This window comes from Nocardia pseudobrasiliensis NBRC 108224 (assembly GCF_001613105.1).
GTDB classification, from domain to species: Bacteria; Actinomycetota; Actinomycetes; order Mycobacteriales; family Mycobacteriaceae; genus Nocardia; species Nocardia pseudobrasiliensis.
In genome coordinates this window covers 1-56,841 of the sequence record NZ_BDBS01000059.1, presented here as the reverse complement: position 1 = coordinate 56,841, position 56,841 = coordinate 1, and the positions used below count along the sequence as shown (strand labels likewise).

Below are 56,841 nucleotides of genomic sequence, written 5' to 3'. Positions count from 1 at the left end.
GGTGAGGAATCCGCGACGGCTCGACATCGGACCGAATCGGTTCATCGCGTCGCCGCCGGGAGTTCGATGTCCACGGCCAGTCCGCTCGGACGATTGGGGCGCACGGTCAGTCGCCCCTCGTGCGAACTGGTCAGGGCGGCGGCAATGGGCAGCCCCAGACCCGTGCCGGTCGCCGCGGCGGTGGAGCCTCGGAAGAAGCGGGTGGTGAGCTTGTCCAATTCGTCCTCGGGAACACCGACTCCGTCATCGGCGACGGTCAGCACGACCGTGCCGGAACCGGTGACCGCGCTCAACCGGGTGTGCGCCCCGCTGCCCGCGTAGCGACTGGCATTGCTGAGCACGACATCCAGAATCTGCGCGAGCACCGCGGCGGATACCGCGACATCGGGCGTATGCACCGCATCGGCGCTCAGCCGCAGCCCGGCGCGGTCGAAAGCCGTGTGCCAGGCGTCGATTCGATCGCAGATGACCTGCGCGGGCGCGCAGTGATCCTCGGCGGGGTGCTCGCGCTCGTGGCTGCCCTCGGCGACGGCGAGATTGAGCAGTCCGTCCAGCAGTGCGGTGAGCCGCTCGGCCTCGGTGACGGCGCCCCGGAAGGTCGCCGACGCGTGCTCGGGAATCGCCGGTTGCAGCGAATCCAGGCGAATGGTCAACGCCGCCAGCGGATTACGCATCGCATGCGCGGTATCGGCGACCAATTGCCGTTGCGCGCGTTGGGAATCCAGCACCGCGGCCGCCATCGTATCGACCGATTCGGCGACGGCCAGGATCTCCGGCGGCCCGCCCTGGTGCCGGGTCATGGGGGCCGCGGCCGCGCGCGGGGTGGGCAGTGACGCGGTGAGCGCCGCCACGGCCGTGGACAATTCGTTGAGCGGCCGCAGCACCCACCGCGAGAGCACCAGCGCCAGCGCGGTGAACAACGCCATGGCCGCCAGCGCTCCGCCCGCCACGATGCCCCATGTCCGCACGATGTCGGCGCGGGCGTGCGCGGTCGAGGCATCGATGACCACCGCGCCGTTGACCTGCACCCCGGTGCCGATGGGCCGGGCGATGAGCATTCGCCGCGGCGCCCACGGCAGCAACTGCGCGATCGGGGCCGAGCGCTGATTGCGCCGGGCCGCGGCCAGCGCCGCCTGGATCCGCGGATCGCCCGGATCGACACCGGCATTGACCAGCGCCTGGCCCCGGGCATCGATCACCAGCACCGGTTCACCGTAGAGCTGGTGGTAGCGGCCCACTTCCACCGCGAGCGCATGGGTGTCACCGGTCGTCGCGGCGGCGTCGGCGAGGGTGGCGAACCGATCCGCGTCGCCGGTGCGACCCAATACCAGTTGCTGGGTGCGGCTGGTGGCCGCGATCGAACACAGCGGGGCCGCGAAGGCGAGCACCGCGATCGTGGCGAACACGGTCAGCGCCACCAGCAGTCGTCGCCTCATTCGCCCCAGCGGTATCCGTAACCGCGGATGGTCGTGATCAGGCCCGGCCGATCGAGTTTCTGACGCAACCCCGCCATGTGCACATCGAGCGATCGCGACACCGCCACGAACGCGTCGCCCCAGATCCGATCCATCAGCTGCTGGCGGCTCACCGCCGCGCCCGGACGTTCGACCAGCGCTTCGACGAGTTCGAATTCCTTGGCGGTCAACGCGATCACCGCACCGCCGACCTCGACCCGGCGAGCGGTCAGATCCACGCGCACATCCCAGGTCTCCACGATCTCCTGCGGCGGTTCGGCCGCCGCGGTGGCCCGCCGGGTGACATTCTCCAGCCGCGCCACCAACTCCGCGATACGCGGCGGCTTGATGACGTAATCGTCCGCGCCGCCGCGTAATCCGCGCACGATCGACCGTTCGTCACTGCGGGCGGTGAGTATGACCACCGGCACCGAACTCACCTCGCGCAGCTGCCGCAACACCTGCAATCCGTCGCCGTCGGGCAGCCCGAGATCGAGCAGGATCGCGTCGTAACCGCGATGCGCGATCAACAGGTCCGCGCCGCGGCGCAGGCGCTTGGCCTGGTGCCCGCGCACGCCGAGCGCCTCCACCAGGGCATCACCCACACCGTCGTCGTCCTCGACCACTGCCAACCGCACCGCGCCAAATCTCCAGTTCGTCCGGAATTCGTCCGAGCAGCGATGGTATCGCCCCATCGCTGCCGGTGAGCGAAAACGCCGGTGGGAGGGCTGGTGTGGCGGCCGGATCACCCCCGGGCGCGCGCCGGGTCGGCGGCGGGTGTGCCGATGCGTTCGGTGTCGATCGGCGAGTCGGCGGAGGATTCGCGCATGAACCAGTAGGTCAGCAGCGAGATGAGGATCGCGCCGGAGACGTACCAGAAGAACAGCGATTCGTGTCCGGTCTGCTTCAGCCGCAGCGCGATGGTCTCGGCCGTGCCGCCGAAGATGGCCGCGGTCAGCGCGTACGGCAGACCGACGCCCAGCGCGCGGATCTTCGTGGGGAACAGTTCGGCCTTCACGATGGCATTGATCGAGGTGTAGCCGGTGATGATGATCAGCGCGGTCATCATCAGCGCGAAGGCCGCGATCGGATTCTTGGTGTGGCCGAGCACCGTCATGATCGGGACCGTGAACACCGTGCCCGCGACGCCGAAGAAGATCAGCAGCGGGCGGCGGCCGATCCGGTCGGACAGGGCTCCGGCCAGCGGCTGCACGACCACGAAGACGAGCAGGGCGATGAAGTTGATCCAGGACACCGTGGTTTTGGAGATGCCCGAGGTGTTGATCATGAACTTCTGCATATAGGTCGTGTAGGTGTAGAACGCGATCGTGCCACCGAGAGTCAAACCTATGACCAGCAGGCATTCTCGGGGATACTGCAGCAGCACACGCAGACTGCCGCGGCCCTCCTCGGGCGAGTCCCCGACCACGGACACTTCGCGGGCCTCGGCATCGAACGCGGCCGACTCGTCCATGCTGCGCCGCAGCCACATCACGAGCAGCGCGCCCGCGGCCCCGATCACGAACGCGATCCGCCAGCCCCAGTTGCTCATCTGCGCATCGGTGAGCACGTGCTGCAGCACGATCTGCACCGCCAGCGCCACCAGCTGCCCGCCGACGAGGGTGACGTACTGGAAGCTCGAGTAGTAGCCGCGCTTACCGGCCGTGGCCACCTCGGACAGATACGTTGCGCTGGTGGCGTATTCGCCGCCGACCGACAGACCCTGCAGCAGCCGCGCGATCAGCAGCAGCACCGGCGCGGCCACGCCGATGGTCTGATGGCCGGGCGTGAGCGCGATGAGCAGCGATCCGGCGGCCATGACCGATACCGACAGCGTCAGCGCCGAGCGGCGTCCGAAACGGTCGGCATAGCGGCCCAGCAGCCAGCCGCCGATCGGCCGCATGAGGAACCCGACCGCGAACACCGCCGCCGTGGACAGCAGCTGCGCGGTGGAATCCCCCTTGGGGAAGAAGGTTTTCGCGAAGTAGACGCTGAACGCGGCGTAGACGTACCAGTCGTACCATTCGACGAGATTTCCGATCGAACCGCGCAGTACGTTGGCAACGACACGGCGTTCGCTCACCGGCTGGGCCGAGCTCACAGATCCTCCTTCTCGACGCGCGGCGCACGTCGTTCTCGGATCACTGTGTCGGCCCCCACATTCCTCGCGACAGTCTATGTCCGGTTTTCTAACACTGCCTTAGGACGGTTGGGGCGTCACCGCTTCCAGCTCGTCGGTGGTTTCGGGCACCTCGGTGCCGCGCAGCGACGCACCGGCGGTCTCGCGCAGGAATGTCCACGCGCACAGGCCGATCAGACACGCGCCGACGGTGTAGAAGGCCGGGAACAGATGCCAGCCGGTGGCATCGATGACCCACTGGTTGACCAGCGGCGCGGTACCGCCGAAGGCCGCGGTCGACACGTTGTAGGCCAGCGCGAATCCGGCGTAGCGCACATGGGTGGGGAAGATCGCCGGGAAGGTGGCCGAAATCGTGGACAGCTGCGGCACATACAGCAGGCCCAGCACGACGAATCCCAGGATGGCCCAGCCCATTCCCTGACCCATCAGCCAGTACAGCGGCACCGACAGCACGATCAACCCGATCAGCGACACCAGCCACATCGGACGACGCCCGAACCTGTCCGACAGCCCGCCCGACAGCGGCATCACCACCACCATCGCCAACTGTCCGATCAGCACCATCGCCGTGGTCTGGGTGTTGCTCATGCCGATCGTCTTGTTCAGGTAGGTCGGCATATAGGCCAGCAGCGTGTAGTTGACCACGTTCAGGGCGATGACCAGCCCGCCCAGGGTGAGCAGTTCGCGGCGGTAGTCGACGATCAGTTTCAGCAATCCGCCACTGGGACGGTCGTCCTCGGCGACCTCGGTGAACACCGGCGATTCGTCCAGGCGGCTGCGCAGATACCAGCCGACCAGACCCAGCGGCACGGCCAGCAGGAACGGGATCCGCCAGCCGAAGCTCTGCATCTGATCGTCGGTGAGCAGCAGTTGCAGCAGCAGCACGATCGCCGAACCGCCGACGAAGCCGGTCAGCGTGCCGAATTCCAGGAAGCTGCCGAAGAAGCCGCGGCGGCGATCGTCCACCGACTCGGCGAGATAGGTTGCCGCACCGCCGTATTCGCCGCCGGTGGAAAAGCCCTGGATGACGCGCAGGGTGATCAACAGGATCGGCGCGAGGATCCCCACGCTGGAGTGGCTGGGCAGCACGCCGATCAGTCCGGTCGCGCCGGCCATCAGCAGAATCGTGGTCGCCAGTACGGCTTTGCGCCCGATGCGGTCGCCGAGCGGACCCCACACCATGCCGCCGAGCGGTCGCAACAGGAAGGAGATCGCGAAGCCGAGCAGTGTGCCCAGGGTGCCCAGGTGGCCGGGGAAGAACGCGTCGGTGAGATATCCCGCCGTGGCGGCGTAGGCGCCGTAGTCGTACCACTCGGTGGCGTTGCCCATTGCGGCGGCCGCCACCGAGCGGCGCAATTGGGCTGGCTCCTGATTGTCCACGGCGTATCCCTTCCCTTGCCGACGTGCCGGTCGTACTGCAGACCGACACGATTTGGGCATGTACCCGGGGGGAGCGACGGGCAAACAAGACGCGAATCGGCAGGGGCTGCGGCACGCACATGCCGACGTGCGACGATAGTGTCAATTGTGATTGTGCTCACATTCATGCGTCAGGCGTGGTGGCGACGACCGACACGCCGCGCCTGCGGCCTGGTGTGGCGGATAGATTGATCTCGACGCCTGCCGACGTTCCGGGCCCGCTCGGGACACGCCCACGAGGGAGACCCGTGACCACGACCGCCGCCCGGCGCCGCCCGAAGCTGGCCGCATGGCTGCTCGCAGGCGCCGACGACGATCGGTACTCCCGCCACCCCGGGCCGATGGTGAAATCCGCCGAATCCGGCCATCAGCGCTCGTGGTGGCAGGTGATGTGCCTGACCGGTGTCGACTATTTCTCCACGCTGGGCTATCAGCCGGGCATCGCCGCGCTCGCGGCGGGCGTGCTCTCGCCCATGGCGACGCTGGTACTGGTCGGATTGACGCTGCTGGGCGCGCTGCCGGTGTATCGGCGGGTGGCCGTCGAATCCCCGCACGGCGGTGGATCATTGGCGATGTTCGCCGATATCCTGCCGCGGTGGACGGGAAAGGTGTTCATACTCGTCCTGCTCGGGTTCGCGGCCACCGATTTCGTGATCACCATGACACTGTCGGCGGCCGACGGCGCCGCGCATATCGTCGAGAATCCGTATGTGCCCGAGCCGATGCGCGGGCACGCCCTGCTGATCACGCTCGTCCTGCTGGCGTTGCTGGCGGCGATCTTCCTCAAGGGGTTCGCCGAGGCGATCGGGGTGGCGGTCGTGCTGGTCGCCACGTATCTGGGTTTGAATCTCGTGGTCGCGGTGGTGGGGTTGTACGAGGTGGCGACCGCGCGCGGACTGGTGGTCGACTGGACCCACGCCATGACCGCCCAGCACGGCAATATCGCCGCGATGGTGGGGATTTCGCTGCTGGTGTTCCCGAAACTCGCCCTCGGCCTGTCCGGATTCGAGACCGGGGTGGCGGTCATGCCGCAGATCAAGAGCGCGCCCGGGGAATCGGAGGACAATCCGCGCACCCGGATCGTCGGCACGCACAAATTGCTCACCACGGCCGCGGTCATCATGAGCAGCTTTCTCATCGTGTCCAGTTTCATTACCGTCGTGCTGATTCCGGAGGACAGGTTCCAGCCCGGCGGCCCCGCCAACGGGCGGGCGCTGGCGTATTTGGCGCATACCTATCTGGGTGACGGATTCGGTACCGTCTACGACCTTTCCACGATCGCGATCCTGTGGTTCGCCGGAGCCTCGGCGATGGCGGGACTGCTGAATCTGGTGCCGCGATATCTGCCGCGCTACGGAATGGCGCCGGAATGGGCGCGCGCGACCCGGCCGCTGGTACTGGTGTTCGCGCTCATCGCCTTCGGAATCACGTGGTATTTCGACGCCGATGTCGACGCGCAGGGCGGTGCGTACGCGACCGGGGTGCTGGTGTTGATCACCTCGGCCGCGGTGGCGGTCACGCTGTCGGCGTTCCGGCGGCGCGAGCGCGCCCAGACCATCGGATTCGGCGTGGTGACAGCGGTTTTCGTCTACACCACCATCGCCAATGTCTTCGAGCGGCCCGAGGGTGTGCAGCTGGCGTCGCTGTTCATCGTGACCATCATCGTGGTGTCGTTCGCGTCGCGGGCGCGGCGGGCGTTCGAATTACGGGCCATCGAGGTGAGTTTCGATGATCGGGCGGCCTGGCTGATCGATAAGATCGCCGCCAGCGGCACCATTCGGGTGGTCACCCACGACCGCGAGGCCGACGATATCCGTCATCCCGAGGACTATCGGGAAAAAGAGGCCGAGCAGCGGCTGGAAAGCCATATCCCGGTCGGGGATCCGATTCTGTTTCTCGAGGTAATCGTCAAGGACGCCTCGGAGTTCTCCACCGATCTGAATGTTCAAGGGCTGGAAGTCGACCACTACAAGGTGCTCTCGGTCGAGGCCGCGGCGGTACCCAATTCCATTGCCGCGATTCTGCTGGCCATCCGCAATCGCACCGGCCTCAATCCGCATGTGTATTTCGAATGGTCCGAGGGCAATCCGCTGATCAACCTCCTGAAGTTCCTGTTCGTCGGCGAGGGTGAGGTCGCGCCGGTGACGCGCGAGATCCTGCGGCGAGCGATCGCGGATCCGCATCAGCGGCCGCATGTGCACGTGGATTCCTGAATCCCTCAGCGGGTCGGCCAGCCCGAATCGGTGAGAATCGTCGCGGCCTGTTCGGCTTGGCGCACACCAGATTCGAAGGCCGGGGTCAGGGCGGCGAGGTTGAACGGCTCCGGGCCGAGGGCGGCGATGGCGCGGGTGTCCGGAACGATCGAGATGGCCGTGGCGCCGCCCAGATCGCCGTCGGAGGGCAGGTGGCCGTACATGTGGGCCAGCGGTTCCATGATCACCACCAGATCCGCGCCCGCCGCCAGATCGGCATTGATCGGCGAGCCGATGCCGCCATCGATGTAGTGATTGCCGCCGATCGGGATCGGCGGGTATACCCCCGGCACCGAGGTGCTCGCGGCCAGCGCCTGCGCCAGGGTCGCCTCGTCGGCCGCGGTCCACGCCCGCAGCCGACCGGTTTCGACCTCCACCGAGGTGACCACCAGATCCGCTGTCGGCCACGGCTTCCCATCCGTCAGCCGTCCCATCGAGGCGATGTGGTCGGCCGGATCACCGGCCCGCGCGCCCAGCGCCAACTCCCCCACCTTGCGCCGCGCCGACGCCAGATCCAGCCCCGGCTCCCGCAGCGGTGCGAAGAAGTCGAGGGTCTGGGGCGGCGCGGGCCGCGACTCGGCATCGGCGGGCCGCGGGCGCAGCAGTGCCGACAGATCACCGCCGTCGGCGAGCGCGGCGGCCACGATCGCCCCCGCGGAGGTTCCCACGAACCGATCCGCGGCGCACAGATCCACTCCGCGCGCCCGCAGACCGTCGGCGAGACCGGCCAGCCAGGCCAGTCCGACCGGGCCACCTCCGCCCAGGACGAGCGCGATTCGAGAAGGGTTGGGCGAGACCGGCTCCGACATGATCACCACCCTACCTACCGCGCCACTCAGCGCCCCTGCCACACCGGTGGGCGCTTCTGCGCGAAGGCCAGCACGCCCTCGGCGGCGTCCTGCGAGGACAGCGCGGCCGCGGCGACCTCGCCCTGACGACCGAAGGCCTCCGCGCTCGACCAGTCCCGGGAGCGGTCGATGATGGTCTTGCTCGCGAGGATGCTCAGCGGAGCGTTGACCGCTATCCGCTCGGCCAGCGCCAGCGCGGCCGCCAGCGCCCCACCCGGCTCGACCACCTCGTTGACCAGACCCAGCGCGGCCGCGCGCGCCGCGGTGATCGGATCGCCGGTCAGCGCCAACTCCATCGCGATCGCCCGCGGCAACCGCTGCGACAGCCGCAGCACGCCGCCCGCCACGGCGACCAGACCGCGTTTGACCTCCGGAATGCCGAAGGTCGAATCCGCCGAGGCCACCACCAGATCCGCCGCCAGCGCCAGCTCACAACCACCGGCCAGCGCCGGGCCCTCCACGGCCGCGATGAGCGGCTTGTTCGGCGGTCGGCCGACGAGGCCGAGCATGCCGCGGCTCTCGGTCATGGGCACCTCGCCGCGCGCGGCGGCCTTGAGATCCATACCCGCGCTGAAGTAGCCGCCCGCACCGGTGAGGATCGCCACCCGCGCGGTCGGATCGGCCTCGAACGCGTCCATCGCCCGTTCGATGCCCAGGGCCGCCGCGTGGTTGATCGCATTGCGGACCCGCGGGCGGTTGACGGTGATGATCGTGATCGCGCCGCGACGCTCCACCAGCACCGGCGCGGGCGGCGGGGCGGGCAGCGACACCGGCTCGGCGGCGTCGACGGTGATCGCGCCGTTCGCGACCGTCACCGGCAGGCCCAGCAGATCGCGCTCGAGGCAGGCGGCGATGGTGTCGGGATCGGTGCTGCGCAGCAGGATTCGCTCACCCGCCGGGTTGATCAGGCTCAGCACCGCGGCCTCGGGTTCGCCGTCGCGGGTGTAGGGGACGGTGTAGGCCTCGACCACCGCGGGGCCGTCGACACCGGCACGCGCGGGACGTGCGGGTGGGTTGTCGATGATCGGGGTGAGATGCCGGTAGGGCTGTTCGGGCGGCAGCGTCGAGTACACCCCGAGCGCGTGTTTGGTCACGTACCAGCCCAGCGAGGTCGCCAGACCGTAGGAGCCCGGATCCTTACGCAGGCATTGCACCAGTGTCGCCACGGCGTGTCCGCCGTAGTTGTTGCCCGGGCCGCCGCCGAAGGTCAGGCCGCCGGTCACCGACAGCGGGCGATCGGGATCGTCTGTGGGCAAACCCAATTCGCGGGCGGCGATCTGCACGGCGACCGGGAAGCACGCGTACAGGTCCACGTGTGCGAGTCGGTCGGCGGTGATTCCGGTGTGGTCCAAGGCCGCCGCGCCGAGGGTTCGGATGGCCGGGGAGGCGGCGAGTTCGGCGCGTTCACTGGGGAACCATTCGTCGTGTCCGGAGGCTCCGGCGTGCAGGAATACCCAGCGGTCCTGGGGGATTCCGGCGGCCTCGGCCGCGGCGACGCCGCACAGCACGATGCCGCTTGCCATATCGACGGTGAGGTTGGCGCATTCGAGTTTGGTGTACGGGGTGGAGATCATGCGGTTGTCCGGCGACGTGGCCGCGATCTGCTCGGGTTCGAATCGTTCCGGCTGCCAGGCGTATTCGTTACCCGCGGCGACCTCGGACAGTCGCGACCACAGGGCGGCGACGGCGGCCGCGTGCTCGTCCGGACCACGGCCCAGGCGGTGGCGGTTGGCCGATTCCAGCAGGGCGTACATATTGATCGGGGCGATCAGTCCGGCCGCGGTCTCGGCGGCGTTGTTGGCGGGTTTGTCGATGCCGACCGTCCGGGTGGGGGCGGTCCGCGAATTCTGTTCGGGCCAGGCGAGTTTCACGCCGTCGCGATGGGCGGCGGCGACGCTCGCGCCCGCCTCGGCGCCGGTGATCAGGGCGATCTCGTAGTCGCCCGCCGCGATCGCCGCGGCGGCCTCGTTGACCACGAGCTGGCCGCCGTCGCCGCCGAAATTGCTGGACTGCACGGTGTCCACGTCGGTCGCGCCGATCCGATCGGCCACCGCCGCACCGAGATCGCGGTACTGCCACGAGGTGCAGGCCACCGCGTAGACCGCCTCGGCGGCACGCAGTAGCGACTCCCCCACTCCGGCATCGTCGGCCGCGCGGCGCAGTGCGCGGGCGGCCAGTTCGGCGGGATCGGCGGTCGGGTCCGGGGTGTGGCCCACGAATTGACCGACTCCGACCAGTACCGGGGTGCGCGGATCCAGATCGCGACCGGAGGCGTGGTGGCGTACCGGTCCGCGCGCGGTGCGCCGGCGGACCGGACCGGCCGCGGCGATCGCCGCGGGCAATCGGCTCAGCGATTCGCGCATCGCCTCACCGAGGCTGCGCGCGACCGAACCGCCGAGTGGACCATCGATCGGCGGGCCCGCCGCGCCCGCGTCGAAGGCGACCAGGGTGCGGGAATCCTCGCCCGAGACCGTCAGCCAATATCCGAGGCGCACCTGCTGCGGGGCTTGGCCGCGCAGTTCGACACCGCGCTCGCCGACCGCGGCGACCTGCCAGCGGATATCGACCGGCAGGCCCATGACCTGGGCCTGCTGGGTGAATTCGAGGCCGGGGCGCACCGGGCCGGGCGGGTCGCCGCGCCAGCCGGTGTGCAGGGTGAACCAGTCGCCGAGCCGATTCAGATCGCTCAGGTACGCCCATACGGTTTCTATCGGCGCGTCGACGATCTGTTCGGCGTGCGCGGTCGTGGTGAATTCGGCCAGGCCGGGCGGGAGTTCCCGATCGGTGGCGGGTTCCGGGCCCGGCGCAGCGGACCCGAACAGGCCGGCCACCAGGTCGCGGGCAATGCGCGGATCCCGGCGCACCGCGTCCAGCAGCGCGCCCCCGGCGCGGATCTGTTTGCGTGCGGCACGAATTCGATCGAAGCCCGGCACAGCCGACACGATCCCACCTCCTCGTCGAGTGTGAGACCATTACATGTCCAATAGTCTCACCCGTCAAGGGCGGAGGGAGCGGATATGACCAGACCCGGCGCCCCGCTACCGAGCCTGCTGCGTCGCGCGGCCGGTCGCGCCTTCGCGGGCGCCCGCCCCGCCCCCGACGACGCCGACGCGGCCATTCTCGACGCCGCCCTCACCGTCCTGGCTCGCCGCGGCACCCGCGCGGCCACCATCGCCGAGGTGGCCACCGTCGCCGGAGTCGGCCGCGCCACCATCTTCCGCCGCTTCACCAGCAAGGACGACCTGTTCGAACGCGCCCTCACCCGCGAGATCACCACCCTCCTCGACACCCTCGCCGCCCGCCTGGCCACCATCGAGGACCCCACCGAACAGGTGGCCGCAGGCTTCGCCCTCTGCCTCGACCTACACCGCCACCCCCTCCTGACCACCTCCCCCACCGAACTCCTCCAAGCCCTCACCCACGGCGACCGAGCCCCCATAACCCTCGCCCACGCCCGAATAACCGCCCACATAGCCCATGCTCAATCCAAAAACCAACTCCCCCAAGGCAACCCCTCCGCCCAAGCCGACGCCCTGATCCACATAACCCTCGGCTACCTTCTCGCCCCCAGCCTCGCAGCCGACCTGTCCAACCCCACCGCGGTAGCCCACCTGGCCCGAGTAGCCATAGCCCCGATCCTCACCGGCCCACCCCCACCATGACCAAATCCCCGCACCGCCCGCCGGGCGGACGATGCGGGGAAACGACTTGGGCCGGGCCCACTTTCGAGGCACAGCATCGACCAGGCGCGCTGCCCGCACCGGTTACCGCCCCACAACTCGGCACGACGGCACCGACATCGATAACGCCGCGCCGATGGTGCGCGGCGCGGTGTAGGGTGACCGGACGAATCATGGGGGGCCGCAACCGATACCGACCGGACACCGCCGGTTGGGTCGGTGGCGGAACACCGCTTGACTACGCAATGCACAGGGGGAAGCATGCCCGAGATCAGCCCACGAGATCTGGTCGAACAGTTGTTCCGCGGGCTGGCGGCCCGTGACGCCGACGCCTTCGCCGAATACATGGACGCGGACGGTGTCGTCGAATTCCCGTACACCCTCCCGGATCTGCCATCTCGCGTGCAGGGGCGCGACGCTATCCGCGAATTCCTCGCGGCGGCATGGCAGAACCCGGTGGGCGAGGTGCACGAAACCTTCCCACACGTCTACGAAACCGTTGATCCCGAACTCTTCTTCGTGGAGAACGAGGTCGACAGGACACTGCCGAACGCACCGCGACAGCGGGTACCCGCCTCGATCAACGTGGTCCGCGTCCGCAACGGCAAAGTGACCCTCTTCCGCGACTACCTCGACACCGCGCGCCTCGCCGGACTCCTCGGCGACTAGCGAGAGATCGTGGGACGACAACCCGTCGGGAGTGCGATTGCTCACGATCCAGCTGACGACCCGACGAACCGATGGCGGCTTACGCGCAGGCGCCGAGCGACAGCGACCGTCAGCAGCCCAAGCGATTTAATGGGTGGGGTTCATATGGTTGCCCGAGATAGCTTGTGGTCCATGTGGATTCGCGAGTACGAGCCAGCCGACTGGCCGCAGGTCTGGCCTATCGTTCGTGACATCGTGCGCTCCGGTGAGACGTTCGCCTACGAGCCGGCGATGACCGAGGAGCAGGCGCACGACATCTGGGTGATGCGACCGCCCGCGATCACCGTCGTGGCCGTGATCGACGATCGGGTGGTGGGCACCGCCAACGCGTATGCCAATCGGCGGGGGCCTGGCGCGCACGTATCCACCGCCAGCTTCATGGTCGCCGCCGATGCCCGCGGGCGGGGTGTCGGTACGGCACTATGTCGGGAGGTGATGAGTTGGGCGGAGGAACGAGGCTTCGCCGGCATGCAATTCAACGCCGTGGCCGAATCCAATCACCGGGCGGTCGAGATCTACAAGCGGCTGGGCTTCGAGATCGTGGGCACCGTACCCGGAGCGTTCCGCCACCCGACCCGCGGCCGGGTAGGCCTCCACGTCATGTATTGCGAGTTCGAGCGTCGCGAGTTGGCGGAAATCAAGAAGGCCGCCGCGAGGCGGCCTTCACCCTGATCTCAGAGGCGGATGCCCAGTAGGGCGTCTACCGCCTCGGTGATCGAGGCGGGGGCCGAGCGGTCGGGGCCGCCGTAGTCGAGGGCCTCGGTGGACCAATTGTCCAGGGCGGCCAGGGCTTTGGGGGTGTCGAGGTCGTCGGCCAGGTGTTGGCGGAGGCGGGCTATCGTGTCTTCCGCCGCGGGGCCCGATTGCAGGGATGTGGCGCGACGCCACTGGGCCAGGCGGGTTCGGGCCTCGGTGAGGACCGTATCGTTCCATTCGCGGTCTTGGCGGTAGTGGCCCGCGAACAGGCCCAGGCGGACCGCGCCGGGGTCGACCTCGGCCGCGCGGAGTTTCGAGACGAAGACCAGATTGCCTCGGGATTTGGACATCTTCTCGCCGTCCAGTGCGATCAGGCCCGCATGCACGTAGTGCCGGGCGAAGCGGCGGTGGGCTACCAGGGCCTCGGCGTGGGCGGCGGAGTACTCGTGATGGGGGTACATCAGATCGCTGCCGCCGCCCTGGATGTCGAATTCCGGGCCGATGCGGTTGAGCGCGATGGCCGCGCATTCGATATGCCAGCCGGGACGGCCCGCGCCGAAGGGGGCGGGCCAGGACGGCTCGCCGTCGCGGGCGGCCCGCCACAGCAGCGCATCGATCGGATCGCGCTTACCCGGGCGGTCCGGATCGCCGCCGCGTTCGGCGAACAGCCGCTCCATCGTGGCCCGGTCGTAGCCGGATTCGTAACCGAACTGTTCGGTCGCGTCGTGGCGGAAGTAGATATCGGGATACTGCGCGTCGTCGACCACATAGGCCGCTCCGGAGGCCAGCAGCTTGTCCACCAATTCCACGACCTCGCCGACCGATTCGACCGCGCCGATGTAATCGCGCGGCGGCAATACCCGCAGCGCGGCCATATCCTCCCGGTACAGCGCGATCTCGCGACTACCCAGATCGCGCCAGTCGACCCCGTCGCGATCGGCGCGTTCGAACAGCGGATCGTCGACATCGGTCACATTCTGCACATAGTGCACCTGATGACCGCCGTCGCGCAGGATCCGGTTCACCAGATCGAAGGTCAGATAGGTCGCCGCATGCCCGAGATGAGTGGCGTCGTAGGGGGTGATGCCGCACACGTACATGGTGGCGGTGGCGCCGGGGGTAACCGGGCGCACCTGCCGATCGGCGGTGTCGTACAACCGCAACGGCGGTCCGGATCCGGGGACGGTCGGGACAGCGATTTCGGACCAGGACTGCATGATTCGAGGGTAAAGGTGTCATCGAGACACCGTCGCGCCGCCCCGCCGCCGGGTGACCCGCACCACCCTGAGCACACCGCACGACCTGCGAGTTGGCAGTGCGTGCCGAAAGTCAACCGTTGCAATCTCGCAGCGTCGTATCGACACGATCGCCGCTCAGAACGCCGGCCACGGAATCGGCCGCGCGCTGATCGGAAGCGGCATCACCGGATCGTCCAGCACTCGACGCCCGCGCGCACCGAGCGCCTCGATCTCGGCGTCGGTGATGTGGGCGGCCAACCCGTCACCGATCTCCCCCGCCAGCGCCTTGACGAAAGCCGCGATGTCGGTGAGCAATTCGTCCTCGACCGGCTCACCGGCCCACCCCCACAGCACCGTTCGCAGTTTCGGCTCGCTGTGCAGGCAGATACCGTGGTCGACACCGTACACCCCACCGTCGACGCCCGCCAGCGCGTGTCCGCCCTTGCGGTCGGCATTGTTGATCAGCACATCGAGCACCGCCATCCGCCGCAGCCGCGGATCGTCGGCGTGCACCAGCGACACCTCTTCCCCACTGCCGTCGACCGCGCGCAGCACCTCGCGGAAACCGTCGGGCACCCGGCCGATCGGCACCAGATCCACCAGATCCAATTCCCCGACCGCCTCACCGGATTCCACCCAGCGCTGCACCATCCCGGGCCCGAGTGGACCCTCGCGCAGAATCGTCTCGGGAATCACCGTCCAGCCCAGCGCCCGCGACACCAGATACGACGCCACCTCGCGCCCGGCCAGCGTGCCGTCCGGGAAGTCCCACAGCGGCCGCTCCCCGCGCACCGGTTTGTACACGACACGTTCCTCGACGCCGTCGAGATCACAGACCAGGGTGAGATTGCTGGCGGTGGTGACCCGCCCGATCACCGACAGCTCACCGGTGTAGAACGGGTCGCTGCCGATATTCACGAGCTCAGTCCTCCTCTAGATCGGCCGCGCCGAAGATGTCGCCGCGCTTGTAGCCGTTGGTGCGCACGCACATGTGCCCCTTCACCGACAACGGTTCCCCGCACAGCGGACACGGCGGACGCCCGGCCGCTATCACCTTCGCCGAGCGTAACGCGAACTCGCGCGCCTGCACCGGGGTCAGGAACACCCGCACCGCGTCGGGACCCTCCTCGGTGTCGTCGAGCACCACCGACTCGTCGACCTCGGTCTCGGTGATCGCCAGCAGTTCCACCACCACCGCGCCCGCATCCGCGTCCCAGCCCAAACCCATTGTGCCGACCCGAAATTCGGCATCTATCGGCGTCTGCAACGGCGCGGTGTCGTTCACCTCCTCGGCCTGCGGGGGCACGCTGGCGCCGAAGCGGCGCGCCACCTCGTCCAGCAACAGCCCCATCCGATCGGCCAGCACCTTCACCTGCTGCTTCTCCAGCAGCACGCTGACCACCCGGGGCTCCTGAACGGCCTGCAGATAGAAGGACCGATCACCTGGTTCACCGACGGTCCCGGCGACGAAACGATCGGGGGTGCGAAATACATGGATTGCTCGGGACATCTGCACCTCCTGATACCGGCTGCACTACTCACTACGCGAATCGGGGCGGTCCGCATTCCCATTATCCGTACTCGCGGCGGCGCCCACCTCCCCGCCGGGTACCGGCCCCGCCCGTTGTTCCGATCGTTGCTCGGCAGTTGCCGCAAGCGCGGACAGATCCGCACCCGTGTCGTTTAACCGCCAGACATACGGGGCGGTCGGGGTGTATCGGACCACGCTGATCGAGGCCGGTTCGACCACGATGCGCTGGAAGCCGTCCAGGTGGATGCCGAACGCGTCGGCCAGCACCGACTTGATCACATCGCCGTGCGAACAGGCCACCCACAGCACGTCGCGGCCGCGTTGCTCGGCCAGGGCGCGATCGCGGGCGCGGATCGCGGCCACGGCGCGCTGCTGGACCTGGGCCAGGCCCTCACCGGCCGGGAACACCGCGCCCGAGGCGTGTCGCTGCACGACCTTCCACAGCGGCTCCTTGACCAATTCGTCGAGCGCGCGACCGGTCCACTCGCCGTAATCGACCTCGAGCAGCGCGTCGTCGGGTTCCGGATCCAGGCCCAACTTCTCCGCGAGCGGCGCGACCGTGCGCACGCATCGTTCCAGCGGCGAATGCGCGATGTGCTCGATCGGCAGCGCGCCCAGCCGGGCCGCCACCGCCTGGGCCTGTTCGCGCCCGCGGTCGGTCAGATCCACCCCCGCACTGCGCCCGGCCAGCGTGCGCGCGGTGTTGGAAGCCGACACCCCGTGGCGCAGCAGGATCACCGTCATGGCACCAAGCCTAGGCGATCATGGGAGAGGTTGCGGCGGAACATCCTTGCGGTGCGTGCAATCTCGCAGCGAACGCAGCGGAAGGCGCGGGCCGCCATCGCGATCGCCACACGGCGGTTCGCGGGGGCGTAGCCGGATCCGAACCGGTTGTGGCCCTAGGCTCTTACCCCGTGACGGAAGTGTGGGCACGGTGATGGAACAGCGAGCTGTCGGGCGCAGCGGATTACGGGTGTCGCGGATCGGCCTGGCCACCCACACCTGGGGTAAGGAGACCGATCCGGACGAGGCGTCGGTGCAACTGGTGGCATTCGTCGAGGCCGGGGGCACGCTCGTGGACACCTCGCCCGCCTATCACGGCGGGGGCTCGCAGCGCATTCTCGGCGGTCTGATCGATGAGTTGGTCCCGCGCGGCGATCTGGTGCTGTCGGGCTGCGCGGGCCTGGTTCCCGTGCCGGGCGTCATAGATCCCGCCGGAACGCCCGCCAACGAGGTCCACTGGGCAGTCGATGCGTCTCGGCGCACACTGATGCGCCAACTCGATCACACCCTCGCGGAATTGGGCACCGACTACCTCGATCTCTGGAGTGTCGCGGCCTGGGATCCACACACTCCCCTCGAGGAGATCGCCACGACCCTCGAATACGCCGTCCGCTCCGGACGAGTTCGCTACGCGGGCGCGCGCGGCCTGAACGCCTGGCAGCTGGCCACGCTGGCCTCCGCGGCACCCATCACCGCCGCCTCGGTGCCCTACTCCCTGCTCGGCCGTTCCCCCGAACGCGATATCGTCCCCGCCGCGGCCCACCACGGCGTCGGCCTCATCGCCACGACCGCCCTCGCGGGCGGCATCCTCACCGGCAAATACCGAGACGGAGTTCCCGCCGACTCCCGCGGCGCGGACGAGGCCACGGCCGCCGAAATCCGAGACCGCCTCGACGAACACGCCACCCGCGTGGTCGACGCCCTCGTCACCGCGGCCGACGGCCTGGGCACCTCGCCCCTGGCGGTAGCCCTGGCCTGGATCCGCGACCGCCCGACGGTCGCGAGCCTGGTGGTCGGCGCGCGCGATATCGGTCAGCTCACCGGAATCCTCGCCGCGGAGACCTTGGAACTGCCGCGGGCGATCGCGGCCGCGTTGGACGACGTCAGCCGAAACTGAGCCTCACCCCGTCGACCTGACATCGCGGACCTGGATTTCCATCGAGGCCGGGGACGACGACGTCAGCCTGGCCGGCGGTCCGCACGGCGGCCGATACCAGAAGCCCCGGCGCGAAGCCTCGGCGAAAGTCGACGCCGGTCGCGGGCCACGCTCGGAGGCATAGGCCGCGGAGATTCACACCGGCGGCGACCCGTCGATACAGCAAAGCCTTCGGCCCGAGACAGGCTGCGACTCCGGACCGCTTCTGCCGGGCGGCGGTCCGCAGGCTGCGGCCGGATTTCGGCGGTCACCCGCAGGACTGTCACGAGCGCGTGGTGACACGCCGAGGTGAGTGGAACACGCTGTGACGCAAGGGGTTTGCGTCGGGGTCACCGCATAAGGGGCCGTACCTCCGGCCGAGGGGCGGTGGACTTGGTCCACACACCGCGCCCAGGAAGGAGGTGGTGGGGATGGCGAATCATCGTCGGAAAAAGAGCGAGGCTCCGATCGATTACGGCATTACGCTTGCAGGCTGTGCCGTAGTCGCCGGAGCGCTCATCTTGGTCCGCTGGTTGAAGCGGGCTGAGTAACCCATCTGGTGGGGCGTCGCCACAACGGCGTCCCACCCCAGCATCACTTGCGTGACAAGCAAAACCCTACCTCCGAGACCTCAACCACGTCGATCATCGGGCGTGTCGGACAGAGCTCGATGTGTCCGGCACAACCTGGGTGGTGCGCACCGTCCGGCACGCCACCTCTTAGGCTTGCCTATATGAGCTGTCTCGACCGAATCCGATCCGCCCGCACCCGCCGCAGTCGATCGGCGGCCCGGGTGGTGGTCGGGATTCTCGCGGTGGCATTGGTCGGCGGGGTGAGCGCTTGCGGCGATTCGGGAGCCGGCGGCGCGTCGGGTCAGGGACCCGCGACCGCGACGCTGGCCGATCCGAATCCGGTGCCGATCGGGCCCGCGCCGACGCCGGAACTGCCGGTCACCGTGTCCTCCTTCGACAGCGGCCAGGTCACCGTGACCGATGCCAGCCGCATCATCGCCGTCGACCGCAACGGCACCCTCGCCCAGACCGTATGGGCGCTCGGACTCGGCGACAAGCTGGTCGGCCGCGCCTCTGCGGCGTTCCCGGCCATGCAGCACGTCACCAACGTCGCGGGCGGCAATGGCAGCGTCAGCGTGGAAGCGGTTGCGGCGCAACGCCCCTCGGTATTCCTCACCGACCCCGTCACCGCCACGCCCACGCTGCGCGATCAGTTGCGCGCACTGGGCATCACCGTCGTACTGTTCGATCCCAAACGCACCCTGGACGGCGTCGTCCCGCAGATCCAGGCCGTCGCCGCCGCGCTCGGCGTACCCGCCCAGGGCGAAAAGCTCGCGGCGCGTACCCGAACGGAGATCGCCGACGCCACCGCCGCTGTGCCGCACCGCGATCCGAAGCCCAAGATCGCATTCCTGTACCTGCGCTCCACGGCCATCACCATGATGGGCGGCCCGGGCTCCGGCGCCGACGCGCTCATCACCGCCCTCGGCGGCGTCGACGCGGGCACCTCGGTGGGCCTGACCGAACCGTTCGTCCCCATCACCAGCGAGGCCATGATCGGCGCGGCCCCCGACACCTTCCTGGTGATGACCGACGGCCTGCAGTCCATCGGCGGCGTCGACGGACTGGCCAAGATCCCCGGCATCGCCCAGACCCCGGCCGGACGCGACAAACACGTGATCGATATGAACGACAACGTCGTTCTCAGCTTCGGCCCCAATACCGGCCGCGTCCTGGCCTCCCTCGCCAAGGCCCTCTACGGCAACCGGGCATGAGCGATACCCGCCCCACCGAGGATTCCGAACTCGCCGATACCCAACGGGATTCGCCCGCCGACACCGCACAGGTGACCGCGACCCTGCCCGGCAGACGCTGGTCCAAGGTGGCGATCGTGACCACCGCCGGACTCGTCCTGCTGATCCTGCTGGCGATGATCTCGGCCGCGGTCGGCCAGGTCCCGACCACGCCGCTCGAGGTCGCGGGCAGCATCGCCCACAAGATCGGTCTGGATTGGGGACCGCTGCCGCATCATCCCGCCGGAGAGGTGACCCTGTGGCAGGTCCGCTTCCCCCGCGTGGTGCTGGCCCTGCTGGTCGGGGCCGCGCTCGCCACCGCGGGCGCGCTGCTGCAGGGCGTCTTCGCCAATCCGCTCGCCGAACCCGGCGTCATCGGCGTATCGGCCGGGGCGGCCGTGGGCGCGGGCATCGTGATCGTGGTCGGCGGGGCCTTCGCCGCGGCCTGGTCGGTCGCGGCGGGCGCGTTCGCGGCCGGACTGCTCACCACGCTGATGGTGTATCTGCTGTCGCGCGCCAACGGCCGCACCGAAACCGTCACCCTCGTGCTGACCGGCGTCGCCGTGAATGCCTTTGCGGGCGGGCTGATGTCGTTCCTGTTGTTCACCGCCAGCCCCGCCGCGCGCGATCAGATCGTGTTCTGGCAGCTGGGCAGTCTCAACGGCGCCACCTGGCAGTCGGTGACCGTGGTCGCCCCGCTGACCGTGATCGGCATCGCCGCCGCGATCGCGCTCGCGCCCCGGCTGGATCTGCTGGCCCTGGGCGAATCGGCCGCGCGGCATCTGGGCGTGGACGTGGAACGGTTGCGGCGCAACGTGATCGTGATCGTGGCCGTACTCGCTACCGCCGGTGTCGCCTTCACCGGCATCATCCTGTTCGTCGGGCTGATCGTGCCGCACGTGGTGCGCATGCTGGTCGGACCCGCCCATCGCGTCCTCATCCCGCTGTCGGCGATCCTCGGCGCGATCGTGCTGCTGGCCGCCGATATCGGCGCGCGCAGCCTGGTCGCCAATGCCGACCTGCCACTGGGCATGCTCACCTCGCTGGTCGGCGGACCGTTCTTCTTCTGGCTGCTGCGCCGCACGCGGGCCCGTTCGGGAGGCTGGGCATGAGCGCCATCACCCGCGGCCTGGATCGAATCCTGCGGCGCGCCTACGACATTCCCGACACACCCGAACGCGGCACGGTCACCCTGCGGGCGCGCGGCGTCTCGGTCGAGCGCGGCGCGGGACGCCGCGTCCTCGACGAGGTGGATCTCGACGTGGTCGCCGGAGAGATTCTCGCGCTGGTCGGTCCCAATGGAGCCGGTAAGTCGACGCTACTGGCCGCACTCACGGGCGAGCTCGAAACCGTCACCGGCACAGTCGAACTCGACGGCCGCCCGATCACCGACCGGACCCCGGTCGACATGGCCCGCAGACGAGCCGTCCTCCCCCAGAACCACCTCGTCGGCTTCCCCTTCACCGCACGGGAGGTCGTCACCATGGGCCGCTCCCCCTGGGCCCGCACCCCGCGCCAAGACCACGACGAGCCCGCGATCTCCGCCGCCATGGCCGCCACCGATGTGGAACACCTTGCCGCGCGGCCCTTTCCGGCCCTCTCGGGTGGTGAACGCGCCCGGGTGGCCCTGGCCCGCGTGCTGGCCCAGGACACCCACACACTGCTGCTCGACGAGCCCACCGCCGCGCTGGATCTCGGCCACCAGGAACAGGTCCTGCGCCTGGCCCGCGCCCGAGCCGCCGACGGCGCGGCCGTCGTGGTGGTCCTGCACGACCTCGGCGTGGCCGCCGCCTACGCCGACCGCGTCGCGATCCTGCGATCCGGCCGACTGATCGCCGCGGGTCCACCCCGCGAGGTCCTCACCACCGAACTGCTCACCGACGTCTACGCCCACCCGGTCGAGGTGCTCGATCATCCGGTCACAGGGGCACAACTGGTGCTTCCGGTACGGCGGTAAGTGAGCGGCGCATCGCCGGACCCGACGATCGCGCCGCTTTCCACGTGGACTATTCCGCGGTGGTCTGGTCGTCGTCCTCGTCGGGGCGAGCGTGGTCGGGCTTACCGGGTGTGGGGTCGCGGTTGAGGTCGATGAGGGGATGTAAGCCGGCGCCCTCGGGGGCGGCGTGGCGGCCATGGCTGGTTTGCTGCGATTCTTCCGGGTGTGTCACGGACCCTAGGTTAACGGGGCTTGGCATCGATGCAATCGCTGAGTCGGGAATATACAGGCCAGCAGGCGTGGGAATCGGTCGCCGAATGGACTGGCGCAGGTCCGACGCTGCGGATTAGCTTGTCAGCGTGACCCATCCGCTGCTGTTCCTCCTGGCCGCCGCGACCCTGATCGCCATCCCGGGACCCAATCATCTCTACATCACCACCCGCAGCATCGCCGAGGGCCGCCGCGCGGGTATCGCGTCCATGCTCGGCGTGGAGACCGCGACCCTGGTCCATGTCGCCGCCGCGGCCGCGGGTCTGTCGGCGCTGATCGCCGCCTCGGCGACCGCGTTCGCGATCCTGCGCTACGCGGGCGCGGCGTATCTGCTGTATCTGGCCTTCCGCACCCTGCGCGGCGGCGACCCCATCGACCAACCGCGGCTCACCGCCCGTCCGCTGCACCGGATCTACCTCGACGGACTGCTGATCAACCTGTTCAACCCCAAGGTGATCCTGTTCTTCCTGGCCTTCCTCCCCCAGTTCATCGACCACAACGCGGGCAATGTTGGCCTGCAGATCGCGATCATGGGCGTGGTGACCGCCGTACTGGGCGTCGCCGCCGACGCGGTCTACGTCCTCGCGGCCGGTTCGATCGGCGGCTGGCTGCGCTCCCGGCCGGTCTTCCAGCGCCGCCAGCGCTACGCCACCGGTTTCATCTATCTGGCCCTGGGCGCCTTCGCCGCCCTCGCCGGTCCGCAGAACTAGCCGGTCGCCTACCGCCACACCAGTTTCAGCACCGCCGGTGTCAGCAGCATCCGAATCACCGTGGCGTCCAACAGCAGCGCCGCGATCATCCCGTAGGCGATGTATTTCATCAGCACCAGATCCGAGAAGCCGAACGCGCCGGTGACCACGATCAGAATGGCTGCCGCGGAGGTGATCACGCCACCGGTGTGGGCGATGCCGTAGCGAATCGCCTCCGCCGGGGCGGCCCCGGCCGCGCGGGCCTCGGCCATCCGGGACTGCAGGAAAACCTCGTAGTCCGTGGACAATCCGAACAGCACCGTCACGATCAGCACCAGCACCGCGAACATCAGCGGCTGCGGCGTGAATCCGAACAGCCCCGCCCCGTGCCCTTCGACGAAGATCCAGGTCAGCACGCCGAGGGTGGCCCCGAGCGACAGCGCGCTCATCACCACCGCCTTCACCGCCAGCACCAGCGACCGAAACGCCGCGTACATCAACCCGATCGCGGCGGCCACCAGAATTCCCAGCAGCACCGGCAGCCCGTCGATCAGCCCGTGGATCGCATCGCGCTCGAGCGCGGGCACCCCGGCCACCATCACCCGCACCCCGGGCGGATCCGGAATCGCCCGCAGCGCCGAGATCGCCGCATCGGCGTCGCGCTTGTCGACCAGACCCGTCGACAGCACATTGATCCCGTCGGTGGTCGGCGCGGCCGCCTCGAACGGCCCGGTCAGCCCGGGCGCGAAATTCGCCTGAAACCGAATGTCGGACAGCTGCTCCGGACTCGCGCCGACCACCACCAGTTTCAACGGTTCGGTGCGGAAGGCGGGAAATACCCTGTCGAACTCCTCCTGCGCCACCCGCGCCGGATTGTCCGCGGCCAGATACCGTTCGCTCAGCCCGCCGAATTCGATGCGCCCGAACGGAATCAGCAACACCAGCAACCCGAGCACCACCGGCACGATCACCCGAGCCGGGCGACGCATGGCGAAAAGCGCCAGCCGGGAAAAGAATCCGCGATCGATCTGCTCGGCGGTGCGAATGCTCGCCAGCCCGTGCCAGCCCCACAGATCGATGCGCCGCCCCACGATCGACAGCGCCGCGGGCAGCGCGGTCACCGACAGCACCGCCGCGAGCAGCACCGAACTGATCCCGCCGTAGGGCACCGACCGCAGCACCCCGTTGGGATAGATGAACAGCGCGCCCAAACTGACCGCGATGATCGCCGCGGAGAACAACACCGTGCGTCCGGCGGTGGCGACCGTGCGCGCGGTCGCCTCCTCCACGCTGTGCCCGGCCGCCAGTTCCTCCCGGAACCGCGTCACCGCGAACAATCCGTAGTCGATCGCCAGCCCCAGACTCACCAATGTGACCACCGCGCTGGCGAATACATTGACCTCGATATGCCCGGTCAGCAGGCGCATGATGCCCTGACTGCCCAAAATGGTCATCGTGCCGATCAGCACCGGCAGCGCCGCCCCGATCACCCCGCCGAATACGAAGTACAGCAGCACCGCCACGAGCGGCAGCGCGATCAGTTCGGCGCGGCGAATATCGTGCTGCATTCCGATATTGATGCCCTCCACCACCGGCTGCAGTCCGGCCAGCTGCACGGTCGTGCCGCCCGGACCGGTTCCCGGTCCGTTCGCGCCCAGATCGTTCTCGATGGTCAGGAAGTTGTTCACCGATTCGGTGTCCGCGCCGCGCAGTCCGATGCTGGCGAAGGCGTGGGCGCGCGAGGCGTCGGCGAATTCGCCGAACATCGCGCCGTCGAAGTAGCTGTCTATCTTCTGAATTCGATCGGGATACTTCTCCCGCAGCCGCCTCAGGGCGTCGGCGACCGCGGTGTGCACGGCCGGATCGTCGACGGTGCTGCCCGGTGGCGCGGTGTAGAGCAGGATGACGTCGGCGTCGCGGTCACGGCCGAAGGTCCGATCGGCCAGTTTCGAGGCCACCACCGATTCGCTGTGCTCGTCGAACCAACCGCCCTGAGTCAGCCGCGAACCCAGATCGCGGCCGTAGATCCCGCCGACGGCCACCAGCAGTACGAAAATCGTGAACACCAGGTAGCGGTGACGGTGTACGAATCGGCCCCACCGCAATCCCTGAGCGCGCACCATGGATCAGCCGCAGGCGGAGGTCTTGTAGTCGGCCGAGCGCAGAATGCCGCACAGATCGGTCCGCGAGATCTTCCACGCACCGTTCTCGTCGACGAAGTGCACGATCGTGGTGCGCACGTTGGTGCCGGTGCCGTCCTTGTCCAGGCGCATGGTCGCGGTCAGGGTGCCGTCGTGGTTGTCGAATACCGGATCCACCACGCCGTAGACGGCCCGCGGATTGTCGTGCATCGCCTTGTACATATCGGGGATGGCGTCCTTGAACGCCGCGCCGTCCTGAATCAGATCGGTGCGCTCGCTGTCGGGCAGCGCGGGATCCAGCGCGCGTTTGATCTGGGTATCCAGCTGCGCGGCGGTCGGGATCGGGGGCCGGTTGGCGCGGCTGCTCGCGGCGGCCTGTGACGACGAGGTCAGCGCCGCATAGGCCGAGGAGCGCGCCGCGGCCACCGACGCCTCGTCGGAACCGCTGTCACAGCCCGCGGCCGCCATCGCCGCGGCCGCCAGCGCCACCGCCACGCCCACCGAACGTCGCACTGCCATTCCCGTCCTCGCCGAAGGTCGAAGTTACCGGTAGTTCTCCTACAGTCTGTCATGTCCGGCGAAGATCACCGAGCTGCGGCGCGAGGGGTTGCGAAGGTATTGCGCGGCATGCGTTTTCACACCCAGTGCCGAATTACATCGCCTCGATGACGGCGCTGAGCCTGCCCAGCAGGGCGCGCACGGTGGTCGGTCCGTGCGCGCGGATGGGCAGCGCGGTGGGAACCAGATCGCGGACCAGGGCGGCGATACTGCGTTCGTCGTCGAGATCGATATCGGTGACCGGGGCCTCGGCGACGGCGACCACATCGTCGGGTCCGGGGACCGCGGTGGGAATTCCGGGGCGATAGATCTCCAGCCGCAGGGTGGAGCGCATCGTGCGGAACGCGAACGAGCGACCATCCCCGGTCACACCGAATCCGTGCGCGAACGGACCCACGGTAATGTCTTCACAGACGAACGCAGACGTAGGGTCTGTTTTCATCCGGGACTCCCTGTTTCGACTGCTGTTCACTTCCCACGGTAACCCCGACCACCGACAGCCTGCCGAGTCGGCGGCCCTCGACCATCCGGTGCGTGAGCCGGTCCTTCCCGGCGGAACCACCCCGGTGAGCGGCCCGCCTCGGTCACCATGGTCAGATGAAGAGGTACGCATGAGTGGCGGGTGAGAAGGAGTTCGGTGCATGCGCGGTCCCCAGGGGAACCGACCGGTCCGGCGGCGGGCGCTGCCGGTGCTGGTCGCGGCGACCCTCGCGGTCGCGGTCGTGACCGGCTGCTCGAAAAAGGATGACGATCCGGCGGCCGTGCCCGCGGGCGCGCCCGGCGTCGCCGCGGTCGCGCCGGTACCCGCGCGTCCGGCCTCCGGAACCGTGCTCGCCACCGCGCCGATCGCCGCGATCCTGAGCGAGCCCGCCAGCGGCCGCGTGGTCATGCTCGACGCCGACGGCCGCGGCGTACGCGTACTCGATCCGGCCACCGGCGCGCTGCGCCCGGTCGCCCTGCCCGCACCGGCCACCTCATGGGCGCTCGGCGCGCCGGGTGAGATCCTGCTCGCCGCGGGAACCCAAGTGCTGCACCTGGATCCGGCCGCCGCGACCGTCCGCGCCACGCCCGTCGACGCGACCGTCCGCGCGCTGACCCGCCGCCCCGACGGCACCATCGCGCTGGCGCTGGACGGCGGCAAGGTCGAGATCCGCGCGCTCGACGACAAGGCGGACCCGGTCCGCGACACCGTCACCGGTCTGGGCAAGCTCGACGCGATCGCCGCCGCGGGTGACGCGCTGGCCGTACTCGACCGCGATCAGACCATGCTGACCCAGCTCGACCTGGGCAAAGGTCGTCCCGGCCTGGCGCTGCGCGCGGGTCGCGGCGCGACCGCGCTCATCGCCGACCACTTCGGCCGCCTGCTGGCCACCGACACCTCCGGCGGCGCACTGCTGGTGTACACGGCCGATCCGCTCGTATTGCGGCAGCGATTCCCGGTAGGCTCGTCGCCCTACGCACTCGCCTACGATCGTTCGACCGAGACCGTGTGGGTGACGCTGACCGGCAGCAACGAAGTGGTCGGCTACGACCTGTCGAAGGGTATACCGGAAGAAGCGGGACGCTTCACGACGGTACGCCAGCCGAATTCGGTGTCGATCGATGACCGCACCGGTGAGATGTTCGTGGGATCCGCGACCGGTGACGGTCTGCAGCGGATCGGCGCGGACCAGAGGAAGAGAGGGCAGTGATGACTCAGGCCTCGGCGCACCGTTCGCAACGCCGACCCACGCTCCCGGCGGGCTGGGAGGAAACCACCCAGGAGGGGGAATACGAATACGTCCCCTTACGCCTGCCGCCCGATGTGAACCGGGTGACCGCCTCCATGCGCCTGGCCATCCAGGCCGAATTCGGCGGCTGGGAGCTCTCGCGGGTGCGCGCCTATACCGACGGCAGCCGCCGCGTCCTGCTCAGACGGCGCAAAACCGCCGTCCCCACCCCGGAACCGGGGATGTGAGCGGCCGCATGTACTCGCTACTACTGCGGTTGATGTTCCTGCTGCCGCCCGAACGCATTCACCACCTGGCCTTCGGCGCGATGCGCCTGGCCACCGCGGTGCCCGGGCTGCGCGCGCTGCTCGCCCGCGTCACCGCCCCCGCGGATCCGATCCTGGCCACCCGCGCCTTCGGCGTCGACTTCCCCGCCCCGCTCGGGCTGGCCGCCGGATTCGACAAGGACGCCGAGGGCGTGAACGCCTGGGGCCCACTGGGTTTCGGATTCGCCGAGATCGGCACAGTCACCGCCCACGCCCAACCGGGTAATCCCGCGCCGCGCCTGTACCGGCTGCCCGCCGACCGCGGTCTGATCAACCGGATGGGCTTCAACAACCACGGTGCGGCCGCCGCCGCGGAACGCCTGCGCCGCCGCCGTCCCGGTGGTGTGCCGATCGGCGCCAATATCGGCAAGACCAAGGTCGTGCCCGCCGACGCGGCCGCCGCGGACTATGTCACCAGCGCGCGGCTGCTCGGCCCGCTGGCCGATTTCGTGGTGGTCAATGTCAGCTCGCCCAATACTCCGGGCCTGCGCGATCTGCAGGCCGTGGCCTCGCTGCGCCCGCTGCTGCGCGCGGTCCTCGACAGCGTGGACGTGCCGGTCCTGGTGAAGATCGCCCCCGATCTGTCCGACGACGATATCGACGCCGCCGCCGACCTCGCCGTGGAATTGGGCCTGGCCGGAATCGTGGCCACCAACACCACGATTCGCCGCGACGGCCTGGCCACCCCGGCCGCGGAGGTCGAGGCGATGGGCGCGGGTGGCCTGTCCGGCCCCCCGGTCGCCGACCGCTCCCTCGAGGTGCTGCGCCGCCTGTACGCCCGCGTCGGCGACCGCCTGGTCCTGATCTCGGTGGGCGGCATCGAAACCCCCGACCAGGCCTTCGAACGCATCCTCGCGGGCGCGACCCTGCTGCAGGGCTATACGGGCTTCATCTACGGCGGCCCGCTGTGGACCCGCCGCATCCACCGCGGCCTGGCCCAGCGGTTGCGTGCTCGCGGATTCAACAGCCTGCGCGAGGCCGTCGGCGCGGAGCACAAGCGAGGACTGGAACAGTCGGCCTGAGCTGCTCTCGGCGAGCCGGGCCGATGGCCCAATCGCGCTGAGCGCGTGGACAAGTCCGACACGAGCTGACACTGTCGCTAGGCGCGCGGTCCCGGAGCGGGAGAGGCCGCCACCTCCCCGGCTTCTCTAGCGGTGCGACCGCCCAGATGACGTCGGGTGCGTGCCGCCGACCGACGAACCAGGGCCACAACCGCGTCGGCGTACGCGATACCCGACAGTCGAGCTCGGGTCTCGATCATGTCCAGCATCTCCTGGTGGTCGACTCCCGATGGGTCGCTCAGCAATTCGTCCAGTTCCATCCCGGCGCGCGCTTGGGCCGCGGTCAGCGGCCGATCGGGCAACCAGCTCAGCCGCCAGCACTGTTCGTGCGCGCCGGGGATTCGGAAGGCCTGCTCCGGGGTGCGGTCGCTGATCATCAGCCATTCGGTCATATGGAGGGTCATGCCGGTCTCCCGTCCGCGCGCCAGGTCAGCAGCGCGATCGCTTGTGCCGCAGACAGATTCAGCTCGGTGGCGCAGCGCGCGGTGTGATCCGAGTCGTGCGATGCCTCGGCGTACGCCTCGGCCAGTTCCATGCCGGCGCGGGCCTGGGCTTCGGTGAGGTCGCGGTTCGGCAGCCAGCTCAACCGCCACGCCGAGACGTCCTCGACGTATTCGGCCCATTCGAAACTGACGCTGCTGGTCATCGACCGTCGGGTGGCATACAGGGTCACGATCGGCCTCCACGGGCGAAAGACGGCCGCACACAACTCCGATCGCGTCCACCGAGGGGCGGGGCGGTGCGGGCGGTGCGGTCGTCGCGGGACAGGGACGGGTGGATCAGCGTGCGAAGACCGCGATCGCGTCGGCCTCGCGTTCCACCGGTTCGCACCCCCGGCGCCGCCGGATACGCCGCTCGAGAACAGTCGCTCCCAGCATCAGGTACCTCCCTGATGTCCCCCGGCGAGTATCGCCGATTACAGTTCGGCAGAACCCGTACCTTTCGGGCAAATGCCGAGATAAGTTGGTATTTGCCGGGATTCATGGTCGTTAAACCGGCAGTTGCCGGTCACGCGGCCTATTCTCGGACCCACGGAACCAGCGCGTGGGACGGGAGGTGTCTGCTCGGATGGCGCGCGACGACGCGGTCGCGGCGGTGCAGAACGTACTGGCCCGCCTCGGCAAACGTTCGGGCCTGAGCCCGGATCGGCTGCGCAGCACCGAAATCGACGCCAGGCCGCTGCTCACGCTGCCGGTGGTGCGGCACAACGCCGAGCTGCGGGACCGGGCGGCGGCCGATGTCGCGGTTCAGGTGGTCCGCGCCCTGGCCCGCCAGTTGCCGCCGACCCAGCGCATCATCGCCGACACCGTGCTGAACCTCGAGATGCTGCGCCAACCCGACGCCGACACCGACGGCACGGCGGTGGATCTCGATCGACTCTACGGCGAGGATCTCGGCGCGCGACGCGACTACCTCGTCGCCCACTGGGATCTCGTGCACCGCGCCCAGCACACCAGCCCCGATCACGACGCCCCCACGGTCCGCTCCCTGCGCACCCGGCTCGAGCGCACCACCTTCACCGATCTCGCGACGCTGCTGATCGACCGTCCCGCATACGATTTCGCACCCGGCGGCGACCGACTCGACCAGCGCGTCCCACCCGCCCGCCTCGGCGCGGTCACCGTCATCGGCGACGCGGTGATCGATCAGATCTACCGCGTCCAGACGCCCCCGCAGCCCGATACGGCCGTCCGCGGCACCGCCGAGGACACCCCCGGCGGCAAGGCGCTCAACCGCGCGATCGCCGCCGCCCGACTGGGTCTCGAGGTGCGGCTGCTGTGCGCGGTCGGCGACGACGACGCCGGGCGTCGCGTGCTGACCTGGCTGCGCCGCTACGACGTCGACGTCAGTCTCGTGAAGGTCGTCCCCGACGCACCCACCCCGGTCACCGCCCTGATCATCGCCCCCGGCCAGCCGCCCGCGGTGATCGCCTGCCGTCCCGATCGCACCAGTCTGACCGCCGAGGACGTTCTGGCGCCCGCGCGCCGCGACGGCATCGCCACCGCCGACGCGGTGCTGATGAGTTTCGAACAGCCCGCCGCGGTGGTCGAACAGGTCCTCGCCTCGATCGGCGAACTGGCCGAACCACCCCCTCTGATCGTGCACGCGGGCCCGCCCCTGCGCGAACCCCAGCGGCTGTATCCGTATCTGCAAGCCGTGGACTACCTCGTGGGCACCGAGGCCGAATTGCGCGCCCTGCTACCGGGAGTGGACGCCGATATCACGGATATCGTGCAGTACCTGCGCACCTTCGGCACCGGCACGGTCTGCGTCATGGAATCCACGGGTTGCCATGTGCGCTCGGCCGACCTCGATCTGCTGATACCGCCCTATTCCCCCATACCCGCTGGTAGTCCGCGTGCTCACGCCGCGTTCTCGGCCGCATTGGCCTATCGTCTACTCCGGCGCGAGCGCCGCCGCCCGGCCGAACCGGGCGACTTCCGCTTCGCCGCCGCGGCCATGGTCGCCAGCCAGCTGCTGGACGTCCCGGGCGCACTGTCCCCACTCGATCGGATCGATCAGATCCTGACCATAGCCTCGGAGGAGCATTGACCACAGTCCTGCCCGATCCCGCCGAACACGACACCGATACCGGGCATGTGTTCACTCGCGGCGGATCGCCACTACCGCTGCGGGTCAGCGAGGTACGCGACGGGATCGATCACGGCTACGCCCTGATCTTCGGCGAACCGGCCGAGGACTGTCTGGTCCGTATCCACTCGCGCTGCCTCTACAGCGAATCCCTGGGCTCCGACGACTGCGACTGCGCCGCCGAACTGGAAAAAAGCCTCGACCTCATCCAACAGGCGGGTGCGGGCGTGGTCGTCTACCTCGAGCAGGAGGGTCGCGGCCTCGGGCTGATCGCCAAGGCGCGCGGCTACCGGCACAGCCAGCGCTCCGGCGAGGACTCCTTCACCAGCTACGAGGCCCTCGGCTTCCCGCCCGACGCCCGCACCTACCACGGTGCGGCACAGAGTCTGAAGGCATTGGGGCTGAACCGGATTCAGCTGCTGACCAATAATCCGCTCAAGGCCGAGGCCGTGCGCCGGGCCGATATCACGGTCACGGTCGTCCCGCTGCGCACCGCGGCGCTCAGCGAGCGCGCCCGCTCCTACCTCGACGCCAAGCGCCGCCTGCGCCGGCACTGGATCCCGACCGACGACGCGCCCTGGGCGCCCGAGCCGAACTGACCGGTCGCCCTGCCTCCCGCAAGACCCGGCACATTTCGGGCATGCCCATCGTAGGATGGGTGATCCGCGTCACTCGACTCGCCCGGGGAGCGAGCCGATGACCCGGACGGGTACACATCGGGAACAGGGATATGACGACAGATATCGGCTTCATTCATCAGTCCGGCGCCACGGTGTACACCGTGGCGCAGGCATTCCAGCAAACCGCCGCGCAGCGGCCGAATCAGATCGCGTTGCGCACCGTCGGCGGCACCCAGCAGATCAGCTGGGCAGACTATGCCCGCCGGGTACGGACCATCGCCGCGGGGCTCGCCGAACTCGGTGTGGCACATGGCGACACGGTCGGCATCATGCTCACCAATCGACCCGAGTTCAACCTCGTCGACACCGCCGCACTGCATCTGGGCGCGACACCGTTCTCGGTGTACAACACCAGCTCCACCGAGCAGATCGCACATATCTTCACCAATGCGGGCAATAGGGTGGTTATCACCGAGCGAGCATTCCTCGACGCGATCACCGGTTCGGGTGTGGCGCTCGAGCACATCGTCGTGGTGGACGGTCCCGCCGCCGGCACTGTCTCGCTCGAGGATGTCGAGGCGAATCCCAAGGCGGAGTTCGATTTCGACGCCACCTGGCAGGCGGTGCGGCCGGAGGATCTGGCCACCATCATCTACACCTCCGGCACCACCGGCCCGTCCAAGGGTGTGGAGGTCACCCACGCCAATGTCGTGGCCCAGGTCGCGGCGCTGGTGGTGGGTCCGATGCCGGTGGGATTCGACGATCGCGCGGTGTCCTATCTACCGGCCGCGCATGTGGCCGACCGTATTTCGGGACACTGCTCGAATCTGTTCACCGGTATCAGCATCACCTGCGTGCCCGATCCCCGCGAAATCGCCGCCGCCCTGCCCGACGCCCGGCCGACCTCGTTCTTCGGGGTGCCGCGCGTCTGGCAGAAGATCAAGGCGGGTATCGACGCGAAGCTGGCCACCGAGCCGAGTCCGGTGAAAAGGGCGCTCGCGCAATGGGCCATCGGCGTCGGCGTCGCCTCCGCCCGCGCCCGCCTCGGCAACGGTGGCTCACCGCTGCTGGGCGTTCAGCTTCGGATCGCCGATGCGCTGGTGCTGTCGAAACTGCGCCGGGCCCTGGGCCTGGACGAGCTGCGCATCGCCTCCTCCGGCGCGGCCGCCATTCCGCCGGAGACCCTGGAATATTTGATGGGCCTGGGCTTTACGGTCACCGAGGTGTGGGGCATGTCCGAAACCACGGGCGTGGGCACCTTCACCGGTCTGGACCGACCGCGGCCCGGTTCGGTCGGACAGGTGGTGAAGAACTGCGAGATCCGGTTGGACACCGACGGCGAACTGCTGCTGCGCGGCCCCATCGTGACCCGCGGCTATCGCAATATGCCCGATAAGACCGCCGAGGCCATCGACGCCGAGGGCTGGCTGCACACCGGCGACGTAGCCACCATCGACGGCGACGGCAATGTGACGATCGTGGACCGCAAGAAGGAACTGATCATCAACGAGGCCGGAAAGAACATCTCCCCCACCAATATCGAGAACGCCGTCAAGTCGGTGTCGTCGTTGATCGGTCAGGTGGTAGCGATCGGCGACGCCAAGCCCTACATCGCCGCGCTGATCGTGCTGGACCCCGATACCGCCGCCGTGCGCGCGAAATCCCTCGGCGCGCCCGACGCCGATATCGCCACCCTGGCCGCCCGCCCCGAAATCCTCGACGAGGTACGCGCGGCCGTCGAGGCGGGCAATACCAGGCTCTCGCGGGTCGAACAGATCAAGCGCTTCCGCGTCCTGCCCGCGGCCTGGGAACCCGGCGGCGACGAGATCACCCCGACCCTCAAACTCAAGCGCGGCCCGATCGCCGCCAAATACGCCGCCCAGATCGGCGAACTCTACGGCGACCCGCTGCCCGAGGACGTGATCAGCCTGAAGTAATCGACGCGAAAATACTTGGGGCCCGGGCATTCACACCCGGGCCCCGAATCGTTTCGGCGGCTACTTCTGCTCGTGGGTCGCCACCACGACCGCCCGCGCGATCGCGTGCGAGAACAGATTGAATCCGAGGAACGCCGGACTCGAATCCGCCCCGATGCCCAGCGATTCCACATCCACCGCGTGCACGGCGATGAAGTACCGGTGATATCCGTGCCCCGCGGGCGGCCCGGCCCCGACGAATCCGGCGAATCCGCCGTCGTTGCGCAACTGGATCGCGCCCGCGGGCAGCGAACCGCCCTCGCTACCCGCGCCGCTGGGCAGCGAGGTGGTAGCAACCGGAATATCGGCGACGGCCCAGTGCCAGAACCCCGACGCGGTCGGCGCGTCCGGGTCGTACACGCTCACCGCGAAACTCTTCGTCTCGGCCGGGAATCCCGACCACGACAGCTGCGGAGACACATCCTTACCGCCGGCGCCGAACACACCGGAGACCTGATCATTGCCGAAGGGCTGCCCGTCGGTGACATCCGAGGATGTCAGGGTGAAGGTGGGCAGCTGCGGCAGCGCCGCATACGGGTTGTAGGAGTAGTCGGGCACGGGTGTGGCCGTCCTTTCTGAGTCGTCAGCTGTGCAGTAGAAAATGCTCCAGGACCCGGGTGCCGAATTCCAGCGCGTCGACCGGAACCCGTTCGTCCACACCGTGGAACAGCGCCGAGAAGTCCAGGTCGGGCGGCAGCCGCAGCGGCGCGAAACCGAAGCAGCGAATCCCCAACTTGGCGAACGCCTTCGCGTCGGTGCCGCCGGAGAGCATGTAGGGCACCGTACGGCCGTCGGGATCGTGGGCGAGGATCGCGTCGTTCATCGCGTCGACCAGATGTCCGTCGAAGGTGGTCTCATAGGAGTCCAGGTGAGTGATCCACTCCCGCTCCACATTCGGGCCGATCAGCTCGTCCACCTCGCGCTCGAACGCGGCCTGCCGACCGGGCAGCACGCGGCAGTCCACCACCGCCTCGGCGGTCTGCGGAATCACATTGGCCTTGTAACCCGCCTGCAGCATGGTCGGATTCGCGGTATCGCGCAGCGTCGCGCCGATGATGCGGGAGATGGTGCCCAGTTTGGCGAGCTGACCTTCGATATCCGGACCGTGCGGATCGAAGTCGATACCGGTCTCCTCGCCGACCGCAGCCAGGAATTCGGCCACCGAATCGGAGATCACCAGCGGGAAGGTGTGGGTGCCCAGCCGCGCCACGGCCTGGGCCAGAATGGTGACCGCGTTGTCCTCGTGCACGAACGAGCCGTGTCCGGCGCGGGCCTTGGCGCGCAACCGCATCCACGCCAAACCCTTCTCCGCGGTCTCCACCAGATACAGCCGTCGCTCGCCGCCGTCGCGGCGCGGGACCGTCAGCGAGAAGCCGCCGACCTCACCGACCGCCTCGGTGACGCCCTCGAACAGATCCGGGCGATGTTCGGCCAACCACTGTGAACCCCACCGGCCGCCGTTCTCCTCATCGGCCAGGAACGCGAACACCAGATCGCGCGGCGGCACCGTGCCCTCGATCTTGAACTGGCGCGCCACCGCCAGCATCATCCCGACCATATCCTTCATATCGATCGCGCCGCGGCCCCACACATAACCGTCGCGCACCGCACCGGAGAACGGGTGCACACTCCAGTCCGAGGCCTCCGCGGGCACCACGTCCAGATGGCCGTGGATCATCAGCGCGCCGCGACTGGAATCGGCGCCGGGCAGCCGGGCGAAGACATTGCCGCGACCGGGCGCACCCGATTCCACGTATTCGGTGGTGTAACCGGCCTGATGCAACTGGTCGGCCACCCACTGCGCGCATTCGCGCTCGCCCTTGGTGGTTTCCAACTCGCCCGTGTTGGAGGTGTCGAAGCGGATCAGCGTGCTGACCAGCTCCACCACCTCCGAGACCGCGAGCGACTTCTCGATCTTGTCACCGGATACAGACACGTAGTCTTTCCTACCACCCGCCGGTGCGCGCCCGCTCGATCAGCTCGCGTGCACCCGCGGCGCACCGATGCGCGTAATGCGCTTCTGGCCCCACAGGCCCAGCGGTTCGAGCGCGATGTTGAGGGCCCGGCCGTCCTCGGTCAGCGAGTACTCCACCCGCGGCGGCACCTCCCGGTACACCTCGCGGTGCACGATGCCGTCCTCCTCGAGTTCGCGCAGCTGCTGAATGAGCATCTTCTCCGACACCCCGGTCAGCGCGCGACGCAGTTCACCGAAGCGGCTGGTGCCGTTGGTGTCGAGCTCCCACAGGATCAGCGACTTCCATTTGCCGCCGACCACATCCATCGCCGCGTCGATCCCGCAGAAATATGGCCCGCATCTCTTCTCGCCCATGGCTCGGCTCCGCTACCTCGATACACACATTCAGGTAAGTACCTCACAAATTAGTAGGTACTTGGCGGTATCGGCAATACGGGGAAATATGACTGTGGCGCGCCGGAAACGAACAATCCTCTCGTAAGGAGTTGCCCCACAATGCAATCCACCTCCACCCCCGTGACGCTGCTCGGTCTGGGCGCGATGGGCAGGGCCCTTGCCGCGGCGCTGATCTCCGGCGGCCATCGGGTCACCGTATGGAACCGCACCCCCGGCCGCGACGACGAGCTGGTCGCCGCGGGCGCGGTCTCCGCGCCCGCTCCGGCCGACGCCATCGCCGGTCCGGGACCGATCGTCGCGGTCCTGCTGGGCCACGCCTCGGTGCACGAGACCCTCGATCCGGTCGCCGACAAACTGCGCGGTCGGCAGCTGATCAACCTGACCAGCACCGCACCCGACGAGGCGCGCGAATTGGCCGAATGGGCCGCCGCGCACGGTATCGACTATCTCGACGGCGGCATCATGGCCGTACCCGCGATGATCGGGCAGCCGGGTTCCTCGGTCCTGTACTCCGGCTCGCGGTCCGTCATCGACGAACATCGCGATATGCTCGAATTGTTCGGCGTCGCAGACTATTTCGGCGAGGATCCGGGCCTGGCCTCGCTCTACGACTTCGCCCTGCTGTCGGCGATGTACGTGATGTTCACCGGATTCGCGCACGGCGCGGCGATGGTGGCCTCGGCCGGGGTGAGCGCGCGATCGTTCGCCGCCCGCGCCACCCCGTGGATTCAGGCCATGGCCACCGGCCTGCCCGGCCACGCCGCCTTCATCGACAGCGGCGACTACACCGCCGAAACCCAGAGCCTGGACTTCAACAAATCCGCCCTCGACGCCATCACCCGCGCCAGCCACGACGCCGGTGTCCCCACGACGATCATCGGCCAGGTCAAGGCCCTGATCGACGGCCAGGTCGCCGACGGGCACGGGCCCGAATCCTTCGCCCGCATCTTCGAGGGTCTGCGCGCCCGCTGACCATCACCTCCCGACACAGCCCGTCCACCGCCCGCGTGGGCAGCCCGTCGTGCTCACGGCCGACCGGCGTGTGGCGTCGCCACCTCGATTCGACACCCGGCGGCCGCGATTCGCTTCCGATCACACCGCGGCTGGTGTGGGCACCGGTGCGGCCTCGGCGCGCTCGCTCCAGCCGGGCGGGCCGAAGACGTACCCCAGCCGCCCCTTCCAGCTGCGGGCGTGGCGCACATCGCGGATCATGGCGGCGAACTCGTGGTAGTTCACCTTCACCGGATTCTCGGTGCCGATATTGTGGGTCAGCGCGTAGCGAATGGGTTCGCTCTCGGCGGCGAAACTGCCGAACATCCGATCCCAGATGATGAACACCCCGCCGTAGTTGCGGTCGATGTAGGGCGTGTTCGACCCGTGGTGCACCCGATGGTGGGCCGGGGTGTTGAACAGGAATTCGATTGGGGCCCAGAGGGTTCCGACGCGTTGGGTGTGGATCGGGAACTGATACAGCAGTCCGAGGGTGATCAGCAGGAAGATCACCCACGCCGGGAAACCGAGCAGCGCCGCGGGCACCCACGCCAGGCTGCGTACGATCGAGGCGATCGGATTGAGCCACGGCAGCCGGATCGCGGTGGACAGATTGAAATACGTGCTCGAGTGATGCACGCTGTGCGCGGTCCACAGCAACCGGATCCGATGATCGGCCCGATGCGCCCAGTAGTAGCAGAAATCGGTGACCACCAGCCCGATCGCCCACACCCACCACTGATTCGCGGGCAGATGCAGCGGCGTCAGCGAGGCCGCCACCACGATCGTGGAGAACGGCAGCACGTACTGCAGCAGCGGTTTGCTCAGTTGCCCCAGCCCGTAGGTGATCCAGTTGGTCGCGGTGTCGCGGCGGGAGATGCCGGTGGCGGCATGGTCCCGGTCGCGTCGTGCGTCGAGCCATTCGACGAACATCAACACCGCGAACGCGGGCACCGCGTACAGCGCCAGATCCGCGTTCATCGCCTCACTCCTTCGTCCGAACCTTTCGCACCGACCGTATCGGCGCTGACCGGCCGAAACATCGCGCCGGCGAGGGATTGCGGCTCCCCCGTGCGAGGGACGGCGACGCGGCCGGGTGCCGGTATCGTCGCCATTCGTGCGGTGGAACAGGATGCGGGCATGGGCGCGGCGGCGTGAGCTCGCCTCACTGCGCACCTTCGCCGCCGGACGCGAACCCGGCACGGTGCGCCGCTCGCTGGCGCGGCAATCGTTGCTGGTGGCCGTCGCGGCGGCGACGGTCGACACGCTCGTGTTCACCATCACCGGCCTCTACGGCAGCGCACCCGTCACCGCGATCGCGCTCACCGTCGCGATCATCGCCGCCGATCTGGCCCTGGCCGCCCCACCCGCCACCGCCGCGGCCGTGGCGCTCGCCCATGTCGCGGTGCGGGTCGCCGAATGCTGGCTGCTGCATCACTACGGGCTGCCCGCGCGCATCGCCGATGTCGGATTCCTGGTCGCGGGTTACCGGGCCGGGGCGTGGCTGTCGCTGCGGGCGTCACTGGTGACCGTGCCGCTGCTGGGCGCGGGCGCGTCACTGTCGAGTCTGATCGTGGTGGCCCCGGCCGCGCGCGATTGGCGACTGCTGGCCACCCAGGCCGTCTCGGCGGGTCTGGTGCCGTGGATGGTCGGCCGCTACACCGCCGCGCGCGGAGCCTATATCGCCGAACTCGAACAGCGCGAACGACTTCGACGCCAGGAACAGCGCGCCGCCCTGGATCTGGCCCTGGCCGACGAACGCGAGGCCATCGCCCGCGACCTGCACGACGTCATCTCCCATCACGTCGCGGCCATCGGCATCCACGCGGGCGCGGCCCGTCTGGCTCTGCCGCCCGGCGACGGTCCCGCGGCCGACTCGTTGACCTCGGTCGAGGCCGCCAGCCGCGCGGCCATGGTCGATCTGCGCCGCCAACTGGATCTGCTGCACGGTCGCGACGACGCCGGGTCCCGCCAACCCGGCCTGGCCGATATCGAGGCCCTGGTCGAATCCGTCCGCGCCGCCGGACTGGACATCGATCTCGATACGACGACGGCCCCGCCGCTGCCACAGTCGTTGGACGTCACCGTATTTCGCATCGTGCAGGAACTGCTCACCAACGCCCTGCGCCACGGCGACGGGACCGCCGCTCTGCGCGTGGGCGGTGACTCCCGTCGCCTGCGCATCGCCCAGTCCAATCCCGTCGCCGCCCGGGGCGATCACCACGACGTCGTGCACCGCGGGCTCGACGGCATCCGCCGCCGTGCCGAATTATTCGACGGCACAGTCGAATACCACGTCGACCACGACCAGCGCTGGCATATCGCGGTCACCCTGTCGATCGGAGAACCATGACCGCACCGATCCGCGTACTCATCGCCGACGACCACGCCATGTTCCGATCCGGACTGCGCGCGGTGGTGGCCGCGCATCCCGAGCTGGACTGCGTTGCCGATGTGGGCGACGGCCGCGCCGCGATCGTCGAAACCGCCCGGCTGCGACCGGATGTCGCGATTCTGGATGTGCGCATGCCCAAACTCGACGGCCTGGCCGCCACCGAGGCGATCGTGGCCGCGGGCGGCACCCGCGTCCTGGTACTGACCACCTACGACAGCGAGGCGAGCCTGGCCCGCGCCCTCGCGGCCGGGGCCAGCGGTTTCCTGTTGAAATCCCTGCCGCCGGAGGAGCTGGTCGCCGCGATCCGGGTGGCCGCGCGCGGGGACGCGGTCATCGATCCCTCGATGACCCGCCGCCTGGCCGCGCGCTTGGCGGGCACCCTCACCCCGGCTCCGCCACCGCCGGAGCTGGCCACCCTCACCGCCCGCGAGCACGAGGTGCTGTTGCTCCTGGCCGACGCCGCGAGCAACAGCGAGATCGCGGCCGCGCTCGGCGTGGGCGAGGAGACGGTCAAAACCCACGTCTCCCGCATTCTCGCCAAACTCGGTGTGCGCGACCGCATCCACGCCGTCGTCTACGCCCACCAGCACGGCGTGATCCGCCGCTGACTCACTTGTTCTGATACTCCTGCGACCAGTGGAATCCGGTGCCGCGCAGGGGAAGTGACTCCGGAGCGGTCCGATCCAGGGTCAGCGAGACCACATGCCCGTCCATGACGCCCGCCAATCGCAACAGATCCTGGTCGGGCCGCTCGAACCGCAGTCGCGCCGACCCCACCCGATCCGGCGCGGAGCCCGCCCTGGTGGGCAGCGCGAAGATGTCCAGCCGCCCCTTGTCGAGATCGGTCTGCGCCATCGCCACGACCATCGAATCGTCCATCCGCTGATAGGTCACCGATCCGGCCGTATCGAAAACCACGCGCCGCCAACGGGTTCGATCGGTCGCCAGCGGCGGCACGGGCTGCCCGTCGCGAACGAATTCGCGCACCGACCAGATACCGTACAGCTCCGGCTTCACCCGCCCGCCACCACTTTCCGACCAGATCTGCCATCCGGTGTGCATCAGCGCCGACAGCACCCACACCCCGATCAGCGCCTGCGCCACCGCCGCGATCCGTCGCGCCCGCGCGCCTTCCACCGGACGCGGCGCGGTATCGGGCCCCGGATCGCGATCGGAGACCAGTACCGTGGCCAACCGCCGCGTGTGCGGGGCGAGCAAGACCACGCACGTCAGCAGCAGATGCCCCGACAGAATCTTCACGGGCACATCGAAAGTCAGATTCAACACGAACACCTGCGCCAGGCTGACCAGGCTCAACAGCGCCCCCACCACCGCGGTGCGCGGTATGAACAGCAGGAGGCCCGCGACCAATTCCGCACTGCCGAGCAGGATTTCGTACGGCTGGGAGGCGCCTACCTGATTCCACAGCACCCCCATCGGGGTGAAGCTGCCGTAGGGCAGCAGCATCGCGGTCAGCGACGGCGCGGGCATCTGCGTCGGAATCACCTTGGACACACCGTAATACAGCATCTGCGCACCGAGCAGCAGTCGCAGCGCCAGCAGGAACCACCCCGTCGCCCGCCGGTATTCGACGCGGCGGCGATCCAGGACCGACCACACCGCCGTGGCCACCACGGCCGCGGTCAGGACGCAGAACAGCAGCACCCAATGGAACCGCTGATCCCCGCTGGCGGAGTCGATCCGCAACACCGCGTCCACCCCGAACACGCTCCGGCCCACCCACTCGACCATCGGCGACAGCGGCCGCACCAGCCACAGGCTGGCGTCCGCGGGCAGCACGCCGCGCAGCCAGCCGACGAAGGTGAAGCAGATCTGCGGATCGACCAGACAGAACAATCCGAGATAGCAGACCAGAAAACGAAACCCGATGCGGGTGAACACACGAACCTCTTCCGAAAACCCTTCCGACACCGCAGGAAAGGCTTCCGTCACGACCGGCCGGTCTCAAGACGAGGGTTTCGGTGCCCCCGAGGGTCAGGGGCGCGGCGGGAAGTACTCCAGCGCCTCGGTCATCGGCTTGCGCCGCAGATCGGGCACCTCGCAATCGGGGGACGGATAACCCACCGGGAACAGGATGTAGGGCCGCTCGGTGCCCGGGCGCTCGAGGATCTCGGTGAGGAAGGCCATCGGATTCGGGGTGTGGGTCAGCGTCGCCAGACCCATTTCGTGCAGCGCGGTGATGAACAACCCGCAGGCGATGCCGACGCTCTCGTTGACGTAGTAGTTCTTGCGCAGCGATCCGTCCGGGCGTGTGGTGCTTTTCTCCGCGAACACCACCACCAGCCACGGCACCACGTCGAGATAGGACTTGTCGGAGGTGGTCTCCAACGGCGCCAGCGCTTCCCGCCACGCCTCGGGCAGTCGTCCGCCCTCGTAATTGATTCGTTCCTCGTGCTCGGCGGCCTCACGAATGCGGGATTTCACCCCGGCGTCGTCGGTGGCGACGAATTTCCACGGCTGATGATGCGCGCCCGACGGTGCGGTATTGGCCGCGGCGACGGCGAGTTCGATCATCTCCCGCGGCACCGGATCGGACGCGAAGAATCGCACGCTGCGGCGGGCGTCGAGCTTGCGCAACAGCGCCCGCCCGCGCGCGAGCCCTTCGGCCCGGTCCACGCGCTCCGGGTGGTACGGAACGAACGGGTAGGTATGCATTCGCGTCGAGATCTGGTCGGTCATGGCACTCAGGGTAATTCGTCAACCCCGCTGACGCCCTTGGGGTTTGATCGGGGTTGGAAGAGGCATTACCGCACCCGACAGTCCGACTCGACAAGGAGGTTCAAGTGTCGGGTGCAGTACTCACCGTGGTGATCATCGTCGTGGTCGTCGCGATCCTGATCCTGATCGCGCTGGCGCTGCGGCCCACTCTGCGCAGGCGAGGGTTACGCAGCAGATTCGGGCCGGAATACGACCGCCTCGTGCAGAAATCCGACGATCGCCGCGCCGTGGAGGCCGAGCTGGCCGAACGCGAGCGCCGCCACTCCCAGTTGGAACTGCGCGAGCTGTCCGACGGGCAGAAACAGCGCTACCAGATGGAATGGGCGCGTATGCAGGAGCAATTCGTCGACGATCCGGCCGCCGCGCTGGGTTCGGCCGACCGGCTGGTGACCGCGATCATGGCCGAGCGCGGCTATCCCACCGAGAGCCGCGAACAGCAGATCGCGGATCTGTCGGTCGAACACGCCGAACCGCTCGGCGGCTATCGCGTCGCGCACGACATCACCACCCGCGCGGGCCAGGGCGCCGCCTCCACCGAGGAGATGCGCACCGCGATCGTGCACTACCGCGAACTGTTCGCCGATCTGCTCGGCACCGATCCCACCCCTACCAGCCAGCATCAGTGAGACCATCATGCCCATTTTCTCCCGCCGCGAATCCGACGAAATCGACGCCGACGCAACGCAATCCGACGACACCGCCAGCGACTCCACCGTGGGCGACGCCGATCGGCGCGATCCGCAAGCGCGCACCGGCCCGGCCGCGCACTCCCATGAGGCCCACGACGCCGCGGATCACGTCGGACCCAGCAGCGCCGACGTGAACGACCAAGCCCACCTCGGCTTTTCACCGGCCGTGAGCGAGACCGACACCGAGCACGAGGTGCCCGGCGATACTCGCGCCGACGCGGCGATCCCCTCCGAGGACGCCCGAGACGCCGACGCCGTGTCGACCGAGCCGGATTCCGCGCAACCCACCCGCCACCAGGCGGCCTCGTTCGATCACGACACACCGCTGTTCGCCGACGCCGACCTCGAGCGGCTGCGCATCGAATGGCGCGAGGTGCAGGGCCTGTTCGTCGACGACCCGCATCAGGCCGTGACCCGGGCCGACGAATTGGTCAGCACGACCATCGAGCAGCTCACCGCCGCGGTGTCCGAGCGCAAGCAGGATCTGGAAAGCCGTTGGCGGGCTGGCGAATCCACCGACACCGAGGCGCTGCGGCAGGCATTGCGCGGCTACCGCAGCTTCTTCCATCGCGTCCTCGGCGCCAACTGATCACCGCTGGAAAATGGTCTCCCGCAGGCGCTGCGGGAGACCGCCCACCAGTTGGGTGAGGTAACGCTGGATCTGGCCCACCCGCAACTCTCCGGGCAGGGTCTGGCGCACATGCCGGATCAGCTCGCACGCCTGATCGGCCTCGCCCTGGCGGATCAGCAGCGCGGCCAGATCCAGATCCATCAGCGCCCGGCCCACCTGATCCTTCTCCGCCATCGGCAACTCCAGCACCCGCGCCCGCATCTCCTCGGCCGCGCGACGATCGCCGATCGAGGTCAGCGCGTGGGACTGATGCCAGCGCAGAATGTATTCCGAGGTGCCCAGATTGTCGTCGGAGGTCGCGGTCGAAGGAAGCGCCTCGAACATCCGATCCGCGGCCGCGATCGCCGACATCGCCTCGCGGCGGCGTCCGATGCGCGCCTGGATCCCGGCCTCGGCCAGCAGGCCGAACACATGCGCCGACCGCGCCCCGGCCCGCTGCGCCGAATGCGCCGCGGACAGGCCCTGATCCAACTGATGCCGATAACACTCGTGCATATGGGCCATATGCGCCCGCAGCCACGCCTCGAGCGCGGTGTCACCGGCCTGACGGGCAGCGCGGCGGGCCTTGTACAACCACATGAACGTGTCGTGGATATCGGCGACGTCGTTGAGCCGGAACGCGATCAATCCCGCCACGATCGCCTCCACCCGCAGCAGCCGCCGATGCAGTTCGGCGGAACGGTCGGCCAGCATCAGATGCTGAATCTGGGCCAGATCCCGCATGCGCGCCGGAATGTATTCCGAGGGCGGCTGCACGTACACCAGATAGCCGCTGTGCTCGACGCTCTCCTCCAACGCGCGCACGGTATTCCACACCCCCGATTCGGCCACCGCGGGCGGGGCCTTCGCGGGCGGACCGTCGGCGGGCCGTTCGTCGCTGTAGTCGTGGCCGAACCCGAGCCGGTCGGGCCGGGTGTGATACAACCGGCACAACGCGTCGAGGTATTGGTAGCCCGGCATGTCCAGACCTGTCTCCCACCGCGAGACACTCTGATGTGACACACCAGGATTGGACACTCCCGCGTCGATCAGCAGCGTCTGCAACCGCTGGGTCACCTCGACGAGGGTGTACCCGTGCGCTATGCGATGTGCTCGCAACAACGATGCGCCGCAATGCGCCCGGATCGCTTGGACCGCCTCCCACGTGCTCCCCCCTGCGGCCTCGATATCGCGCACGATCCGGCGTGCGCACGCGATGCTGTGTGGACTTGTCACCACAACATCTCCAGATAGAAATTCTCGAGGGTTGAACGAGCATGGGGCTCTGCGTCGTCCGAGCTCAACAGTAGTCCCGAATCGCCTTCCTGCGTTCGCAATACGAGAGGTTCTGCGCGCGAAACGTGCAAGTCGGTGGCTCACTCTGGTGTGCACGACCGCCGCGACCGCACTCTGTGGGCCATGAAGAAAAGCACACTCGCCGGCAGGGTTCCGGCCAATACCGAAAACCAGAGCGGCTCAGGCTCGCTCGCCACCCAACTCATTCAAGTGATGTCCGCGGCCGCGACTGTAATTACAGCGCTGGCCGCGTACATCGCCTGCGCGTCGGTGCTCAACATTCCGACCGTGTCGATCCTGTCGGCCGCATGTCTGGCCGCCGGATGGTTGGCGCGGTCGCGGCCGTGGCGACAGAACACCACGACCGGGCGCACGCCTCCGGTATCTCTGACGCCGGAGAATCCGCCGGACGATCGACTGCTGCGCCGCCTGCGCGCACGCAAGGATCGCTGACGAATCAGCGTCACTCTCGCAGTCGGTGAACCCGCTGCGCGATTGCTGAGAATCCGCCTGTTCCGTACCGGTTGGAATTTACGAGCCGGTAGCCGAAGACGGTAGGTACGCTGGCGGTATCGATGGCACGGCAATCGTACGTGGGAGCAAGATCACCGACCTGCGAGGTGTCGCGGCGCTGGTGCTACTGACCGCGTCTTATGCCATGCTGACGGTCCTCACCCGCTATCTCGACAGCGGCTTCACCGTCGCCCAGCAGGTCTATCTGCGTGCCGCGATCGCCTTCCTACTCGCCGTCGCCATTTTCGCCCGCCACCTGCGCTGGCGCGTCATCGCCCGCGCGGGGGCGCGCGAATGGGCGGTGGTGGTGGCCCGCACGATGCTGCTGTACGTGGTCGGCACCCTGCTGTTCGCCAAGGCGGCCACCATGACCTCCGTCGCCAACGCGTCGTTCATCGCCGCGCTCCCGCTGGCCTCGGCCCTGGGGCTGGTACTGCGTCAGGTGCGCGCGACCACGGCCCGGCTGGTGTGTGTCGCGGGCTCGGCGGTCGGGGTGGCGATCATGTCCGGATTCCGGCCGGGTCCCGGCGGGGCCTGGCTGGCCTGGAATCACGGCGATCTGGTGGCGCTGGTCGCGATGGTCGCGATGGCGTTCAGTTATCTCGGCCGCGGCTGGCACAGCGGCGAGTTGAACAATTCCGAGATCACCACACTGACCGTCGGTGTCGGCGCGATCGGCGTGGCGCTGGTGTCGCTGGCGCAGGGACAGGGCGTTCCGCGGGTGCATTCGCATCTGTCGCCGACGGTCCTGTGGGCCGCGATCGCGGTGGCCGGCGCGCTGAGCGTACTGAATGTCTTTCTCATCAATTACGGCTTCGATCGGGTGGATTCGGTGTCCGCCGGGAATTTGATGACCCTGGAATGCGTGTGGGGCCTGCTGTTCGGATTGACGTTCTATCAGCAGTTGCCCACCGTCAACGGGCTGATCGGCGGGGCGCTGATCGTCTGTTTCGCCATCGGCCTCAATGCCGCCGAGAAACGTCCGGCCGCGCCGGAGCCGATCACCGCCCCGGCAATCAAGCGGCTGACCAGTATCGAACGGACATCCTCGGCGAATTCATCCGATGACCAGGACAACGACGATCGCGCCATAGCCTGAGCTCAGCGCCGCGAGCGGCCCAATTCGGCGAGCATGGCGTTGTAGGCGGCCAATTCGTCGTCCTCGGGATAGGCCTGCTGATGGCGATCCCCGCGCGCGGCCACCCGCCGGTCCTGGCGCGCCCATTGCGACAGCAGCGCTCCCACCACCAGCAGCACCGGAATCTCACCGGATATCCAGGCCAGACTGCCGCCGATTTTCTGATCGGCGAACAGATCGTGCATCCACGTCAATTGCAGCTGCGGATAGTAGGTGCCGCCGACGAGGGTTTCCATCGACATCACCGCCACCCCGAAGAACGCGTGGAACGGCATGATCGCGAACAACATTCCCAGCCGCCCCAGATGCGGCAGCCGGCGCGGTCCGGGATCGATGCCGATGATCGCCCAGTAGTACAGGTAGCCGGTGATCAGGAAATGGATGTTCATCAGCAGATGTCCCCAGTGGAAACGGATCAGCTGATCGAACAGCGCGGTGAAATACAACCCGTAGAGCGAGACGACGAAGACGATCAGCGCCACGATCGGATTGGCCAGCACCCGGGTGAACCGCGAATGCATCAGCGACTGCGCCCATTCCCGCGGCCCGGGCGGATTGCCGCGCCCGGCCGGGGCCACCGCCCGCAACAGCAGAGTTACCGGGCCGCCGAGTACCAGCAGCACCGGGATGAACATATTGAGCGCCATATGTCCGCCCATGTGCACGCTGAACATGCCGTATCCGTAGGCGCCCACACCCGAGGAACTCACCAGCAGCAGGGCCGCACAGCCGCTCACCCACGACAGGGTGCGCCAGCGCGACCACTCGTCCCCACGCCGCCACAACCGCAGCACCCCGGCCACATAGCCCGCGGCCGCGAGAATCGCCGCGGTCCCGAGCACGACATCGAACCGCCACAGCGTCAGGAAACGCCACAGATTCGGCGGTTGCGGCAGATCGAATCCCAGGAATACCTGCTGCGCGGTGAAATTCGCGCGCGCGAAGGCCGGTGCGGGTTGCACGGCCATGACTGTCGAAATACCCAGCCACACAACGGCTCCCGCGCTGGCGGCGATCAGCGACGGATACAGCCACGCGCGGCCCGTCGGCGACCGCAGTACCAGCGCCAGCAGCACATGGGCCGCCAGCAGCGCCGCCGCGGCGAGGCCCAGCCAGCTGTACACCCCGCCGAAAGTCGAAGGCGGGGTGAGGATCGCGACCAGAATGGCGGCCGTGGGAATCATGACCGTCACGGCCAGGCCCACGATGATGCGGTACCGGCGCACCGCCGTCGTGAAATCTTCTGTGCGCCGGATGTTTTGGGCCACGCACCAGCTCAGTCCCGCCAGCGGGGCGAGCGCGAGCGCGAAGGGGATGACCGCGCCGGTGGCGTAGTCGTGATCGGGGCCCTCGCCCGCATTACCGGTCACCGCGGGCGCGAGCACCGCGATCGCGCTGATCGCGGCCAGTCCGAACAGGCTGTTCCACGACATCGCCGCGCGCAGTAGCGTCGCGACGAGGACCACCGCGAGGGTGGCGACGATCCACGCCTTCGGCTTCTCGGTCGCGGTGATCAGCGCGCCCAGGGCCCCGATCCGCAGCGCCTTGCCGAGCGACAGTCCCGCCGAATCGGCCGCCGACACCGGAATCAGCGCCCCGGCGGCGAGCACCCACACCACCGAGGCCCGTTCGGCCAGCCGCACTCCGGCGTATCCGTCGACATCGACGCGGCCCTGCGCGGTCGGCGCGGTACAGAACAGCGCGTACACCAGCGGTCCGAGGGTGAAACCGCCCGCGAGCGCGGCGATCAGGCGCAGCAGCGCATAGGTCAGCGCGCTCGCGTATCCGGGGTAATCCAGGCCCTGCTGATGGTAAGGGCGCTGGCCGAATTCGGCGGTCGTCAGCACGACCAACGCCGCCGCGACCAGCGCGGCCGTCACGACAGCGGCCGCGCCCCAGCGCTTTCGGGTCATCGAGGAGCCGATCGCGGCGGTCACCGGCGAAACTCGCGCAGGCGCAGGCTGTTCCACACCACGAAGAACGACGAGAACGCCATCGCCGCCCCGGCGATCAGCGGATTGAGCAGACCCGCCACCGCCACCGGAATCGCGGCGACGTTGTAGCCGAACGCCCACACCATATTTCCGCGAATCGTGCGCAGCGTGGCGTGCGCCAACTCGATCGCGTCGGGCACCGCGCCCAGTTCCTCCCGCACCAGAATGATGTCGGCCGCCCCGATCGCCACATCGGTGCCGCGCCCGATCGCCAGCCCCAGATCCGCGGCCACCAGCGCGGGCCCGTCATTGATCCCGTCGCCGACCATCGCCACCCGATGTCCCTGCCGCTGCAACTGCCGGATCACATCGACCTTGCCCTCGGGCATGACCTCCGCGATTACCTCATCGATGCCGACCTCATCGGCAATGGCCTGGGCCGCCCGGGCATTGTCCCCGGTCAACAGCAGCGTCCGCAGTCCAAGTCCGTGCAGTCGCGCCACGGCCGCCCCGGCCGTCGGCCGCACGGTATCGGCCACCGCGAACACCGCGACCGCCCGCCCGTCAAGGCAGAAATACACCGCCGTCCGCCCGCACCGCTGCTCCCGCGCCAGCGCGCGCCGCAGATCCTCCGGCACGCACACGCCCTCGCTCTCGATCAGCGCAGAACGCCCGATCAGCGCGGCATGGCCACCGACGGTGCCGCGTGCGCCCAGGCCGGGCAGTGCGTGAAACTCGGTGACCTCGAGCAACTCCCCGCCCATCTCGCCCTGATTTTCGCTCGGCGTCGTCAGCGCGGCCCGATCCGAGGCGGCCACGACCAGACCGGACAATCCGTCGTCACCCGGCTTGCCAACGGCAGCGTCAGCCAACTCCGGCTGCTCTCGCCCCGAGGCGGAGAACCCGTCGCCGCCCGGCTTGCCAACGGCGGGCTCGGCCAATTCCAGCTTCGGGGCGGACAATCCGTCGTCACCCGGCGTCGCGACCTCCCGGCGGGCCCAGGCGGTGATTGCGGCGGCGACCGCGTGTTCGGACGCGGACTCCAAACCGCCTGCGAGTGCGGCGATTTCGCGGTCGGAATGCTCCGCGGCGGTATGCGCGGCCACTACGGTCATCACACCCTCGGTGAGGGTGCCGGTCTTGTCGAAGACGACGGTGTCGATGGTGCGGCTGGTCTCGAGGGCCTGTTGACCCTTGATGAAAACGCCCAGTTGCGCGCCGCGACCGGCGCCGACCATCAATGCCGCCGGGGTGGCCAGGCCCAAGGCGCACGGGCAGGCGATCACCAGCACCGCGAGGCCCGCGCCGACGGCCTTGTCGAGACCCGCACCGGAGATCAGCCACGCGGCCAGGGTCACCGCGGCGATGCCCAGCACCACCGGTACGAATACCCCCGCGATCCGATCGGCCAGCCGCTGTAGCGAGGCCTTACCCGCCTGCGCCTCCTCGACCAGCCGGATCATCGCCGCCAGTCGCGTATCCGCGCCCACCGCACCGGCTTCCACGATCAGCCGTCCGGTCAGCGAGATGGTGCCGCCGGTCACCGCCATGCCCGGTCCGACCTCGATCGGCACGGATTCGCCGGTCATCGCGGAGGCGTCGATACTCGAATGGCCCTCCACGACAAGGCCGTCGGTGGCCACGGTCTCCCCCGGCCGCACCATGAATCGGCGGCCCTCGGTGAGTTCCTCGACGGGGACGGTGATCTCGCTGCCGTCACCGGACAGCACCGTCACATCCTTCGCGCCGAGCGCGGCCAGCGCCCGCAGCGCCCCACCCGCGCGGCGGCGCGCCTTGGCCTCGAAGTAGCGACCCGCGAGCACGAAAACCGTTACGCCACCGGCCACTTCGAGATAGATCGAATCCGCGCCGAGGATCGCCGCCCAGACACCGTGCCCGCTGTGTTCGGGGGCGGGCCTGCCGAACAGGGTCACCACCGACCACACCGTGGCCGCAGTGATGCCGATCGATACCAGAGTCTCCATACTGGTCGATCCGGTACGCAGTCCGGCCAGGGCCTTGCGGTGCAGCGGCGCGGCCGACCACACCACGATCGGCAGGGCCAGGGCCAGCAGGATGAATTGCCAGCCGGTAATCCTGGTGCTCGACACGGTGGCGAACATGATCGACAGATCGGCCAGCGGGAAGAACAGCAGCAGCGCCACCACCAGGCGGCGGAACAGATCCGCGGCGATGCGATCCTCGGGCCCGGTGTCCAGCAGCGTCGCGGCGCCCTCCACGGGCGTGGCGCCGAAGCCGATATCGGTCACCTTCTCGCACAGCACATTCGGATCAAGCTGCGGCGGCGCGTCGACCGTGGCGACGCCGGTGGCGAAGTTGACGCTGGCGGTCACCCCGTCGAAACGGTTGAGGGTGCGTTCGACCCGCGAGGAGCAGGCGGCGCACGACATGCCCGATACCGCCAGGCGCAGCCGCACGCGTTCGGCGGCGGGGTCCTCGACGGGGGCAATGGTATTGGTCATGGGATCGGATTCCATGGGTCAGGCCGCCGAAACGGCGGCGGCGCGGGCGATTCGGTCATCGACATTCAGGCGGCTGGATCATGGGTGGAGCGCAGATGTCCGGTACGCCGACCCGTGCGCGCGCCCGGCGGCACGGCGATCGGGCTCGGCGCGGCGGTGACCTCGGGCGGTTCGCCGCGCTGGCGTCGCTGGATCAATACCAGCACCAGCAACCCCGCCAGCAGCACCACATGCGATTCGGCGCGGGTCGCGCTCATCTCGTGACGCAGCAGGTCGTGGGCGACGAAGACCGACACCACCGCGGCGAAACTACCGAATACCGCGATCAGTCCCGTCACCGCCCGTACCGACAGCGCGCCCCACACCATGCCCGCGCCGAGCGCGAAACTCCACGCCGTACTCTCGTTGAACAGATGCGATCCGATCTCGTGATCGGCGTGTACGCCCACACCGTGGCCGACCAGCTGGGCCAGGCCCAGCGCGCACTGCACCGCGCCGATTCCGAGCAGGATCATCCGCAGCGCCGACAGCGACAGTCCGCGTCGCCGCGGGGTCACTCCCCCGAATTCGGCGCGCGCCAGGATGGTGTCGGTCAGATCCGGGGTGACCGGGGCGGCGCGCATGCGCAGGGTGCGGGTGGCCGCGGTCGCCGCCGCGTACCACTCGGTGCAGGCCCGGCACTCCTCGAGGTGCCGATCGACCTGCGCCGAGGGCACCGGTTCGGGTTCGTCGTCGATTCGGGCCGACAACGCTTCCCGGCAGACATCGCAGTTCACGGTGCAGAAGTCGGATGGCGGGCCGCGAAAGTTCCCGCTCGGCGCTGTGTCGTGAAACACCCTACGCCCGGTAGTAGACCTTTCCCGAGGCCGGGCTAGGGTGACCGGCATGGCATCGGAGGCCCACGACGAACGGATCACCGCGCTCGCCCTCGCCGCGGGTCGCGGGGACCGCACGGCGCTCGAGGAATTCATCCGATCCACCCAGTCCGACGTCTGGCGTTTCATCGCCCACCGCGCCAGCCCCGCCCGCGCCGACGATCTCACCCAGGAGACCTACCTGCGCGCCCTGGGCAGCCTGCGCCGCTTCGAGGCCCGCGCCTCGGCCCGCGCCTGGCTGCTGTCGATCGCCCGCTATGTCTGCGCCGACGAGATCCGCGCCGCCATGGCCCGCCCCCGCGTCGCCGCCGACGCCGACTGGGAAGCCGCCGCCGACCGCCGCCGCTCCGCAAGCTCCACCGCCGCAATAGAATTCGCGGAACTCCGCATCTTGCTCGCCGCCCTCCCCGAAGACCGCCGCGAGGCCCTGGTCCTGACCCAACTCCTGGGCCTGTCCTACGAGGAAGCCGCCCAAGTCTGCGGCTGCCCGGTCGGCACTATCCGCTCCCGAGTAGCCCGAGCCCGCGAGGACCTGCTCGGCGAAGTCCGAGCAGCCGAGGCCGCGGGCAACTGATCCCAGCGCCCCACCCTCCAGCGCACCCCGCCCCTCTTTCCCAGCGCCGGGCGCAGGGTTTACGCAAACGGAAGACGTCGCACCGATTGGTTCGGACTGGTCGACGCGGCATCGAGCAGGCCCTCGAAACGTACTGCGTGAGAACTCAATTCGTTGACGCTGAACAGCAGAGGGTTGCCGCCGACCACCAATTCCATACTGTCGGGGCGGTCGTAGAAGTAGAAGCCGATGTCTTCCTCGACGCCTGCGGTCACATTGCGGATCGTGGCGGGGGTGGCGGCGAAAGACAGGGAGAAGTCGAAGGGCATGACGTTGGCGAGTGGGCCGTAGGCGCGGTCGTGGTCGAAGGAGGGGCCCAAGGCGCTCCAGAGGTCGACTACTCGATAGCGCAGGTGCGGGGCGGCCTCGCGGAGGAAATTCTCGACTTGCTCGGTCGCCGCGGAAAACGTTGTGGTCGCGTCGAATTCGGCCCAGTAGTAGGCGACGTTGATGACCGTGCACGGAACCCGGGCCGCGGGGGTGCCCGCGCGGGCGAGCACCGGTAGGCACAGGCGGATCTGGTTTTCGTCGGTGACGCGGTGGACGTAGGTGGCCGCGGCGGCCAGCAGCGCGGGGGCGGTATTGCCGTGTTCTCGTAGCCGCCGCACCAGAGTGGGGGCGAATTCGGTTGTCGTTCTGGACATTCGGGCGGTCATGGGTTCGGTCCGGCGCGCCACGATCGGCGGAGTGGGCCGGTCGCGGTGATAGCGCACCCAGTAGTCGCGGGCGGCCGAGTAGCCGGGTCCAGTGCGCTCGGCCTCCTCGTATGCCACCACATCGGCCAGCGCGCCGAAGCGCGGTGCGGCCGGTTCCCGCCCGGCCGTCAGCGCGGAATAGACCGCGGCCACGCGGCGCGCGAACATCGCCAGACCGTAGCCGTCGAGCAGAATGTGATGGACGCGGTGATACCACCACACACGCCCGGGCCCCACCCGCAGAATCGCGTGGGTGAACAGCACATCATCGACCAGATCCACCGCGGTATCCAGATCAGCGGCCATCCACGCGTGCGCCGCCGCGAAAGGATCCGCCGAATCGGTGAGATCGATTGTGTGAACGACCCATTCGGGCATCGACGGCCGCAACCGCACACCCTCCGACGTCGGATGAAACCCGAGATTCAACACCTCGACCTCCGCGACCGTCCGCCGAATCGCCCGCGCCAATACCGATTCCGATACCGACCCGTGAAATTCCGCGTACTCCGCGACATTGAACATCGCCGTCACCGGCTCGTCCCCGTCGCGCTGATAGTGCCAGAACTCGTCCTGCGCCGCCGTAGGCCGCAACTCAACCGTCGACACGCAACCGCTCCCACCATTCGCCCAGCGTCGGACCCTCGATCAGATCCATGAACCCGATCCGAGCCCCGGCCGCCCGCCACCGTTCCACCAGCGCCAGCGCCCGCACCGAATCCAATCCGGCCGCGAACAGATCCGCCGCCGGATCCAACTGTTCGGGCTCGAGATACAACTCCGCCGCCACCGCGGCCCGCACCTCGGCGAAGCTCAGCGTCATCCGATCCGCCGAACACCGCTGGGCCACAGTGGCTCCCGCAATTCCCGCCGCAGAATCTTACCGCTGGGATTGCGCGGAATCCGCTCCACGAATTCGAACCGGCTCGGAATCTTGTACCCGGCCAGCCGATCGGTACAGTGCACGAACAACTCTCGCGCCGACACCTCGGTACGGGCGGTCACGAACGCGTGCACCCGCTCCCCGAACCGTTCGTCCGGCGCACCCACCACCGCCACGTCGACCACGGCCGAATGTCCGGCGATCACATTCTCCACCTCGGCGGGATAGATGTTCTCCCCACCCACAATGATCATGTCCTGCAACCGATCACACAGGAACAGATATCCGGCCTCGTCGAGGTATCCCGCATCGCCGGTGCGAATCCACCCGTCCACGAGTGTGGCCGCCGTGGCATCGGACCGCCGCCAGTATTCGACCATATGTCCGGGGGTGCGCAACCACACCTCGCCGACCCGCCCCGGCCCCAGCGCGCCGCCCCGCTCATCGGTGATCCGGATCTCGAACCCGGGATACGCGCGCCCGGCGGCCTGTAGTCGCGGACTGCCCGGATAGTGCTGATCCGGCGGCAGACACACCGCGGTATTACCGGTCTCGGTGAGCCCGTAGATCTGCGCGAACTCACACTCCAGCATCGACATCGCCTGCCCCAGTAAGCTTTCCGAGATCGGCGAACCACCGTAGACCAGCTTGCGCACGCTCGACAGCGCCGCCCGGTCGGCGGTGGGCTCGGCCAGCATCAATCGCAGCATCGACGGCACCACGCACACTGTGGTGACGCCGCGCTCGCGAATCAGCTCCACCGCGGTCGCCGGATCGAATCGCGGCATCGCCACCATGGTCGCTCCGCATCCCAACCCCTGTGTCGCCCACCAGATCCCGCCGACATGAAAGCCGGGAATCCCGATCAACCCGATATCGCCAGCCCGCCAATCGATCCAGCTTTCCCCCGCCGCCGCCAATGCGGCGCGCACGGCGAAGAAACTGCGATGCGCGAGCACCACCCCCTTCGGCAATCCGGTCGTGCCACTGGTGTAGAGCTGCACCACCGGAGTATCGGCATCCACTCGCACCGCCGGAGATTCGGCCGGATGCGCCCCGTACCACCGCGCGAACTCGGCGGTGTCGACATACAGCACATCATCGAGCCCGCCGAGCCGCTCACGCAGCGACGCGTCCGCGATCAGCACCGCCGCCCCGGAATCGTCGAGAATATGCCCGACCTCCTCGGCCGTGAGCCGAAAATTGATGGGCACCAAAACCATCGCACTGCGCGCGCACCCCAGCAGCGCGGCGTAATAGTCCACCGACTCCAACCCCAGATACGCCACCCGCGCCCCGGGCGACAGCCCCGCCGCCAGCAGCGCCCACGCGATCCGATCGGCCGCCTCGTCCAATTCGCGGTAGCTCAGCGCCCGCTCACCACACACCACCGCGGGCGCGGCGGCGTCATGGCCGCGAATCAGATCGGCGAGTGTCCGGTTCATCGCCCCGCCCCCGTATCCACGACCACCAGCCGAATCCGCCCACCGCACTCCCCGTCCCCGTCGGAGAATCGGAAACTCGTGGTCAGCGCGATCCGCCGAGCCCCACCGGAGGTGGTGTACGCATGGGCCGCCTCGAGGGTGAATTCCCCGGTGAACGCGGCCGAGTCGATGGGCCGCTCGAATTCGGTCTGCACGTCGGCGATGAGAATGTCGGGCAGATAACGCCGCTGGAACTGAGCCGGTGTCCAGTCGTCGAACGCCGGATGCAGCCCGTGGCGCACGATGGTGGCCACGGTCTGATACATCAGCTGGTTGAAGCAGATGATCACCTCGACGGCATTGAGGTGCCCGGTGTCCTCGATATAGCAGGGCTCGCCGATACCGAACTGCCCTGTGCCGGTGACGATATCGCCATCGGTGCGCACCGATGCCGAGCGCAGGTAGCGGCAGTGCGGTTTGTAACAGCGCTGCACCTCGTCGAGGGATTCGGAGTCGATCTCGAAAACAGCGGGCGTGGTGATCATTTCAGCATGTCCGCATCGTCGAGTACCGTCACCCGCCACGACACCGCCGGTTCGCTGCGGTCGCTGTGCACCGCGCGATGCACCAGACTCAGGTTGTCCCACAGCAACAGATCACCCACATCGAACCGCTGCAGATGCACAGCCGGATCGTCGAGCTCGAATTGCCCTGTCGCACCGAGCAATTCGGACAGCAGATCGCGCCGATCGCCGCCGTCGGCATCCAGGACGGTCTCGGTGAAGCCCTGGCTGACATAGGCGATCGACTCCCCGGTGTGCGGATGTGTCAGCACCGTCGGACGGCGCACCGGCGGTGTGCGGGCGTCGATTTCGTCGAGGATCTCCCCCACCGGCCGATACACGTCCTCGGGCCGGATCTTGAAACAGCGCCGCACCGTATGCACCGCCGAGGTGTCCGCGATCGCCGCGCGCAGCGCCGGATCCAGCCGCTCGTAGGCGGCGGCGAGATCGATGAACAGCGTGCCCCGGTTGGTCGTCGGCACCACTCGCGGATAGGTCAGGGTGATATCGAACGGCCGCGGCATGAATTGATAGTCCGAATGCCAGAATCGCCCGGTTTTGGGCACGCCGATCTGGCGTCCGTCCGGTTCGGCGGTAGCCGAGACGAAGACCTCCGGCACGTCGGGGTGATGGTAGACCGGCTCGTAGTAGGCCTGCGGCGTGCCCAGCCGTCGACCGAGCGCGAGAAAGCCCGCCGCGTCGTGGCGCTGATTCTTCAACACCACGATCTTGTGACGGTAGATCGTCTTCTTCAGCAATTGGACATCCTCGTCGGCCCCGGGATCGAAATCCTCGACGACGACACCCATGCCGGCCTGCGGGCTGGTCCTCACAATCGTTTCCTTCGTGCACGGAGGGCGCCGCTCATGCGACGGCGCCGGTATTGGAACGGGTCGGCCGTCGGCCCGCCGCGGTTCCGCGCTGTGACATGGCCGACATCCGGGAACCGCGGCCGGATTCGGGACGACGTGAGACAGCGTGAGTTTCGTGCCAAACCTGCGCCGCCGCGCGGCGATCCTGTGCGTCGTGGCGGCGGCCGCGCTCGCGGGCTGCGGCCGTCCGGC

Annotated in this window: 56 protein-coding genes (1 of these 56 only partly in view); 23 read left to right on the top strand and 33 right to left on the bottom strand. The window is 68.6% G+C overall.

Translation table 11 applies throughout. The features are described from left to right. The 5 genes from NP4_RS35105 to NP4_RS35085 form a co-directional block, all read right to left on the bottom strand. A protein-coding gene (locus NP4_RS35105) for a TAXI family TRAP transporter solute-binding subunit (protein WP_245998364.1) crosses the window boundary here: on the bottom strand, positions 1 to 45 show its start. Its footprint begins 885 nt before the window's first position; the window shows 45 of its 930 coding nt (coding positions 1-45); its start codon is at positions 43 to 45; its stop codon lies off the left edge, out of view. Further along, positions 42 to 1,436, bottom strand: coding sequence for a sensor histidine kinase (locus NP4_RS35100; protein WP_068007165.1), 1,395 nt, complete (start codon positions 1,434 to 1,436; stop codon positions 42 to 44). The genes NP4_RS35105 and NP4_RS35100 overlap by 4 nt, the downstream gene beginning before the upstream one ends. After that, positions 1,433 to 2,092 carry a response regulator transcription factor gene (locus NP4_RS35095; protein WP_068007248.1) on the bottom strand — a complete coding sequence of 220 codons (660 nt, stop codon included), beginning with the start codon at positions 2,090 to 2,092 and terminating at the stop codon, positions 1,433 to 1,435. The genes NP4_RS35100 and NP4_RS35095 overlap by 4 nt, the downstream gene beginning before the upstream one ends. A 107-nt stretch (positions 2,093 to 2,199) precedes the next feature. Then, positions 2,200 to 3,555, bottom strand: a complete 1,356-nt coding sequence (locus NP4_RS35090; protein ID WP_068007162.1) for an MFS transporter — start codon at positions 3,553 to 3,555, stop codon at positions 2,200 to 2,202. A 99-nt stretch (positions 3,556 to 3,654) separates the two neighbouring features. Further along, positions 3,655 to 4,923, bottom strand: a complete 1,269-nt coding sequence (locus NP4_RS35085; RefSeq protein ID WP_068007245.1) for an MFS transporter — start codon at positions 4,921 to 4,923, stop codon at positions 3,655 to 3,657. Positions 4,924 to 5,402: 479 nt separating this feature from the next. Between NP4_RS35085 and NP4_RS35080 the strand changes: the two genes are divergently transcribed. Beyond that, the gene (locus NP4_RS35080; RefSeq protein ID WP_373863890.1) at positions 5,403 to 7,226 is read left to right on the top strand and encodes an APC family permease; all 1,824 of its coding nucleotides are present in this window, start codon (positions 5,403 to 5,405) and stop codon (positions 7,224 to 7,226) included. A 5-nt stretch (positions 7,227 to 7,231) separates the two neighbouring features. Here the strand turns inward: NP4_RS35080 and NP4_RS35075 are convergent, their stop codons facing one another. Both NP4_RS35075 and NP4_RS35070 read right to left on the bottom strand, forming a co-directional pair. Continuing rightward, positions 7,232 to 8,074 (bottom strand): patatin-like phospholipase family protein, encoded by an 843-nt coding sequence (locus NP4_RS35075; RefSeq protein ID WP_068007242.1) that lies wholly within the window; start codon positions 8,072 to 8,074, stop codon positions 7,232 to 7,234. Between the two features lie 26 nt (positions 8,075 to 8,100). Beyond that, complete coding sequence (locus NP4_RS35070; protein ID WP_245998363.1) at positions 8,101 to 11,055, bottom strand: type II toxin-antitoxin system Rv0910 family toxin; 2,955 nt, start codon at positions 11,053 to 11,055, stop codon at positions 8,101 to 8,103. A gap of 75 nt (positions 11,056 to 11,130) precedes the next feature. On the opposite strand from NP4_RS35070, the gene NP4_RS35065 reads away from it, so the two are divergent. From NP4_RS35065 to NP4_RS35055, 3 genes are all read left to right on the top strand, one after another. Next, positions 11,131 to 11,775 (top strand): TetR/AcrR family transcriptional regulator, encoded by a 645-nt coding sequence (locus tag NP4_RS35065; protein ID WP_068007152.1) that lies wholly within the window; start codon positions 11,131 to 11,133, stop codon positions 11,773 to 11,775. Positions 11,776 to 12,054: 279 nt separating this feature from the next. Next, positions 12,055 to 12,462, top strand: coding sequence for a nuclear transport factor 2 family protein (locus tag NP4_RS35060; protein ID WP_068007149.1), 408 nt, complete (start codon positions 12,055 to 12,057; stop codon positions 12,460 to 12,462). A 171-nt stretch (positions 12,463 to 12,633) separates the two neighbouring features. Next, complete coding sequence (locus NP4_RS35055; RefSeq protein WP_068007146.1) at positions 12,634 to 13,173, top strand: GNAT family N-acetyltransferase; 540 nt, start codon at positions 12,634 to 12,636, stop codon at positions 13,171 to 13,173. A gap of 2 nt (positions 13,174 to 13,175) precedes the next feature. Here the strand turns inward: NP4_RS35055 and mshC are convergent, their stop codons facing one another. The 4 genes from mshC to NP4_RS35035 form a co-directional block, all read right to left on the bottom strand. Beyond that, complete coding sequence (gene mshC / locus NP4_RS35050; protein ID WP_068007144.1) at positions 13,176 to 14,414, bottom strand: cysteine--1-D-myo-inosityl 2-amino-2-deoxy-alpha-D-glucopyranoside ligase; 1,239 nt, start codon at positions 14,412 to 14,414, stop codon at positions 13,176 to 13,178. 156 nt (positions 14,415 to 14,570) lie between these two features. Then, positions 14,571 to 15,347 carry an SCO1664 family protein gene (locus NP4_RS35045; RefSeq protein ID WP_373863889.1) on the bottom strand — a complete coding sequence of 259 codons (777 nt, stop codon included), beginning with the start codon at positions 15,345 to 15,347 and terminating at the stop codon, positions 14,571 to 14,573. A 10-nt stretch (positions 15,348 to 15,357) separates the two neighbouring features. Next, positions 15,358 to 15,945 (bottom strand): DUF3090 domain-containing protein, encoded by a 588-nt coding sequence (locus NP4_RS35040; RefSeq protein ID WP_062512406.1) that lies wholly within the window; start codon positions 15,943 to 15,945, stop codon positions 15,358 to 15,360. Positions 15,946 to 15,969: 24 nt separating this feature from the next. After that, the gene (locus tag NP4_RS35035; protein ID WP_068007138.1) at positions 15,970 to 16,710 is read right to left on the bottom strand and encodes a histidine phosphatase family protein; all 741 of its coding nucleotides are present in this window, start codon (positions 16,708 to 16,710) and stop codon (positions 15,970 to 15,972) included. A 193-nt stretch (positions 16,711 to 16,903) separates the two neighbouring features. On the opposite strand from NP4_RS35035, the gene NP4_RS35030 reads away from it, so the two are divergent. The 4 genes from NP4_RS35030 (at position 16,904) to NP4_RS35015 (ending at position 21,645) form a co-directional block, all read left to right on the top strand. Then, positions 16,904 to 17,866, top strand: coding sequence for an aldo/keto reductase (locus tag NP4_RS35030; protein ID WP_068007241.1), 963 nt, complete (start codon positions 16,904 to 16,906; stop codon positions 17,864 to 17,866). 751 nt (positions 17,867 to 18,617) lie between these two features. Beyond that, the gene (locus NP4_RS35025; protein WP_068007136.1) at positions 18,618 to 19,670 is read left to right on the top strand and encodes a heme/hemin ABC transporter substrate-binding protein; all 1,053 of its coding nucleotides are present in this window, start codon (positions 18,618 to 18,620) and stop codon (positions 19,668 to 19,670) included. Beyond that, positions 19,667 to 20,800, top strand: coding sequence for a FecCD family ABC transporter permease (locus tag NP4_RS35020; RefSeq protein WP_082876498.1), 1,134 nt, complete (start codon positions 19,667 to 19,669; stop codon positions 20,798 to 20,800). Before NP4_RS35025 ends, NP4_RS35020 begins: the two co-directional genes overlap by 4 nt. Continuing rightward, a complete protein-coding gene (locus tag NP4_RS35015) occupies positions 20,797 to 21,645 on the top strand; it encodes a heme ABC transporter ATP-binding protein (protein ID WP_082876497.1) in 849 nt (282 codons plus the stop codon). The genes NP4_RS35020 and NP4_RS35015 overlap by 4 nt, the downstream gene beginning before the upstream one ends. 49 nt (positions 21,646 to 21,694) lie before the next feature. On the opposite strand, the gene NP4_RS35010 is transcribed toward NP4_RS35015, so the two are convergent. Further along, entirely contained in the window at positions 21,695 to 21,856 is a 162-nt protein-coding gene (locus NP4_RS35010; protein ID WP_245998362.1) for a hypothetical protein, read from the bottom strand. 127 nt (positions 21,857 to 21,983) lie between these two features. Here NP4_RS35010 and NP4_RS35005 point away from each other — a divergent pair, with 127 nt between their 5' ends. Then, positions 21,984 to 22,604: a LysE family translocator gene (locus NP4_RS35005; protein WP_068007130.1), complete on the top strand. Its 621-nt coding sequence runs from the start codon at positions 21,984 to 21,986 to the stop codon at positions 22,602 to 22,604. 8 nt (positions 22,605 to 22,612) lie between these two features. On the opposite strand, the gene NP4_RS35000 is transcribed toward NP4_RS35005, so the two are convergent. The 3 genes from NP4_RS35000 to NP4_RS34990 form a co-directional block, all read right to left on the bottom strand. Continuing rightward, the gene (locus NP4_RS35000) at positions 22,613 to 24,706 is read right to left on the bottom strand and encodes an MMPL family transporter (protein WP_068007127.1); all 2,094 of its coding nucleotides are present in this window, start codon (positions 24,704 to 24,706) and stop codon (positions 22,613 to 22,615) included. A gap of 3 nt (positions 24,707 to 24,709) precedes the next feature. Continuing rightward, a complete protein-coding gene (locus NP4_RS34995) occupies positions 24,710 to 25,243 on the bottom strand; it encodes a WKL family lipoprotein (protein WP_068007123.1) in 534 nt (177 codons plus the stop codon). A 133-nt stretch (positions 25,244 to 25,376) separates the two neighbouring features. Continuing rightward, entirely contained in the window at positions 25,377 to 25,652 is a 276-nt protein-coding gene (locus NP4_RS34990; protein WP_373863888.1) for a hypothetical protein, read from the bottom strand. A gap of 271 nt (positions 25,653 to 25,923) precedes the next feature. On the opposite strand from NP4_RS34990, the gene NP4_RS34985 reads away from it, so the two are divergent. Genes NP4_RS34985 through NP4_RS34975 form a run of 3 tightly spaced genes read left to right on the top strand, consistent with a single transcriptional unit; the run spans position 25,924 to position 28,339 of the window. Continuing rightward, positions 25,924 to 26,973, top strand: a complete 1,050-nt coding sequence (locus NP4_RS34985) for a YncE family protein (protein ID WP_068007117.1) — start codon at positions 25,924 to 25,926, stop codon at positions 26,971 to 26,973. Continuing rightward, positions 26,973 to 27,239 (top strand): DUF5703 family protein, encoded by a 267-nt coding sequence (locus tag NP4_RS34980; RefSeq protein ID WP_068007114.1) that lies wholly within the window; start codon positions 26,973 to 26,975, stop codon positions 27,237 to 27,239. Before NP4_RS34985 ends, NP4_RS34980 begins: the two co-directional genes overlap by 1 nt. 8 nt (positions 27,240 to 27,247) lie before the next feature. After that, entirely contained in the window at positions 27,248 to 28,339 is a 1,092-nt protein-coding gene (locus NP4_RS34975) for a quinone-dependent dihydroorotate dehydrogenase (protein WP_068007111.1), read from the top strand. Between the two features lie 77 nt (positions 28,340 to 28,416). Here the strand turns inward: NP4_RS34975 and NP4_RS34970 are convergent, their stop codons facing one another. Together NP4_RS34970 and NP4_RS34965 are read right to left on the bottom strand one after the other, a co-directional pair. Beyond that, positions 28,417 to 28,782: a hypothetical protein gene (locus tag NP4_RS34970; protein WP_068007109.1), complete on the bottom strand. Its 366-nt coding sequence runs from the start codon at positions 28,780 to 28,782 to the stop codon at positions 28,417 to 28,419. Beyond that, positions 28,779 to 29,051, bottom strand: coding sequence for a hypothetical protein (locus NP4_RS34965; RefSeq protein WP_068007107.1), 273 nt, complete (start codon positions 29,049 to 29,051; stop codon positions 28,779 to 28,781). Before NP4_RS34965 ends, NP4_RS34970 begins: the two co-directional genes overlap by 4 nt. A gap of 395 nt (positions 29,052 to 29,446) precedes the next feature. Between NP4_RS34965 and NP4_RS34960 the strand changes: the two genes are divergently transcribed. The 3 genes from NP4_RS34960 (at position 29,447) to NP4_RS34950 (ending at position 33,527) form a co-directional block, all read left to right on the top strand. Further along, positions 29,447 to 30,931 (top strand): carbohydrate kinase family protein, encoded by a 1,485-nt coding sequence (locus NP4_RS34960; RefSeq protein WP_068007102.1) that lies wholly within the window; start codon positions 29,447 to 29,449, stop codon positions 30,929 to 30,931. Continuing rightward, positions 30,928 to 31,569, top strand: coding sequence for a GTP cyclohydrolase II (locus NP4_RS34955; protein WP_245998361.1), 642 nt, complete (start codon positions 30,928 to 30,930; stop codon positions 31,567 to 31,569). The genes NP4_RS34960 and NP4_RS34955 overlap by 4 nt, the downstream gene beginning before the upstream one ends. A 131-nt stretch (positions 31,570 to 31,700) precedes the next feature. Then, on the top strand, positions 31,701 to 33,527 hold the full coding sequence (locus tag NP4_RS34950) for an AMP-dependent synthetase/ligase (RefSeq protein ID WP_068007099.1): 1,827 nt from the start codon (positions 31,701 to 31,703) through the stop codon (positions 33,525 to 33,527). Between the two features lie 60 nt (positions 33,528 to 33,587). Here NP4_RS34950 and NP4_RS34945 read toward each other — a convergent pair whose 3' ends face one another. The 3 genes from NP4_RS34945 to NP4_RS34935 are packed head-to-tail and all read right to left on the bottom strand — an operon-like array spanning position 33,588 to position 35,895. After that, positions 33,588 to 34,124, bottom strand: coding sequence for a YbhB/YbcL family Raf kinase inhibitor-like protein (locus NP4_RS34945; protein ID WP_068007097.1), 537 nt, complete (start codon positions 34,122 to 34,124; stop codon positions 33,588 to 33,590). A 25-nt stretch (positions 34,125 to 34,149) separates the two neighbouring features. Beyond that, a complete protein-coding gene (locus NP4_RS34940) occupies positions 34,150 to 35,502 on the bottom strand; it encodes a M20/M25/M40 family metallo-hydrolase (RefSeq protein ID WP_174556208.1) in 1,353 nt (450 codons plus the stop codon). 39 nt (positions 35,503 to 35,541) lie between these two features. Next, positions 35,542 to 35,895 (bottom strand): winged helix-turn-helix transcriptional regulator, encoded by a 354-nt coding sequence (locus tag NP4_RS34935; protein WP_068007094.1) that lies wholly within the window; start codon positions 35,893 to 35,895, stop codon positions 35,542 to 35,544. A 141-nt stretch (positions 35,896 to 36,036) separates the two neighbouring features. Here NP4_RS34935 and NP4_RS34930 point away from each other — a divergent pair, with 141 nt between their 5' ends. Beyond that, positions 36,037 to 36,909 carry an NAD(P)-dependent oxidoreductase gene (locus tag NP4_RS34930; RefSeq protein WP_068007091.1) on the top strand — a complete coding sequence of 291 codons (873 nt, stop codon included), beginning with the start codon at positions 36,037 to 36,039 and terminating at the stop codon, positions 36,907 to 36,909. Between the two features lie 120 nt (positions 36,910 to 37,029). On the opposite strand, the gene NP4_RS34925 is transcribed toward NP4_RS34930, so the two are convergent. Continuing rightward, the gene (locus tag NP4_RS34925) at positions 37,030 to 37,908 is read right to left on the bottom strand and encodes a sterol desaturase family protein (protein ID WP_068007088.1); all 879 of its coding nucleotides are present in this window, start codon (positions 37,906 to 37,908) and stop codon (positions 37,030 to 37,032) included. A 136-nt stretch (positions 37,909 to 38,044) separates the two neighbouring features. Here NP4_RS34925 and NP4_RS34920 point away from each other — a divergent pair, with 136 nt between their 5' ends. Both NP4_RS34920 and NP4_RS34915 read left to right on the top strand, forming a co-directional pair. Continuing rightward, the gene (locus NP4_RS34920; RefSeq protein WP_147288049.1) at positions 38,045 to 39,280 is read left to right on the top strand and encodes a sensor histidine kinase; all 1,236 of its coding nucleotides are present in this window, start codon (positions 38,045 to 38,047) and stop codon (positions 39,278 to 39,280) included. Continuing rightward, a complete protein-coding gene (locus tag NP4_RS34915; protein ID WP_068007085.1) occupies positions 39,277 to 39,930 on the top strand; it encodes a response regulator in 654 nt (217 codons plus the stop codon). The genes NP4_RS34920 and NP4_RS34915 overlap by 4 nt, the downstream gene beginning before the upstream one ends. A gap of 1 nt (position 39,931) precedes the next feature. Here the strand turns inward: NP4_RS34915 and NP4_RS34910 are convergent, their stop codons facing one another. Further along, the gene (locus tag NP4_RS34910; protein WP_068007082.1) at positions 39,932 to 41,224 is read right to left on the bottom strand and encodes a DoxX family protein; all 1,293 of its coding nucleotides are present in this window, start codon (positions 41,222 to 41,224) and stop codon (positions 39,932 to 39,934) included. A gap of 93 nt (positions 41,225 to 41,317) precedes the next feature. Next, positions 41,318 to 42,022 carry a nitroreductase family protein gene (locus tag NP4_RS34905; protein WP_068007079.1) on the bottom strand — a complete coding sequence of 235 codons (705 nt, stop codon included), beginning with the start codon at positions 42,020 to 42,022 and terminating at the stop codon, positions 41,318 to 41,320. Between the two features lie 104 nt (positions 42,023 to 42,126). On the opposite strand from NP4_RS34905, the gene NP4_RS34900 reads away from it, so the two are divergent. After that, positions 42,127 to 42,687: a hypothetical protein gene (locus NP4_RS34900; protein WP_068007077.1), complete on the top strand. Its 561-nt coding sequence runs from the start codon at positions 42,127 to 42,129 to the stop codon at positions 42,685 to 42,687. Positions 42,688 to 42,694: 7 nt separating this feature from the next. After that, the gene (locus NP4_RS40450; RefSeq protein WP_082876495.1) at positions 42,695 to 43,339 is read left to right on the top strand and encodes a prolipoprotein diacylglyceryl transferase; all 645 of its coding nucleotides are present in this window, start codon (positions 42,695 to 42,697) and stop codon (positions 43,337 to 43,339) included. Here NP4_RS40450 and NP4_RS34890 read toward each other — a convergent pair whose 3' ends face one another. Further along, entirely contained in the window at positions 43,340 to 44,557 is a 1,218-nt protein-coding gene (locus tag NP4_RS34890; RefSeq protein WP_255285623.1) for a helix-turn-helix domain-containing protein, read from the bottom strand. A 222-nt stretch (positions 44,558 to 44,779) separates the two neighbouring features. Between NP4_RS34890 and NP4_RS34885 the strand changes: the two genes are divergently transcribed. Continuing rightward, complete coding sequence (locus NP4_RS34885; protein ID WP_147288048.1) at positions 44,780 to 45,109, top strand: hypothetical protein; 330 nt, start codon at positions 44,780 to 44,782, stop codon at positions 45,107 to 45,109. A 181-nt stretch (positions 45,110 to 45,290) separates the two neighbouring features. Next, the gene (locus NP4_RS34880) at positions 45,291 to 46,268 is read left to right on the top strand and encodes a DMT family transporter (protein WP_114755824.1); all 978 of its coding nucleotides are present in this window, start codon (positions 45,291 to 45,293) and stop codon (positions 46,266 to 46,268) included. Between the two features lie 2 nt (positions 46,269 to 46,270). On the opposite strand, the gene NP4_RS34875 is transcribed toward NP4_RS34880, so the two are convergent. The 3 genes from NP4_RS34875 to NP4_RS34865 all read right to left on the bottom strand — a co-directional run bounded on the left by NP4_RS34875 (position 46,271) and on the right by NP4_RS34865 (position 51,500). After that, positions 46,271 to 48,244 (bottom strand): cytochrome c oxidase assembly protein, encoded by a 1,974-nt coding sequence (locus tag NP4_RS34875; RefSeq protein ID WP_082876493.1) that lies wholly within the window; start codon positions 48,242 to 48,244, stop codon positions 46,271 to 46,273. Continuing rightward, positions 48,241 to 50,724: a heavy metal translocating P-type ATPase gene (locus tag NP4_RS34870; protein WP_082876501.1), complete on the bottom strand. Its 2,484-nt coding sequence runs from the start codon at positions 50,722 to 50,724 to the stop codon at positions 48,241 to 48,243. The genes NP4_RS34875 and NP4_RS34870 overlap by 4 nt, the downstream gene beginning before the upstream one ends. 65 nt (positions 50,725 to 50,789) lie before the next feature. After that, on the bottom strand, positions 50,790 to 51,500 hold the full coding sequence (locus tag NP4_RS34865; RefSeq protein WP_068007066.1) for a zf-HC2 domain-containing protein: 711 nt from the start codon (positions 51,498 to 51,500) through the stop codon (positions 50,790 to 50,792). A 109-nt stretch (positions 51,501 to 51,609) separates the two neighbouring features. On the opposite strand from NP4_RS34865, the gene NP4_RS34860 reads away from it, so the two are divergent. Beyond that, positions 51,610 to 52,173 (top strand): sigma-70 family RNA polymerase sigma factor, encoded by a 564-nt coding sequence (locus NP4_RS34860; protein WP_068007224.1) that lies wholly within the window; start codon positions 51,610 to 51,612, stop codon positions 52,171 to 52,173. Between the two features lie 59 nt (positions 52,174 to 52,232). Here NP4_RS34860 and NP4_RS34855 read toward each other — a convergent pair whose 3' ends face one another. From NP4_RS34855 to NP4_RS42215, 6 genes are all read right to left on the bottom strand, one after another. After that, a complete protein-coding gene (locus NP4_RS34855; RefSeq protein WP_114755823.1) occupies positions 52,233 to 53,516 on the bottom strand; it encodes a condensation domain-containing protein in 1,284 nt (427 codons plus the stop codon). After that, positions 53,503 to 53,730 (bottom strand): phosphopantetheine-binding protein, encoded by a 228-nt coding sequence (locus NP4_RS34850; protein WP_068007060.1) that lies wholly within the window; start codon positions 53,728 to 53,730, stop codon positions 53,503 to 53,505. The genes NP4_RS34855 and NP4_RS34850 overlap by 14 nt, the downstream gene beginning before the upstream one ends. Beyond that, positions 53,727 to 55,235: a long-chain-fatty-acid--CoA ligase gene (locus NP4_RS34845; protein ID WP_068007056.1), complete on the bottom strand. Its 1,509-nt coding sequence runs from the start codon at positions 55,233 to 55,235 to the stop codon at positions 53,727 to 53,729. The genes NP4_RS34850 and NP4_RS34845 overlap by 4 nt, the downstream gene beginning before the upstream one ends. After that, positions 55,232 to 55,759 (bottom strand): FcoT family thioesterase, encoded by a 528-nt coding sequence (locus NP4_RS34840; protein ID WP_082876491.1) that lies wholly within the window; start codon positions 55,757 to 55,759, stop codon positions 55,232 to 55,234. Before NP4_RS34840 ends, NP4_RS34845 begins: the two co-directional genes overlap by 4 nt. Continuing rightward, on the bottom strand, positions 55,756 to 56,610 hold the full coding sequence (locus tag NP4_RS34835; protein WP_211335938.1) for a TauD/TfdA dioxygenase family protein: 855 nt from the start codon (positions 56,608 to 56,610) through the stop codon (positions 55,756 to 55,758). The genes NP4_RS34840 and NP4_RS34835 overlap by 4 nt, the downstream gene beginning before the upstream one ends. Positions 56,611 to 56,641: 31 nt before the next feature. After that, positions 56,642 to 56,841: hypothetical protein (locus NP4_RS42215; RefSeq protein WP_218024001.1), on the bottom strand; the 200-nt coding region annotated here is incomplete at its 5' end.

What these genes read in the sequence shown, in the direction of transcription:
- NP4_RS35100 (WP_068007165.1), bottom strand. Translation starts at nt 1,436, where the DNA reads ATGAGGCGACGACTGCTGGTGGCGCTGACCGTGTTCGCCACGATCGCG.
- NP4_RS35085 (WP_068007245.1), bottom strand. Translation starts at nt 4,923, where the DNA reads ATGGGCAACGCCACCGAGTGGTACGACTACGGCGCCTACGCCGCCACG.
- NP4_RS35080 (WP_373863890.1), top strand. Translation starts at nt 5,403, where the DNA reads ATGTGCCTGACCGGTGTCGACTATTTCTCCACGCTGGGCTATCAGCCG.
- NP4_RS35075 (WP_068007242.1), bottom strand. Translation starts at nt 8,074, where the DNA reads ATGTCGGAGCCGGTCTCGCCCAACCCTTCTCGAATCGCGCTCGTCCTG.
- NP4_RS35065 (WP_068007152.1), top strand. Translation starts at nt 11,131, where the DNA reads ATGACCAGACCCGGCGCCCCGCTACCGAGCCTGCTGCGTCGCGCGGCC.
- NP4_RS35060 (WP_068007149.1), top strand. Translation starts at nt 12,055, where the DNA reads ATGCCCGAGATCAGCCCACGAGATCTGGTCGAACAGTTGTTCCGCGGG.
- NP4_RS35055 (WP_068007146.1), top strand. Translation starts at nt 12,634, where the DNA reads ATGTGGATTCGCGAGTACGAGCCAGCCGACTGGCCGCAGGTCTGGCCT.
- mshC (WP_068007144.1), bottom strand. Translation starts at nt 14,414, where the DNA reads ATGCAGTCCTGGTCCGAAATCGCTGTCCCGACCGTCCCCGGATCCGGA.
- NP4_RS35040 (WP_062512406.1), bottom strand. Translation starts at nt 15,945, where the DNA reads ATGTCCCGAGCAATCCATGTATTTCGCACCCCCGATCGTTTCGTCGCC.
- NP4_RS35035 (WP_068007138.1), bottom strand. Translation starts at nt 16,710, where the DNA reads ATGACGGTGATCCTGCTGCGCCACGGGGTGTCGGCTTCCAACACCGCG.
- NP4_RS35030 (WP_068007241.1), top strand. Translation starts at nt 16,904, where the DNA reads ATGGAACAGCGAGCTGTCGGGCGCAGCGGATTACGGGTGTCGCGGATC.
- NP4_RS35025 (WP_068007136.1), top strand. Translation starts at nt 18,618, where the DNA reads ATGAGCTGTCTCGACCGAATCCGATCCGCCCGCACCCGCCGCAGTCGA.
- NP4_RS35020 (WP_082876498.1), top strand. Translation starts at nt 19,667, where the DNA reads ATGAGCGATACCCGCCCCACCGAGGATTCCGAACTCGCCGATACCCAA.
- NP4_RS35015 (WP_082876497.1), top strand. Translation starts at nt 20,797, where the DNA reads ATGAGCGCCATCACCCGCGGCCTGGATCGAATCCTGCGGCGCGCCTAC.
- NP4_RS35000 (WP_068007127.1), bottom strand. Translation starts at nt 24,706, where the DNA reads ATGGTGCGCGCTCAGGGATTGCGGTGGGGCCGATTCGTACACCGTCAC.
- NP4_RS34995 (WP_068007123.1), bottom strand. Translation starts at nt 25,243, where the DNA reads ATGGCAGTGCGACGTTCGGTGGGCGTGGCGGTGGCGCTGGCGGCCGCG.
- NP4_RS34985 (WP_068007117.1), top strand. Translation starts at nt 25,924, where the DNA reads ATGCGCGGTCCCCAGGGGAACCGACCGGTCCGGCGGCGGGCGCTGCCG.
- NP4_RS34980 (WP_068007114.1), top strand. Translation starts at nt 26,973, where the DNA reads ATGACTCAGGCCTCGGCGCACCGTTCGCAACGCCGACCCACGCTCCCG.
- NP4_RS34975 (WP_068007111.1), top strand. Translation starts at nt 27,248, where the DNA reads ATGTACTCGCTACTACTGCGGTTGATGTTCCTGCTGCCGCCCGAACGC.
- NP4_RS34970 (WP_068007109.1), bottom strand. Translation starts at nt 28,782, where the DNA reads ATGACCCTCCATATGACCGAATGGCTGATGATCAGCGACCGCACCCCG.
- NP4_RS34960 (WP_068007102.1), top strand. Translation starts at nt 29,447, where the DNA reads ATGGCGCGCGACGACGCGGTCGCGGCGGTGCAGAACGTACTGGCCCGC.
- NP4_RS34950 (WP_068007099.1), top strand. Translation starts at nt 31,701, where the DNA reads ATGACGACAGATATCGGCTTCATTCATCAGTCCGGCGCCACGGTGTAC.
- NP4_RS34935 (WP_068007094.1), bottom strand. Translation starts at nt 35,895, where the DNA reads ATGGGCGAGAAGAGATGCGGGCCATATTTCTGCGGGATCGACGCGGCG.
- NP4_RS34930 (WP_068007091.1), top strand. Translation starts at nt 36,037, where the DNA reads ATGCAATCCACCTCCACCCCCGTGACGCTGCTCGGTCTGGGCGCGATG.
- NP4_RS34925 (WP_068007088.1), bottom strand. Translation starts at nt 37,908, where the DNA reads ATGAACGCGGATCTGGCGCTGTACGCGGTGCCCGCGTTCGCGGTGTTG.
- NP4_RS34915 (WP_068007085.1), top strand. Translation starts at nt 39,277, where the DNA reads ATGACCGCACCGATCCGCGTACTCATCGCCGACGACCACGCCATGTTC.
- NP4_RS34905 (WP_068007079.1), bottom strand. Translation starts at nt 42,022, where the DNA reads ATGACCGACCAGATCTCGACGCGAATGCATACCTACCCGTTCGTTCCG.
- NP4_RS40450 (WP_082876495.1), top strand. Translation starts at nt 42,695, where the DNA reads ATGCCCATTTTCTCCCGCCGCGAATCCGACGAAATCGACGCCGACGCA.
- NP4_RS34885 (WP_147288048.1), top strand. Translation starts at nt 44,780, where the DNA reads ATGAAGAAAAGCACACTCGCCGGCAGGGTTCCGGCCAATACCGAAAAC.
- NP4_RS34870 (WP_082876501.1), bottom strand. Translation starts at nt 50,724, where the DNA reads ATGACCAATACCATTGCCCCCGTCGAGGACCCCGCCGCCGAACGCGTG.
- NP4_RS34860 (WP_068007224.1), top strand. Translation starts at nt 51,610, where the DNA reads ATGGCATCGGAGGCCCACGACGAACGGATCACCGCGCTCGCCCTCGCC.
- NP4_RS34850 (WP_068007060.1), bottom strand. Translation starts at nt 53,730, where the DNA reads ATGACGCTGAGCTTCGCCGAGGTGCGGGCCGCGGTGGCGGCGGAGTTG.
- NP4_RS34845 (WP_068007056.1), bottom strand. Translation starts at nt 55,235, where the DNA reads ATGAACCGGACACTCGCCGATCTGATTCGCGGCCATGACGCCGCCGCG.
- NP4_RS34840 (WP_082876491.1), bottom strand. Translation starts at nt 55,759, where the DNA reads ATGATCACCACGCCCGCTGTTTTCGAGATCGACTCCGAATCCCTCGAC.